The organism is Planococcus koreensis (genome assembly GCF_004761975.1).
In the GTDB taxonomy this organism is placed as follows: Bacteria; Bacillota; Bacilli; order Bacillales_A; family Planococcaceae; genus Planococcus; species Planococcus koreensis.
The window spans coordinates 1-56,691 of the sequence record NZ_RQII01000013.1 but is presented as its reverse complement, the minus strand read 5'-3'; the positions used below and the strand labels follow the sequence as shown (position 1 = coordinate 56,691).

Annotated in this window: 66 protein-coding genes, 2 pseudogenes and 2 other annotated features (1 of these 70 only partly in view); all 68 genes and pseudogenes read right to left on the bottom strand. The window is 46.6% G+C overall.

Going from position 1 to position 56,691, the window contains the following annotated elements; genetic code table 11:
- A protein-coding gene (gene rpsK / locus EGV91_RS02750; RefSeq protein ID WP_135500648.1) for a 30S ribosomal protein S11 crosses the window boundary here: on the bottom strand, positions 1-70 show its 5' portion. The gene continues 320 nt to the left of window position 1, outside the view; only the first 70 of its 390 coding nucleotides appear in the window; it begins with the start codon at positions 68-70; its stop codon lies beyond the left edge, outside the window.
- A gap of 25 nt (positions 71-95) precedes the next feature.
- On the bottom strand, positions 96-461 hold the full coding sequence (gene rpsM, locus EGV91_RS02745) for a 30S ribosomal protein S13 (RefSeq protein ID WP_135500647.1): 366 nt from the start codon (positions 459-461) through the stop codon (positions 96-98).
- A 21-nt stretch (positions 462-482) separates the two neighbouring features.
- Positions 483-596: a 50S ribosomal protein L36 gene (gene rpmJ, locus EGV91_RS02740; protein ID WP_006828951.1), complete on the bottom strand. Its 114-nt coding sequence runs from the start codon at positions 594-596 to the stop codon at positions 483-485.
- 37 nt (positions 597-633) lie between these two features.
- Positions 634-852: a translation initiation factor IF-1 gene (gene infA, locus EGV91_RS02735; RefSeq protein ID WP_006828950.1), complete on the bottom strand. Its 219-nt coding sequence runs from the start codon at positions 850-852 to the stop codon at positions 634-636.
- A gap of 404 nt (positions 853-1,256) precedes the next feature.
- On the bottom strand, positions 1,257-1,910 hold the full coding sequence (locus EGV91_RS02730; RefSeq protein WP_135500646.1) for an adenylate kinase: 654 nt from the start codon (positions 1,908-1,910) through the stop codon (positions 1,257-1,259).
- 60 nt (positions 1,911-1,970) lie between these two features.
- Positions 1,971-3,266, bottom strand: coding sequence for a preprotein translocase subunit SecY (gene secY / locus EGV91_RS02725; RefSeq protein WP_135500645.1), 1,296 nt, complete (start codon positions 3,264-3,266; stop codon positions 1,971-1,973).
- Entirely contained in the window at positions 3,266-3,706 is a 441-nt protein-coding gene (gene rplO, locus EGV91_RS02720) for a 50S ribosomal protein L15 (RefSeq protein WP_135500644.1), read from the bottom strand. The genes secY and rplO overlap by 1 nt, the downstream gene beginning before the upstream one ends.
- 33 nt (positions 3,707-3,739) lie before the next feature.
- A complete protein-coding gene (rpmD, locus tag EGV91_RS02715; RefSeq protein ID WP_135500643.1) occupies positions 3,740-3,922 on the bottom strand; it encodes a 50S ribosomal protein L30 in 183 nt (60 codons plus the stop codon).
- A 14-nt stretch (positions 3,923-3,936) separates the two neighbouring features.
- A complete protein-coding gene (rpsE, locus tag EGV91_RS02710) occupies positions 3,937-4,437 on the bottom strand; it encodes a 30S ribosomal protein S5 (RefSeq protein WP_135500642.1) in 501 nt (166 codons plus the stop codon).
- A 20-nt stretch (positions 4,438-4,457) separates the two neighbouring features.
- Positions 4,458-4,820, bottom strand: coding sequence for a 50S ribosomal protein L18 (gene rplR, locus EGV91_RS02705; protein ID WP_135500659.1), 363 nt, complete (start codon positions 4,818-4,820; stop codon positions 4,458-4,460).
- Between the two features lie 33 nt (positions 4,821-4,853).
- Positions 4,854-5,393 (bottom strand): 50S ribosomal protein L6, encoded by a 540-nt coding sequence (gene rplF, locus EGV91_RS02700; protein ID WP_135500641.1) that lies wholly within the window; start codon positions 5,391-5,393, stop codon positions 4,854-4,856.
- Positions 5,394-5,423: 30 nt separating this feature from the next.
- Positions 5,424-5,822: a 30S ribosomal protein S8 gene (gene rpsH / locus EGV91_RS02695; RefSeq protein ID WP_006828942.1), complete on the bottom strand. Its 399-nt coding sequence runs from the start codon at positions 5,820-5,822 to the stop codon at positions 5,424-5,426.
- Between the two features lie 34 nt (positions 5,823-5,856).
- A pseudogene (locus EGV91_RS02690) lies at positions 5,857-6,036 on the bottom strand (type Z 30S ribosomal protein S14); the annotation flags it as partial.
- Between the two features lie 19 nt (positions 6,037-6,055).
- A complete protein-coding gene (gene rplE, locus EGV91_RS02685; RefSeq protein WP_135500640.1) occupies positions 6,056-6,595 on the bottom strand; it encodes a 50S ribosomal protein L5 in 540 nt (179 codons plus the stop codon).
- Positions 6,596-6,623: 28 nt separating this feature from the next.
- Positions 6,624-6,934: pseudogene (gene rplX, locus EGV91_RS02680) on the bottom strand (50S ribosomal protein L24).
- Between the two features lie 35 nt (positions 6,935-6,969).
- On the bottom strand, positions 6,970-7,338 hold the full coding sequence (rplN, locus tag EGV91_RS02675) for a 50S ribosomal protein L14 (protein WP_135500639.1): 369 nt from the start codon (positions 7,336-7,338) through the stop codon (positions 6,970-6,972).
- A gap of 47 nt (positions 7,339-7,385) precedes the next feature.
- Positions 7,386-7,649 carry a 30S ribosomal protein S17 gene (rpsQ, locus tag EGV91_RS02670; RefSeq protein ID WP_135500638.1) on the bottom strand — a complete coding sequence of 88 codons (264 nt, stop codon included), beginning with the start codon at positions 7,647-7,649 and terminating at the stop codon, positions 7,386-7,388.
- Positions 7,650-7,673: 24 nt separating this feature from the next.
- Positions 7,674-7,874: a 50S ribosomal protein L29 gene (gene rpmC / locus EGV91_RS02665; RefSeq protein WP_135500637.1), complete on the bottom strand. Its 201-nt coding sequence runs from the start codon at positions 7,872-7,874 to the stop codon at positions 7,674-7,676.
- On the bottom strand, positions 7,864-8,298 hold the full coding sequence (gene rplP, locus EGV91_RS02660; protein WP_036803910.1) for a 50S ribosomal protein L16: 435 nt from the start codon (positions 8,296-8,298) through the stop codon (positions 7,864-7,866). Before rplP ends, rpmC begins: the two co-directional genes overlap by 11 nt.
- Position 8,299: 1 nt before the next feature.
- Complete coding sequence (gene rpsC, locus EGV91_RS02655) at positions 8,300-8,956, bottom strand: 30S ribosomal protein S3 (protein WP_135500636.1); 657 nt, start codon at positions 8,954-8,956, stop codon at positions 8,300-8,302.
- Positions 8,957-8,959: 3 nt separating this feature from the next.
- A complete protein-coding gene (gene rplV / locus EGV91_RS02650) occupies positions 8,960-9,301 on the bottom strand; it encodes a 50S ribosomal protein L22 (protein WP_135500635.1) in 342 nt (113 codons plus the stop codon).
- 19 nt (positions 9,302-9,320) lie between these two features.
- Positions 9,321-9,599 (bottom strand): 30S ribosomal protein S19, encoded by a 279-nt coding sequence (gene rpsS / locus EGV91_RS02645; RefSeq protein ID WP_135500634.1) that lies wholly within the window; start codon positions 9,597-9,599, stop codon positions 9,321-9,323.
- A gap of 60 nt (positions 9,600-9,659) precedes the next feature.
- Positions 9,660-10,490, bottom strand: a complete 831-nt coding sequence (gene rplB / locus EGV91_RS02640) for a 50S ribosomal protein L2 (RefSeq protein WP_135500633.1) — start codon at positions 10,488-10,490, stop codon at positions 9,660-9,662.
- A 46-nt stretch (positions 10,491-10,536) separates the two neighbouring features.
- Positions 10,537-10,821 (bottom strand): 50S ribosomal protein L23, encoded by a 285-nt coding sequence (rplW, locus tag EGV91_RS02635; RefSeq protein ID WP_135500632.1) that lies wholly within the window; start codon positions 10,819-10,821, stop codon positions 10,537-10,539.
- Entirely contained in the window at positions 10,821-11,444 is a 624-nt protein-coding gene (gene rplD, locus EGV91_RS02630) for a 50S ribosomal protein L4 (protein ID WP_135500631.1), read from the bottom strand. Before rplD ends, rplW begins: the two co-directional genes overlap by 1 nt.
- A gap of 29 nt (positions 11,445-11,473) precedes the next feature.
- Positions 11,474-12,103, bottom strand: a complete 630-nt coding sequence (gene rplC / locus EGV91_RS02625) for a 50S ribosomal protein L3 (protein WP_135500630.1) — start codon at positions 12,101-12,103, stop codon at positions 11,474-11,476.
- Positions 12,104-12,152: 49 nt separating this feature from the next.
- Entirely contained in the window at positions 12,153-12,461 is a 309-nt protein-coding gene (gene rpsJ, locus EGV91_RS02620) for a 30S ribosomal protein S10 (protein ID WP_004233624.1), read from the bottom strand.
- Between the two features lie 253 nt (positions 12,462-12,714).
- The gene (locus tag EGV91_RS02615) at positions 12,715-14,037 is read right to left on the bottom strand and encodes a Na+/H+ antiporter family protein (protein ID WP_135500629.1); all 1,323 of its coding nucleotides are present in this window, start codon (positions 14,035-14,037) and stop codon (positions 12,715-12,717) included.
- Positions 14,038-14,203: 166 nt separating this feature from the next.
- Positions 14,204-15,148, bottom strand: a complete 945-nt coding sequence (locus tag EGV91_RS02610; RefSeq protein WP_135500628.1) for a threonine ammonia-lyase — start codon at positions 15,146-15,148, stop codon at positions 14,204-14,206.
- Positions 15,149-15,226: 78 nt separating this feature from the next.
- Positions 15,227-15,814 carry a 3-isopropylmalate dehydratase small subunit gene (gene leuD, locus EGV91_RS02605; RefSeq protein WP_135500627.1) on the bottom strand — a complete coding sequence of 196 codons (588 nt, stop codon included), beginning with the start codon at positions 15,812-15,814 and terminating at the stop codon, positions 15,227-15,229.
- Positions 15,815-15,844: 30 nt separating this feature from the next.
- Complete coding sequence (gene leuC, locus EGV91_RS02600; protein ID WP_135500626.1) at positions 15,845-17,263, bottom strand: 3-isopropylmalate dehydratase large subunit; 1,419 nt, start codon at positions 17,261-17,263, stop codon at positions 15,845-15,847.
- A gap of 19 nt (positions 17,264-17,282) precedes the next feature.
- Positions 17,283-18,383: a 3-isopropylmalate dehydrogenase gene (gene leuB / locus EGV91_RS02595; protein WP_135500625.1), complete on the bottom strand. Its 1,101-nt coding sequence runs from the start codon at positions 18,381-18,383 to the stop codon at positions 17,283-17,285.
- A 32-nt stretch (positions 18,384-18,415) separates the two neighbouring features.
- The gene (locus tag EGV91_RS02590; RefSeq protein ID WP_135500624.1) at positions 18,416-19,957 is read right to left on the bottom strand and encodes a 2-isopropylmalate synthase; all 1,542 of its coding nucleotides are present in this window, start codon (positions 19,955-19,957) and stop codon (positions 18,416-18,418) included.
- On the bottom strand, positions 19,944-20,978 hold the full coding sequence (ilvC, locus tag EGV91_RS02585) for a ketol-acid reductoisomerase (RefSeq protein ID WP_135500623.1): 1,035 nt from the start codon (positions 20,976-20,978) through the stop codon (positions 19,944-19,946). Before ilvC ends, EGV91_RS02590 begins: the two co-directional genes overlap by 14 nt.
- A gap of 26 nt (positions 20,979-21,004) precedes the next feature.
- On the bottom strand, positions 21,005-21,517 hold the full coding sequence (gene ilvN / locus EGV91_RS02580; RefSeq protein WP_135500622.1) for an acetolactate synthase small subunit: 513 nt from the start codon (positions 21,515-21,517) through the stop codon (positions 21,005-21,007).
- Positions 21,514-23,238: a biosynthetic-type acetolactate synthase large subunit gene (gene ilvB, locus EGV91_RS02575; protein WP_135500621.1), complete on the bottom strand. Its 1,725-nt coding sequence runs from the start codon at positions 23,236-23,238 to the stop codon at positions 21,514-21,516. Before ilvB ends, ilvN begins: the two co-directional genes overlap by 4 nt.
- A 344-nt stretch (positions 23,239-23,582) precedes the next feature.
- Positions 23,583-24,482, bottom strand: a complete 900-nt coding sequence (gene ilvE, locus EGV91_RS02570; protein WP_135500620.1) for a branched-chain-amino-acid transaminase — start codon at positions 24,480-24,482, stop codon at positions 23,583-23,585.
- Between the two features lie 321 nt (positions 24,483-24,803).
- A complete protein-coding gene (gene tuf / locus EGV91_RS02565) occupies positions 24,804-25,991 on the bottom strand; it encodes an elongation factor Tu (RefSeq protein ID WP_135500619.1) in 1,188 nt (395 codons plus the stop codon).
- A gap of 115 nt (positions 25,992-26,106) precedes the next feature.
- The gene (gene fusA, locus EGV91_RS02560) at positions 26,107-28,185 is read right to left on the bottom strand and encodes an elongation factor G (RefSeq protein WP_135500618.1); all 2,079 of its coding nucleotides are present in this window, start codon (positions 28,183-28,185) and stop codon (positions 26,107-26,109) included.
- A gap of 51 nt (positions 28,186-28,236) precedes the next feature.
- Complete coding sequence (gene rpsG / locus EGV91_RS02555) at positions 28,237-28,707, bottom strand: 30S ribosomal protein S7 (protein ID WP_008432480.1); 471 nt, start codon at positions 28,705-28,707, stop codon at positions 28,237-28,239.
- A 44-nt stretch (positions 28,708-28,751) separates the two neighbouring features.
- The gene (gene rpsL, locus EGV91_RS02550; protein WP_135500617.1) at positions 28,752-29,171 is read right to left on the bottom strand and encodes a 30S ribosomal protein S12; all 420 of its coding nucleotides are present in this window, start codon (positions 29,169-29,171) and stop codon (positions 28,752-28,754) included.
- Positions 29,172-29,199: 28 nt separating this feature from the next.
- The gene (locus EGV91_RS02545) at positions 29,200-29,505 is read right to left on the bottom strand and encodes a ribosomal L7Ae/L30e/S12e/Gadd45 family protein (protein WP_241666090.1); all 306 of its coding nucleotides are present in this window, start codon (positions 29,503-29,505) and stop codon (positions 29,200-29,202) included.
- 146 nt (positions 29,506-29,651) lie between these two features.
- Positions 29,652-33,257: a DNA-directed RNA polymerase subunit beta' gene (gene rpoC / locus EGV91_RS02540; protein ID WP_135500615.1), complete on the bottom strand. Its 3,606-nt coding sequence runs from the start codon at positions 33,255-33,257 to the stop codon at positions 29,652-29,654.
- Between the two features lie 107 nt (positions 33,258-33,364).
- Entirely contained in the window at positions 33,365-36,919 is a 3,555-nt protein-coding gene (rpoB, locus tag EGV91_RS02535; RefSeq protein ID WP_135500614.1) for a DNA-directed RNA polymerase subunit beta, read from the bottom strand.
- A gap of 215 nt (positions 36,920-37,134) precedes the next feature.
- A complete protein-coding gene (locus EGV91_RS02530) occupies positions 37,135-37,737 on the bottom strand; it encodes a class I SAM-dependent methyltransferase (RefSeq protein WP_135500613.1) in 603 nt (200 codons plus the stop codon).
- A gap of 124 nt (positions 37,738-37,861) precedes the next feature.
- Entirely contained in the window at positions 37,862-38,221 is a 360-nt protein-coding gene (gene rplL, locus EGV91_RS02525; RefSeq protein ID WP_135500612.1) for a 50S ribosomal protein L7/L12, read from the bottom strand.
- Between the two features lie 56 nt (positions 38,222-38,277).
- Positions 38,278-38,778 carry a 50S ribosomal protein L10 gene (rplJ, locus tag EGV91_RS02520; protein ID WP_135500611.1) on the bottom strand — a complete coding sequence of 167 codons (501 nt, stop codon included), beginning with the start codon at positions 38,776-38,778 and terminating at the stop codon, positions 38,278-38,280.
- A 36-nt stretch (positions 38,779-38,814) separates the two neighbouring features.
- Positions 38,815-38,962: a sequence feature (ribosomal protein L10 leader region), on the bottom strand.
- 42 nt (positions 38,963-39,004) lie between these two features.
- Positions 39,005-39,700 (bottom strand): 50S ribosomal protein L1, encoded by a 696-nt coding sequence (rplA, locus tag EGV91_RS02515; protein ID WP_135500610.1) that lies wholly within the window; start codon positions 39,698-39,700, stop codon positions 39,005-39,007.
- 105 nt (positions 39,701-39,805) lie between these two features.
- Entirely contained in the window at positions 39,806-40,231 is a 426-nt protein-coding gene (rplK, locus tag EGV91_RS02510) for a 50S ribosomal protein L11 (RefSeq protein WP_033542812.1), read from the bottom strand.
- 162 nt (positions 40,232-40,393) lie between these two features.
- A complete protein-coding gene (gene nusG, locus EGV91_RS02505) occupies positions 40,394-40,927 on the bottom strand; it encodes a transcription termination/antitermination protein NusG (protein WP_135500609.1) in 534 nt (177 codons plus the stop codon).
- A gap of 103 nt (positions 40,928-41,030) precedes the next feature.
- A complete protein-coding gene (gene secE, locus EGV91_RS02500; protein WP_135500608.1) occupies positions 41,031-41,216 on the bottom strand; it encodes a preprotein translocase subunit SecE in 186 nt (61 codons plus the stop codon).
- A 60-nt stretch (positions 41,217-41,276) separates the two neighbouring features.
- Complete coding sequence (rpmG, locus tag EGV91_RS02495; protein ID WP_135500607.1) at positions 41,277-41,423, bottom strand: 50S ribosomal protein L33; 147 nt, start codon at positions 41,421-41,423, stop codon at positions 41,277-41,279.
- A gap of 69 nt (positions 41,424-41,492) precedes the next feature.
- Positions 41,493-42,176 (bottom strand): RNA polymerase sporulation sigma factor SigH, encoded by a 684-nt coding sequence (gene sigH / locus EGV91_RS02490; RefSeq protein WP_175580257.1) that lies wholly within the window; start codon positions 42,174-42,176, stop codon positions 41,493-41,495.
- Between the two features lie 35 nt (positions 42,177-42,211).
- The gene (locus EGV91_RS02485) at positions 42,212-42,721 is read right to left on the bottom strand and encodes an NYN domain-containing protein (RefSeq protein ID WP_135500605.1); all 510 of its coding nucleotides are present in this window, start codon (positions 42,719-42,721) and stop codon (positions 42,212-42,214) included.
- A 4-nt stretch (positions 42,722-42,725) separates the two neighbouring features.
- Positions 42,726-43,478, bottom strand: a complete 753-nt coding sequence (rlmB, locus tag EGV91_RS02480; protein WP_135500604.1) for a 23S rRNA (guanosine(2251)-2'-O)-methyltransferase RlmB — start codon at positions 43,476-43,478, stop codon at positions 42,726-42,728.
- Entirely contained in the window at positions 43,475-43,894 is a 420-nt protein-coding gene (locus EGV91_RS02475) for a Mini-ribonuclease 3 (protein WP_135500603.1), read from the bottom strand. Before EGV91_RS02475 ends, rlmB begins: the two co-directional genes overlap by 4 nt.
- A 4-nt stretch (positions 43,895-43,898) precedes the next feature.
- A complete protein-coding gene (gene cysS / locus EGV91_RS02470; protein ID WP_135500602.1) occupies positions 43,899-45,299 on the bottom strand; it encodes a cysteine--tRNA ligase in 1,401 nt (466 codons plus the stop codon).
- Complete coding sequence (gene cysE / locus EGV91_RS02465; RefSeq protein ID WP_135500601.1) at positions 45,296-45,958, bottom strand: serine O-acetyltransferase; 663 nt, start codon at positions 45,956-45,958, stop codon at positions 45,296-45,298. The genes cysS and cysE overlap by 4 nt, the downstream gene beginning before the upstream one ends.
- A 57-nt stretch (positions 45,959-46,015) precedes the next feature.
- Positions 46,016-46,228, bottom strand: a binding site (T-box leader).
- Positions 46,229-46,269: 41 nt separating this feature from the next.
- Positions 46,270-47,733, bottom strand: coding sequence for a glutamate--tRNA ligase (gene gltX, locus EGV91_RS02460; RefSeq protein WP_135500600.1), 1,464 nt, complete (start codon positions 47,731-47,733; stop codon positions 46,270-46,272).
- 43 nt (positions 47,734-47,776) lie between these two features.
- Complete coding sequence (ispF, locus tag EGV91_RS02455) at positions 47,777-48,277, bottom strand: 2-C-methyl-D-erythritol 2,4-cyclodiphosphate synthase (protein ID WP_135500599.1); 501 nt, start codon at positions 48,275-48,277, stop codon at positions 47,777-47,779.
- Positions 48,274-48,969, bottom strand: a complete 696-nt coding sequence (ispD, locus tag EGV91_RS02450) for a 2-C-methyl-D-erythritol 4-phosphate cytidylyltransferase (protein WP_135500598.1) — start codon at positions 48,967-48,969, stop codon at positions 48,274-48,276. The genes ispF and ispD overlap by 4 nt, the downstream gene beginning before the upstream one ends.
- A gap of 13 nt (positions 48,970-48,982) precedes the next feature.
- The gene (locus EGV91_RS02445; RefSeq protein ID WP_135500597.1) at positions 48,983-50,083 is read right to left on the bottom strand and encodes a PIN/TRAM domain-containing protein; all 1,101 of its coding nucleotides are present in this window, start codon (positions 50,081-50,083) and stop codon (positions 48,983-48,985) included.
- A gap of 93 nt (positions 50,084-50,176) precedes the next feature.
- The gene (gene radA, locus EGV91_RS02440) at positions 50,177-51,556 is read right to left on the bottom strand and encodes a DNA repair protein RadA (RefSeq protein WP_135500596.1); all 1,380 of its coding nucleotides are present in this window, start codon (positions 51,554-51,556) and stop codon (positions 50,177-50,179) included.
- Between the two features lie 63 nt (positions 51,557-51,619).
- Positions 51,620-54,061 (bottom strand): ATP-dependent Clp protease ATP-binding subunit, encoded by a 2,442-nt coding sequence (locus tag EGV91_RS02435; RefSeq protein ID WP_135500595.1) that lies wholly within the window; start codon positions 54,059-54,061, stop codon positions 51,620-51,622.
- Entirely contained in the window at positions 54,058-55,149 is a 1,092-nt protein-coding gene (locus EGV91_RS02430) for a protein-arginine kinase McsB (RefSeq protein WP_135500594.1), read from the bottom strand. The genes EGV91_RS02435 and EGV91_RS02430 overlap by 4 nt, the downstream gene beginning before the upstream one ends.
- Positions 55,139-55,672, bottom strand: a complete 534-nt coding sequence (locus tag EGV91_RS02425; RefSeq protein WP_135500593.1) for a UvrB/UvrC motif-containing protein — start codon at positions 55,670-55,672, stop codon at positions 55,139-55,141. Before EGV91_RS02425 ends, EGV91_RS02430 begins: the two co-directional genes overlap by 11 nt.
- 11 nt (positions 55,673-55,683) lie before the next feature.
- Positions 55,684-56,154 (bottom strand): CtsR family transcriptional regulator, encoded by a 471-nt coding sequence (locus EGV91_RS02420; protein WP_135500592.1) that lies wholly within the window; start codon positions 56,152-56,154, stop codon positions 55,684-55,686.
- Between the two features lie 154 nt (positions 56,155-56,308).
- Positions 56,309-56,554 (bottom strand): hypothetical protein, encoded by a 246-nt coding sequence (locus EGV91_RS02415; protein ID WP_135500591.1) that lies wholly within the window; start codon positions 56,552-56,554, stop codon positions 56,309-56,311.
- Between the last annotated feature and the right edge of the window lie 137 nt (positions 56,555-56,691).

Sequence of the window (56,691 nt, the reverse complement as noted above, 5' to 3'; positions counted from 1 at the left end):
GGATGTGAGCAATACCAGATTCGATATTCTTTTTCACACGACGCTTACGAGTTTGTTGTTTACGTGCCATGTTAGGAAGATACCTCCTTTACTGATTATTTTTTCTTGTTAGCTACAGTTTTACGAGGACCTTTACGCGTACGCGCATTGTTCTTCGTATTTTGTCCGCGAACAGGTAGTCCACGGCGGTGGCGGATACCTCGGAAGCTAGCAATTTCCATCAATCGCTTGATGTTCATAGAAACTTCACGGCGTAGGTCACCTTCAATTTTATATTGATCCAATTGCTCACGGATATTGTTCAACTCGTCTTCAGTAAGATCGCGAACGCGAGTATCTTCAGAGATACCAGCTCCTGAAAGTACTTTCTGAGCAGTAGTTTTACCAACACCGAAAATGTATGTTAATGAAATAACAACGCGTTTGTCGCGTGGAATGTCAACACCAGCAATACGTGCCATGTGTGATGCACCTCCTTCTTATTAGCCTTGTCTTTGTTTGTGTTTCGGATTTTCACAGATTACCATTACTTTACCGTTTCTGCGAATAACTTTACATTTTTCACAGATCGGTTTTACAGATGGTCTCACTTTCATCTAACCCAACCTCCTTAGTAGTCCGGAGTGCAAAAGATTATTTAAAACGGTATGTGATACGACCGCGTGTTAAATCGTAAGGAGAAAGTTCCACTGTTACTTTATCCCCCGGCAGAATGCGGATGAAATGCATGCGGATCTTGCCTGATACATGCGCAAGAATCGTATGGCCGTTCTCCAGTTCCACTTTAAACATCGCGTTAGGCAAAGTCTCAACGACTGTTCCTTCGATTTCAATTACATCGTCTTTCGCCATCGACCCAGTCTCCCTTCTGTATACAAATCAGGTTCTCATCTTCAAACAGTATTTGCTGATTGAATAATACTACGATATTCATTCACCAGGAATGCATGAGTGACATTCGAAAGACAGTCTCCGAGTTCCACTGCCCGCAGATTGCGGAGAGGGGGTAATCCGGTTAATCCAGCCTGACTCATGTTTCCTCGACCGTCCGGACTGCCTTGGATGAGTTCCAAACCCGTTACACAGATGCTTCCACGAAACCCATTATACTATTTCCCATGCCGAATTGCACTTTGTGAACCCTGCATCAGACTTCCTATAACAAGCCTTGTTTGCTTTTGCAGCTCTCGAAAATTCATATCTCCGTCGCTCCTTAAAGCCACATGGAGGCAACTAACTGCGCCCGGCGCCGAAGATTAGCCTCGGTCGCCCTTTAGAAGAGCATCAATGTCAGCAAATACCTTTTGAATGTCCTGCTGTCCATTTATATTTTTCAGCACGCCTTTGTTTTCGTAGAAATCAAGAAGCGGCTGAGTTTGTTTAATGTTAACTTCTAAACGGTTTGTGACGGTTTCAGGATTGTCGTCTTCGCGCTGGTATAGTTCGCCGCCATCTTTATCGCATACACCGTCTTTTTGAGGCGGGTTAAAAACGAGATGGTAAGCTGTGCCACACACTTTGCAAATCCGGCGACCCGTTAATCGTTTAACAAGTTCGTCTTGTTCAACTTGGATGTTTACGACATGCTCGATTCTTTTGCCAAGATCAGCAAGAAGAGATTCCAGCGCTTCAGCTTGTGGGACTGTACGTGGAAAGCCATCCAATAGGAAGCCTTCTTCACAATCCGCTGCGCTAAGACGCTCACGGACGATACCGATAGTCACTTCATCGGGAACTAATGCTCCCTTATCCATGAACGATTTTGCTTCCAAGCCTAGTTTCGTTCCGCCTTTGATAGCGGCCCGGAACATATCACCTGTAGAAATATGAGGGATGTCGTACTTCTCAACAATTCTGTCCGCTTGAGTGCCTTTTCCGGCACCAGGTAGACCCATTAATACGATATTCATACGTTTGCCCCCTCAGACAAGTGGAGAAGGAACGTTTTCACACGCCCCTAAAACCCCTGATTATTTCATAAAGCCTTTATAATGACGTTTAACAAGCTGAGATTCCAATTGTTTCATCGTCTCCAGCGCTACCCCTACCACGATCAATAGACTTGTACCACCGATTTGCGCCGATTGCGGCAAGCCCATCAGGTTGGTGAAGAAAATTGGCATTACTGCGATAACGGACAGGAAAATCGCTCCGACGAATGTCAAACGGTACAACACGCTTGTTAAATAATCTTGCGTATTTTTACCCGGACGGATTCCCGGAATATAAGCACCTTGCTTTTTCAGATTGTCCGACACGTTTTCAGGATTAACCTGAATGAATGCATAGAAATAAGTGAAAGCTACAATCAAAGCGACATAAATGATCATGCCGACAGGACGAGTGTAGTCAAATGTATTCTGGATTGCATCCGTAACCGCGTTGGCGCCAAAGAAAGAAGCGATGGTTTGCGGCGTAATGATAAACGCTACTGCGAAGATAACCGGGATAACTCCGGCCGCGTTCACTTTCAAAGGTAAATGCGTTTGTTGTGCACTTGTTGTCTGGCCGCGGCCAGCAACGCGTTTTGCATACTGGATCGGAATTTTACGCAGCGCTTGCTGAACGTAGATGACCAAAACAGTAACAGCAACAACTGCTAATGCAAGCAAGACCAGAAGGGCGATGTTGATCGCAAGCTGAGAACCAGCTCCTTCGATTTGCTGTGCGTACAATTGGTTGACAGCTCCAGGTATTGCAGCGACAATCCCAGCGAAGATGATAATCGAAATACCGTTCCCCACACCTTTTGCCGTAATCTGCTCACCAAGCCACAGTAGAAATGCAGTACCGCCAGTTAAAACAATTGCGATTACAGCATAAGTTGCAATCGAATCGTCCTGTATTAAAGATCCACCATAAATCTGGTTGAATCCGTAAGACATACCAATCGCTTGGATAAAGGCAAGAACAATTGTGAAATAGCGAGTGAATTGAGCAAGTTTCCGTCTTCCGACTTCACCTTGTTTCGCCCACTCTGCAAACTTCGGCACAACATCCATCTGCAATAATTGCACGATGATTGACGCTGTGATGTATGGCATGATCCCCATTGCTAAAATCGAGAAATTAGCTAGGGCGCCTCCACCGAAAGTATTTAAGAATCCGATCAAGCCAGCTTGATCAGTAGCTTGCAATACGTTTGCGTCAACATTCGGTACCGGAATGAAAGTCCCGATACGGAAAATGATGAGCATTAGTAAAGTAAAGATAATTTTATTTCGAATATCAGTCACGCGCATAAAATTTGAGATTGTCTGAAACATTAAAGCACCTCGGTTTGTCCGCCGGCAGCTTCAATCGCTTCTTTTGCTGTTCCAGAGAATTTGTGAGCTTTAACAGTCATTTTCTTCTCTAAGCTACCATTGCCAAGAATCTTGATTCCAGAACGTTCGTTGCTGACATAACCTGATTCGATAAGCAATGCAGGTGTAATTTCTGTGCCCTCGTCGAAACGGTTCAATACATCAAGGTTGACAATAGCATAGTCTTTACGGTTAATGTTCGTAAATCCACGTTTAGGCAAACGACGGAACAATGGGTTTTGACCACCCTCGAATCCTGGACGAACTCCGCCGCCAGAACGTGCGTTTTGACCTTTATGGCCTTTACCTGCTGTTTTACCAGTACCTGAACCGATACCGCGTCCGATACGCTTTCTTGAACTGCGTGAACCTTCTGCTGGTTTTAATTCATGAAGTTTCATGTGGTTGGCACCTCCTTCTATAGAAATCAGGGATTAAACTTCTTTGATAGTTACTAAATGAGCGACTTTATCAAGCATTCCGCGAACGGCTGCATTGTCTTGGTGCGCTACTGTCTGGTGCATTTTGCGCAAGCCTAATGACTGGACAGTTTTACGTTGTGATGGCTTAGCGCCGATCACAGATTTTGTGAGGGTAATTTCTAGTTTAGTTGCCATGTAATTTTCCCTCCTTATCCTAATAGCTCTTCTGTAGTTTTGCCGCGAAGTTTTGCAACTTGGTCAGCACTTTTCAGTTGAGTCAAACCGTTGATAGTTGCACGAACCATGTTGATTGGTGTGTTTGAACCTAGAGATTTCGACAAGATGTCTTGTACTCCAGCAAGTTCAAGTACCGCACGGACAGGTCCACCAGCAATAACACCAGTACCCGGAGAAGCCGGTTTGATAAGAATTTGGCCAGCACCAAAGCGACCGATTACTAAGTGTGGAGTTGTACCTTTAACCATTGGTACTTCAATAAGGTTTTTCTTCGCATCTTCAATAGCTTTACGGATAGCATCTGGAACTTCTTGTGCTTTACCAGTACCAAAACCGACATTACCATTTTTGTCGCCTACAACAACTAATGCGGAGAAACGGAAACGACGTCCACCTTTTACAACTTTCGCTACGCGGTTAATCGTAACTACGCGTTCTTCAAGTTCAAGTTTGTTTGGATCAATACGACGCATGAAATGTGTCCCTCCTTCTTTTAAAATTGTAAACCATTTTCACGTGCAGCTTCTGCCAATGCTTTTACACGTCCATGATATAAATAACCACCGCGGTCAAAAACAATCGATGTCAAACCGTTTTCAGTAGCACGTTTTGCGATTGTTTCGCCGACTTTAGCTGCTGCTTCCACGTTGCCAGTTGAATCGCCTGTGAAATCTTTATCCATAGATGATGCACTTACAAGTGTTACGCCGTTAGTATCGTCGATCAATTGAGCGTAGATGTATTTATTCGAACGGAATACGTTTAAACGCGGGCGTGTTGCTGTACCCGTGATTTTTGAACGTACACGAGCATGACGCTTTTTACGAGATGCGTTTTTATCGAGTTTCGTAATCACTGAGGTCACTCCTTTCATCCTGCCTAAGCAGCATTATTTACCTGTTTTACCTTCTTTGCGGCGAACTTTCTCACCTTCGTAACGGATACCTTTGCCTTTATACGGCTCTGGCGGACGAACTTGGCGGATGTTAGAAGCAAGAGCTCCAACGCGTTCTTTGTCGATGCCTTTAACGATAACTTTTGTGTTAGCTGGAACTTCAACTGTAAGGCCTTCTTCCGGAGTGAATTCAACCGGGTGAGAGTAACCTACGTTAAGAACCAATTTTTGACCTTGCAGCTGAGCACGGTATCCAACCCCTACCAATTCAAGCGTACGCTCGAATCCTTGTGAAGTTCCAAGAACCATGTTAGCAAGCAAAGCACGAGTAGTTCCGTGAATTGTGCGGTGATCTTTCGATTCAGACGGGCGTGATAATGTTACCACGTTGTCTTCAAGAACGATTGCGATATCTTTGTTGAATTTGCGAGTCAACTCGCCTTTAGGTCCTTTAACAGTTACTTCGTTATTGTCGCCAATAGTGACAGTAACGTCAGCAGGAACCTCGATTGGTTTTTTACCTACACGTGACATTTCTTTGCACCTCCATTCGTTTGTTGCTAATTACCAAACGTATGCTATGATTTCTCCGCCGATTTGTTTCGCGCGGGCTTCTTTATCAGTTACCAAACCTTGTGATGTCGATACCAAAGCGATCCCAAGACCGTTCAGTACACGAGGCACCTCATTAGTTTTAGCGTATACACGCAATCCTGGTTTTGAAATGCGTTTCAATCCAGTAATAACGCGTTCGTTATTAGCTCCGTATTTCAAGAAAATCCGGATCATACCTTGTTTATCATCTTCAACATATTCCACGTCACGAACGAAACCTTCACGCTTCAAAATTTCAGCGATGTCTTTTTTCACATTAGAAGCCGGAAGCTCTAATTTCTCGTGACGAACCATGTTTGCATTACGAATGCGTGTCAGCATATCTGCAATCGGATCTGTCATTGTCATTACATTTACCTCCTTCCCAAATTAGGGGATTACCAGTGGCTTTTTTAACGCCAGGAATTTGTCCCACATATGCAAGTTCACGGAAACAAATACGGCAAAGTTTAAATTTGCGTAATACTGAATGCGGACGTCCGCATCGTTCACAGCGTGTGTACTCTTGTACTTTAAACTTTGGCGTGCGTTTTTGTTTTGCGATCATAGATTTTTTAGCCACGTTTACGCCTCCCTCACGTTTACTTTTGGAACGGCATTCCGAATTGTGTTAATAACTCACGAGCTTCTTCATCAGAGTTCGCAGTTGTTACAATTACGATGTCCATACCGCGTACTTTAGAAACTTTATCATAATCGATTTCAGGGAAGATCAATTGTTCTTTCACACCAAGTGTGTAGTTGCCGCGTCCATCGAAAGATTTTTTCGAAACGCCACGGAAATCACGTACACGTGGAAGTGAGATAGCAATCAATTTATCCAGGAAGTCATACATACGCTCTCCGCGAAGTGTAACTTTACATCCGATTGGCATACCTTCACGAAGACGGAAGCCAGCGATAGATTTCTTAGCTTTGGTAATAACTGGTTTTTGACCAGAAATCGTTTGTAGTTCTTCAACAGCAGTGTCAAGGGACTTAGTGTTTTGAACAGCTTCGCCCACACCCATGTTAATAACGATCTTATCTACTTGGGGTACTTGCATTACTGATTTATATTCAAACTTGCTCACTAGAGCAGGAGTGACTTCATTCACATATTTTTCTTTTAGGCGGTTCATGTGTGTACCTCCCTTCATTCAGGAATTTTTATTTATCTAATTTTTCACCGGATTTTTTTGCAACACGAACTTTTTTACCATCTTCTACCTTGTATCCTACACGAGTCGCTCGCCGGATTTAGGGTCGATTAACATTACGTTAGAAACGTGAATCGCTGCTTCTTGGCTGACAATCCCACCTTGTGGGCTTGCCTGGTTCGGTTTTGTATGCTTTTTGATGATGTTTACACCTTCAACTAGCACACGGTCTTTCTTAGGAAGAGCTGTCAAAACAACACCTGTTTTGCCTTTGTCTTTACCTGAGATTACCTTAACTGTATCACCTTTTTTAACATGCATTCTGTCGCACCTCCTTGGTATGGCACATTGATTTATTAAAGAACTTCAGGAGCAAGTGAAACGATTTTCATGAAGTTGCTGTCGCGAAGTTCGCGGGCAACAGGTCCGAAAATACGTGTTCCACGTGGACCTTTGTCGTCACGAATAATAACACATGCATTTTCATCAAATTTAATGTAAGTGCCGTCTTTACGGCGAGCTCCGCTTTTCGTGCGAACGATGACAGCCTTAACGACTTCACCTTTCTTGACAACGCCACCTGGTGTTGCTTTCTTCACGGTACAAACAATTACGTCGCCGATGTTTGCAGTCTTGCGACCAGAACCACCAAGCACTTTAATTGTTAGTACTTCACGAGCACCCGAGTTGTCTGCAACTTTTAAACGAGTTTCCTGTTGGATCACTTAGGTTACCTCCCTTCGGAATTTCTTAGGTTCCGAAATTATTTAAATTAGATAATAACCGCTTTTTCTACAACTTCCATCAAACGGAAACGTTTTGTAGCTGACAGCGGACGAGTTTCCATGATGCGAACGATGTCGCCCATTTTCGCTTCGTTTAGCTCATCATGAGCTTTATATTTCTTAGAGTATTTTACACGTTTGCCATAAAATGAGTGCTTCTTTTGAGTTTCAACCATTACTGTAACGGTCTTGTCCATTTTGTCAGACACAACACGGCCTGTGTATACTTTGCGTTGGTTACGCTCAGTCATACTTGCAAACCTCCTCTCGATTTATCAGTTATTGCCACTGAGTACTCTTTCGTGAATCACAGTTTTCATACGGGCAATCGCTTTACGTACTTCGCGGATGCGAGCAGTATTTTCTAATTGACCTGTAGCCAATTGGAAGCGAAGGTTGAAAAGCTCTTCCTTCAGTGATTTCACTTTTTGTTCGATCTCAGCAGTGGTTAAGTCACGGATTTCTTTAGCTTTCATTCGATTCACCACCAATTTCTTCGCGTTTAACGAACTTCGTTTTGATCGGAAGTTTGTGTGATGCTAAGCGCAATGCTTCGCGTGCCACTTCTTCAGATACTCCAGCAAGTTCGAACATTACTTTACCAGTTTTAACAACCGCTACCCAGCCTTCAGGCGAACCTTTACCGGATCCCATACGTACCTCAAGAGGCTTTTTCGTATAAGGTTTATGCGGGAAAATTTTAATCCATACTTTACCGCCACGTTTCATGTAGCGAGTCATGGAAATACGTGCTGCTTCGATTTGGCGGTTAGTGATCCAAGATGATTCTAAAGCCTGGAGACCAAATTCACCGAATGCGATTTCTTTGCCGCCTTTAGCTTCTCCGCGCATCTTGCCTCGGTGCTCTCGACGATATTTAACGCGTTTAGGCATTAACATATTATTTGCCTCCTTCCTCAGATTTCTTCTTAGTTGGAAGGACTTCACCGCGGTAGATCCATACTTTTACGCCAAGTTTGCCGTAAGTTGTATCGGCTTCTGCATGCGCATAATCGATATCCGCGCGTAGCGTATGGAGCGGAACAGTACCTTCACTGTAGTGTTCAGAACGCGCAATGTCAGCGCCGCCTAAACGTCCAGATACTTGAGTTTTGATCCCTTTAGCGCCAGAACGCATAGTGCGCTGGATAGCTTGCTTTTGAGCACGGCGGAAAGATACACGGTTTTCCAATTGGCGTGCTACGCTTTCAGCTACTAATCTCGCATCAAGGTCAGCTCTCTTGATTTCAATGATGTTGATGTGTACACGCTTGCCAGTCATTGTGTTCAGTTGGTTGCGAAGCACTTCTACTTCAGAACCACCTTTACCAATTACCATACCTGGTTTCGCAGTGTGAATTGTTACGTTTACACGATTTGCAGCGCGCTCAATTTCAATCTTAGAAACTGAAGCTTCTTTCAAACGTGCTTCGACGTATTCACGGATTTTAATATCTTCGTGAAGAAGTGTCGCATAGTCTTTTTCAGCGTACCATTTGGACTCCCAGTCACGAATGATTCCGATACGCATCCCTATTGGATGTATTTTTTGTCCCACGAATTATCCCTCCTTCTTGTCAGATACCACTAGTGTGATGTGGCTTGTACGTTTGTTAATCGCGCTTGCGCGTCCCATTGCACGTGGACGGAAACGTTTCAATGTCGGACCTTCATCAACGAATACTTCACTGATGTACAAGTTGTTCAGATCCATTTCGTAGTTATGTTCTGCGTTAGCAGCTGCAGATTTCAACAACTTCTCAACAACAATAGATGATGCTTTCGGAGTGTGGTTCAAAATTGCAACGGCTTCGCCGATTTGCTTGCCTCGGATTAAATCTACTACTAAACGGACTTTACGAGGAGCAATACGTACTGTTCTAGCAACAGCTTTTGCTTGCATGGGGAAATCCTCCTCTCAATTAACGTCTTGTTTTCTTGTCGTCTGCACCATGACTAGCGTATTTGCGTGTTGGAGCAAATTCTCCTAGTTTATGGCCAACCATGTCTTCAGTCACGTATACAGGGATGTGTTTACGTCCGTCGTATACTGCAATTGTTAGTCCGATGAATGTCGGGAAAATTGTAGAACGGCGAGACCAAGTTTTAATCACTTGTTTTTTCTCAGAATCCTTTTGTGCGTCAACTTTTTTCAAAAGATGATCATCAGCAAAAGGTCCTTTCTTCAAGCTGCGGCCCATTTGAGGTCCTCCCTTCGTGATCGCACCACGGTTCTTTCATTGAACCGCAGCGGAATCAAATTATTTTTTACGACGACGCACGATGAACTTGTCTGACTTGTTCGTTTTCTTGCGCGTTTTGTATCCAAGAGTTGGTTTGCCCCATGGAGACATTGGTGATTTACGTCCGATTGGCGAACGTCCTTCACCACCACCGTGTGGGTGATCGTTAGGGTTCATTACAGATCCGCGGACTGTTGGGCGATTGCCCTTCCAGCGGTTACGTCCTGCTTTACCAATGTTGATCAATTCGTGCTGCTCGTTGCCTACAGCGCCAATAGTAGCACGGCAAGTAGCAAGGATCATGCGAACTTCGCCTGATTGCAAACGAACTGTTACGTATTTTCCTTCTTTACCCAATACCTGAGCTGAAGTTCCTGCAGAGCGTACAAGTTGTCCGCCGCCGCCTGGCTTCAATTCAATGTTATGGATTGTAGAACCCATTGGGATGTTCGATAACGGAAGTGCGTTACCTGCTTTGATATCAGCTTCAACGCCTGACATGATCTGCGTTCCAACTGTGAGTCCTTTAGGAGCCAAGATGTAACGTTTTTCTCCATCAGCATAGTTGATCAATGCGATGTTCGCAGAACGGTTAGGATCGTACTCGATTGTAGCAACGCGTCCTGGAATGCCATCTTTGTTACGTTTGAAATCGATAACACGGTATTGGCGTTTATGTCCACCACCGTGATGGCGTACAGTAATTTTACCTTGGTTATTACGGCCGCCTTTACGCTTAGTTGGTTGTAGAAGCGATTTTTCAGGCTTGTTCGTTGTGATTTCAGCGAAATCCGAACTCGTCATATTACGACGACCGTTAGTGGTAGGTTTGTATTTTCTAATCCCCACGTTATTTCCCTCCTTCGTTAGTAGTTCTTTAAGAACTTATAAGAAATTAAATATCGAACAATTCGATGTCTTTGCTGTCAGCAGTCAATTTAACGATCGCTTTGCGGCGTTTGTTAGTGTATCCTGCGTGTTTGCCCATGCGTTTGAATTTCCCTTTGTAGTTCATGATGTTGACTTTCTCAACTTGAACTCCGAAGATTTCCTGAACTGCATGTTTAACTTGTGTTTTGTTTGCGCGAGTGTCCACTTCAAAAGTGTACTTCTTATCTGCCATTACTTCAGAAGAACGCTCAGTAATGACCGGACGCTTTAAAATATCACGTGCTTCCATTAACTAAGCACCTCCTCAATTTTCTCGATCGCTGCTTTTGTCATAACGACTTTGTCATGTCCAAGCAGGTCTAATACGTTGATGCCAGTTGCCGACACCACTGTCATGCCTTTGATGTTGCGCGCAGACAATGCTACGTTCTCATCAAGGTCAGCAGTTACGAACAAAGCTTTTTTACCGATTGAAAGGTCGCCCATCAATTGTGTAAATGACTTTGTTTTTGGTGCGTCAAACGACAAACCTTCAAGTACCATCAATTTTTCTCCAACTACTGTCGATGAAAGAGCAGAGCGAAGAGCTAAACGACGTACTTTCTTAGGCAATTTATAGCTGTAGCTACGTGGTGTCGGTCCGAAGACAACACCGCCGCCGCGCCATTGTGGTGAACGGATCGACCCTTGACGAGCACGTCCTGTTCCTTTTTGGCGCCATGGTTTTCTACCGCCGCCTGCTACTTCAGAACGGTTTTTTACTTTATGGTTACCTTGGCGAAGTGAAGCGCGTTGCATCACTACTGCGTCAAATAACACTGATTCATTTGGTTCGATACCGAATACATAGTCGTTCAATTCGATGTCGCCAACTTGTGAACCTGTTTGATTTAATAAAGCTACTTTAGGCATTCGTGTTTCCTCCTTCCTCAAAAAAATGATTAGTTAGCTTTGATAGCTGTTTTTACGCGAAGCATCGCTTTGCGTGAACCAGGAACATTACCTTTGATTAGAAGCAAGTTGCGTTCCACATCAACCTTGACGATTTCAAGGTTTTGGATCGTAATTGTCGTTCCACCCATTTGACCAGGTAATTTCTTCTGTTTGAAAACGCGGTTAGGGGCAACCGGGCCCATTGAACCTGGACGGCGGTGGTAACGCGATCCGTGGGACATTGGTCCGCGGGATTGTCCGTGGCGTTTAATAACACCTTGGAAACCTTTACCTTTTGTTGTTCCAGTGACATCTACGATGTCGCCTTCTGCGAATACATCTACTTTGACTTCCTGACCAATCTCGTAATCAGCTAAGTTTACATTGCGAAGTTCGCGAATGAAGCGCTTAGGAGCAGTGTTCGCTTTTGCTACGTGTCCTTTAGAAGGTTTGTTGGCAAGCTTCTCGCGCTTGTCTTCAAAACCTAATTGGATTGCTTCGTAGCCGTCAACCTCAACTGTTTTCTTTTGAAGCACTACGTTTGGAGCAGCCTCAACTACAGTTACAGGGATTAAATCACCGTTCTCAGCAAAAACTTGCGTCATACCGATTTTTCTACCTAAGATTCCTTTGGTCATGTTGTCACACCTCCTGCAATTTTTGTGTTTTTTCTATTTCGTTCACCGATTAAAGTTTAATTTCAATGTCAACGCCTGACGGTAAATCAAGTTTCATCAACGCATCGACAGTTTGTGGTGTCGGGTTAACGATATCGATTAGACGTTTGTGTGTGCGCATTTCAAATTGCTCACGAGAATCTTTGTACTTATGGACAGCACGCAAGATCGTGTAAACTGACTTTTCCGTTGGCAACGGTATCGGACCCGATACGCTAGCGCCTGAACGTTTAGCTGTTTCCACAATTTTCTCAGCAGACTGATCTAGGATTCTATGATCATATGCTTTTAAACGGATACGAATTTTTTGTTTTGCCATTATTTTCCCTCCCTTTCGCCTATTTTGGATAGACATTCTCCACGAAAATTTTCCAATCACTCGCCATGGCAAAGCGGCCGGGTGTATCGGTAACCTCTCGCTTCATCGCAGTCAAAGACCAACATTCACCATTATACAAAAGAAAAAAGAATTCCGCAAGGCTTTCCACGAAATTCTTTCTGATTCGCTTTTTTTATTATAACAGGATTTTTCCTTTATACAACCGATACGATAATAGTCCGAACATTCACCTTTAAGCGAGCAGCATAATCGCAATCCAGCCGAACACGACGAGCGGAATATTGTAATGGATGAACGTTGGCACACACGTATCCCAGATGTGGTTGTGCTGCCCGTCGACGTTCAGTCCGGCTGTCGGGCCGAGCGTAGAATCGGAGGCCGGAGACCCGGCGTCGCCGAGTGCGCCCGCTGTTCCGATCAGGGCGATGATCGCCAGCGTCGAGAAGCCGAACTCCATGCTGAGCGGCACGAAGATGGCAGCGATGATCGGAATGGTCGCAAACGATGAGCCGATGCCCATCGTGACGACGAGGCCGATGATGAGCATCGCTAGCGCAGCCGCTCCTTTATTGCCATTAAATAAATCGGAGGAGCTTGCCACCAGCGGCTCAATGGCACCGGTCGCTTGGATGACGGAAGCAAAACCATTCGCCGAGATCATGACGAAGCCGATAAAGGCCATCATGCGCATGCCGGCTGTCAGCACATCATCCGCGTCGCGCCATTTCATCGCACCGAAGATATACAATACGAGGATTCCGGCCAGCGCGCCAATGATCATCGATTCTGTCTGGATCTGCCCGTAAAGCGCAGCAATCAAAGCCAGAATGGTAACAATAATATCTTTCTTCGATGCTTTTTTCGTACGGGTTTCTTCTATAGTAGTAAGCTCGGTCTGATAATCACGCGGCTTGCGGTACGCAATGAAGACGGCGATGATCAAGCCGAGCGCCATGCCGGCAACTGGAATGGCCATCGCTTTCGGAATATCCGCCATATCAATCGGCAATCCTGCAAGTTCCATCTGCGTGGCAACAATTTCATGGAAAATCAGCCCGAAGCCATACGGCAGCAAAATATAGGGCGCAGTCAAACCGAAAGTCAGCACGCTAGCAATCAAACGGCGGTCGATGCGCAGTTCGTTTAGGATGTGTAGAATCGGCGGGACCAATAACGGGATGAAAGCGATGTGAATCGGGATGAGGTTCTGTGAAAAGATAGCCATCACCAGCAGCGCAAAGATGATTAATGCTTTCGCCAGGTTTTCCCTAGTTGCTTCCCCCTCTTTATTGACGAGCTTCAAGACGCCAGAAACCAGCAATTCAGGAATTCCTGTGCGCGAGATCGCTACGGCGAACCCGCCAAGCATGGCGTAGCTGAGCGCGATGGTGGCCCCTGCCCCAAGTCCGTCGGTATAGGCGGTGATGGTTTCTGCAAATGACAAGTTTCCAGCTAGCCCCCCCGCCAGTGCACCGATCAACAAAGCGAACACGACGTTGACACGGAGAAGGCTCAAGACAAGCATGATAATTACGGCAATCACTACTGCATTCATTTATGGATTCTCCTTTAGTTTGCTAAAGCGTTAAAGTACTTTATTAAATTAACAAATCCCTAAAAGGATGTCAACCGCTCTGCACGCATTTCCATCATACTGAAAAAACCGACTTTTCCGCAGCCCGCCAAAAAGCCCTTTGCCGGATAGCAAAGGGCTTCTACTATTAATAAGAACTTGCCGTACCGATATCAGTAGCGGTTTTTCTGCATTCTTCGAGTCTGGCGATGTCGAAATTGCCGCCGCTGACGATAACGCCCGTTCGCGCCGAATCAAATGGGAGATGTCGAAAGAGCATTGCAGCAACCGCCGCTGCTCCCGCTCCTTCGACAAGCATCTTTTCACGTTCAAGCATAAAAAGGATCGCTGAGGCGATTTCCTGCTCACTGACGGTGATGACATCGTCTACGTAAGCCTGGATGATTTTCGTCGTCAATTTTCCTGGCTCTTTCACTTTGATGCCTTCCGCCATGGTCGGCAGAAATGGCACCGCCGTATTATTGGTGCCGTGGAAAATGGACGCGATAGAGGAAGCGGCTCTCGCCTGCACGCCAATGACCCGGATTTCCGGCCGCATCAGCTTGGCGGCGATAGCTGTCCCTGCAAGCAGGCCGCCGCCGCCGGCTGGTACAACGATTGTATCCAGGTCGGGGCATTGCTGCAGCATCTCCATTGCAACTGTCGCCTGCCCTTCGATGATGGCCAAATCGTCAAACGGATGGACAAACGCTGCACCCGTAGCCAATTGCTCCCTTTTCGCCGCTGCGTATGCTTCGTCGAAATTCTTCCCGGCAATGATAACTCGGGCACCGTATTGGCGCGTCGCCAGCACTTTCGTTTCCGGAGTGCCTTCAGGCATAAATACCGTCACCGGCACGCCCTTTTCACGCCCTGCCAGTGCCACACCTTGCGCGTGGTTGCCCGCCGAAGCGGCAATGATTCCCCGTGCGCATTCCAATTCCGTCATCTGGCTGATTTTATTGAACGCGCCGCGGACTTTGAACGAACCCGTTTTCTGCAAGTTCTCCAGTTTCAATGAAACCTCGCTGCCGGTGATGGCATTCAGCGTACTGGATTGCTTGCACGGCGTGCGATGGACAATGGGCGCCAACCTCTCGAATGCATTAAATAAGCCTACTGTACTGTACGAATTCCCAAGCAGATCATCTCCTCTTGTAATAGTAGAATGTTACACGCCTTGTTTTGCTTCATATGCCGTAATATGCGATTCGAATTGGAATGTCAGCGCAATCTCGTCCCAGCCTTTTAGCAGCATCTCTTTCCAATACGGATCGATCGTGAACGAATAGCGGCTGCCGTCCTGGCCTGCTACGGTCTGTGCCTCTAAATCGACTTCCAGCCGGTAAGGCTCCTGTTTGCCTTTTTGAATCAGCTCGTCCACTTCCGCATGCGCCAAACGGATTGGCAAAATCCCGTTTTTCACACAGTTATTATAGAAGATATCCGCAAAGCTTGGCGCGATGACGACGTTGAACCCGTAATCTTGAATCGCCCATGGGGCATGCTCGCGTGAGGAGCCGCAACCGAAGTTCTCTTGTGCGACCAGAATTTCGGAGCCTTTGAAACGCGGATCGTTCAGGACAAAGCTTTCTTCCGGTGCACCATCCGGACGGAATCGCCAATGATAGAATAAATACTTGCCGAACCCGGTCCGTTCGATGCGCTTCAGAAACTCTTTCGAGATGATTTGGTCGGTATCGACATTTTTGCGTTCCAGGGGGGTCAAGACGCTATTGATGTGGTTGATGGGCTTCATTGCAAGCGGCCTCCTTTTCCTTTGGTGTTGTTATGCACTCGGCACAGGTTCTTTCATATAATTCCGGACATCTGTCAGATGCCCTTCAATTGCAGCTGCAGCGGCCATCACCGGGCTGACAAGGTGAGTCATTGAACCCGCTCCTTGGCGCCCTTCGAAATTCCGGTTGGAAGTGGATGCACAGCGTTCTCCTGCCGGAACAGAATCTTCATTCATTGCCAGGCACATGCTGCATCCCGTTTCGCGCCATTCAAATCCGGCGGCCAGGAAGATTTTATCGAGCCCTTCCTCTTCTGCAGCACGCTTTACAGTTTCTGACCCCGGTACGACAATCGCCGTTACAGATGGATGGACTGTACGGCCTTCTACAATGGCGCTAGCTGCCCGTAGATCGCCTAAGCGTGCATTCGTGCAGGAACCGATAAAGACGTGTTGGATCGGAATTGACGACAATGCCGCCCCTTCTTCAAGGTGCATATAATCCAGCGCCTGTTTCAGCGCATCCCGGTCTTCCTGCTCTTCGTAATCCGCAGCAAACGGCACATGGCCTGCAATTCCTGAACCCATCGAAGGATTGGTGCCCCAAGTGACGAACGGCGAGATTTCATCGGCGTGGATGGAGAGCGACACATCGTATTGCGCATCTTCATCTGTCGCCAACTCAAGCCATTTCGCAGCAGCTTCTTCAAACGCCTCGTCTTGCGGCACATGGCGTCGGCCTCTCAAATAGTCGATCGTCGTGTCGTCCGGGCTGATCAGCCCAGCGCGCGCTCCCGCTTCAATCGACATATTGCAGATCGTCATGCGCTCTTCCATCGACAAGTTGCGGATGGCATCGCCCGTATACTCGACGATATGCCCTGTTCCCATGTCGATGCCGAATTTGGCGATGATCGCCAAGATGACATCTTTCGAAGAAACGCCGAAGCCCAGTTCACCGTCGATGCGGATTTCCATCGTTTTAGGCTTTGATTGCCATAATGTCTGTGTTGATAGCACGTGTTCGACTTCACTTGTGCCGATGCCGAACGCCAGCGCGCCGAACGCGCCGTGTGTCGACGTATGGCTATCGCCGCAAACGATCGTCTTGCCCGGCTGCGTCAGCCCAAGCTCCGGTCCGATGACGTGCACGATGCCTTGGTCGGGATGATTGATGCCCGCAAGCGGAACCCCGAACTCATCGCAGTTTTGCTGCAAAGTTGCGATCTGCTTGCGCGAAATCGGATCGGTGATTTGATCGCGGTTGCGCGTCGGCACATTGTGGTCCATCGTCGCAAAGCATAAATCCGGCCGCCGCACTTTGCGGCCATTCAGCCGCAGGCCTTCGAACGCCTGCGGTGAAGTGACTTCATGCAATAAATGAAGGTCGATGTATAAAAGGTCCGGCTTTCCCGCCTCTTCATAGACGATATGCTGTTCCCAAATCTTTTCAATAATCGTTTTTGCCATCGTGCGCCCGCTCCTTTGCTTAAACGTAAGAATACATGATGTGTTCAGATACAAATTCCCGTTCGACTTCCTCGATGACTTTCGTCACGAAAGTTTCAGTCGAAACAGTCCGTTTGCCGGCTGTCGTCAAATCCCCTGTGCAATAGCCATCTTCCAGCACGCCCATTACCGCTTCTTCAATTGCGGAAGCTTCTGAATGCATGCCGAATGAATGGCGCAGCATCATGGCAACCGACAAGATCGCCGCTGACGGGTTGGCTTTATTCTGCCCCGCGATATCTGGCGCGGATCCGTGTACCGGTTCGTATAAGCCGAAGCCGTCTGTGCGGACACTCGCGGATGGCAGCATGCCAAGCGATCCCGTGATAACCGACGCTTCATCGCTTAAGATGTCACCGAACATATTCTCTGTCACAACGACATCAAAGCGGCGGGGATCGGTGATCAATTTCATCGCGGCCGAATCGACCAGCATATGCTCGACTTCGACGTCTGGATAAGCCGCTTTCCGCTCTTCCACAACTTCACGCCATAATTTGCTCGTTTCAAGGACGTTCGCTTTATCGACCGACGTCACTTTGCCTCTGCGCCCGCGGGCAATTTCGAATGCCTGGTCGACAATCCGCTCGATTTCCCGGCGCGTATATACCAATGTATCAACCGCTGATTTTTCAGAACGGCGTTTCGGTTCAGCAAAGTACAGCCCGCCTGTCAATTCGCGGACGATGACCATGTCCACATCTTTCGCGACCTCTTCTTTTAATGGAGAAGACCCAAGCAATGCCGGCACCGCTTTAACAGGTCGGATGTTCGCGAATAAATCAAAATGCTTGCGGATATTCAGCAAACCTTTTTCCGGACGCAAATGGGCTGGATGGTTATCCCATTTCACTCCTCCGACTGCACCCAGGAGAATCGCATCGCTCGCTTCACATGCAGCCACCGTTTCTTCCGGCAGCGGACTATTATGTGCATCTACCGCACTCCCGCCAATCAATGCATGCTTCAGGTGGAAGGTATGGCCATAGCGCATCGCAATGGATTGCAGCACCTTCACTGCTGCCTCTGTCACTTCTGGTCCGATTCCATCTCCTGGCAATACTGCTATTGTTTTCTCCATTAAAATTCCTCCTCTTTCAATCTTGTTGTGGGTCACCCTGCTGCGACACTGATTTTTTGTCCCGCCTTCACCAATTGGCGATTGACTGCATTTAAATACGCTTTCGCGGTCGCTTCCAGTACATCCTGTGCCACGTCGCGCCCTGTCACGGTTTCCCCGTTATACGTCATGTTGATGACGGCTTCACCTAATGCATCGCGGCCTTTGCCGATTGACGTCACCCGGTAATCCAGAATGTGGACTTTGCCAGCCACAAGCCGCTCCAAGCTATTGAATATCGCTTCTACCGAACCGGCGCCTGTTGCCGAATCCCGAATCAGTTCGCCATCCGGCTTATACGCTGATGCAGTAGCGGTCGGAATGTTCGCTGTGCCGTAATGCACTTGCACACTTTCCAGTTCATAGACCGGCACTTCTTTATCATTTATTTGCTGGTCAGTCAGCAAGACGAACAAATCGTCTTCGACAATCTCTTTTTTGCTGTCGGCCAGTTTCTTGAATTCCACAAATGCTTGGTTCAATTTTTCATCGCTTAACTCAAAGCCCATTTTGATGGCGCGGTCTTTGAAAGCATGTCTGCCGGAATGTTTGCCGAGCACCAATTGCGTCGATGCATCGCCGATCAATTCCGGCGTAATAATTTCGTAGGTCAATGGGTTTTTCAGCATGCCGTCCTGGTGGATGCCGGATTCATGCGCAAAGGCATTTTTTCCGACCACCGCTTTATTGGGCTGAATCAAGCTGCCTGTCAATTGGCTGACCAATTGGCTTGTGCGCTTGATTTCCTTCAACTGGATGCCGGTCTCAATCTCGTAAATTTGTTTACGGATATGCAGCGCAACGGCAATTTCTTCCAACGCCACATTTCCTGCGCGTTCACCGATGCCGTTGATTGTTCCCTCCACCTGCGTCGCGCCGTTTTCGATGGCTGCCAGCGTATTCGCTGTCGCCATTCCCAAGTCATTGTGGCAATGGGCCGATAATTTGACGTTTTCGATGCCGATGACATTATCCGTCACGTATTTGAACATCGCGCCATATTCAGCTGGCGTGGCGTATCCGACTGTATCCGGCAGGTTGATCGTTGTCGCACCTGCTTCGATGACTTTGCGGATGATGCGGACCAAAAATTCCGGGTCGGACCTTGAAGCATCTTCCGCCGACCATTGGACCAGCGGGAAGAATTTTTTCGCATATTTTACAGAAGCGATAGCCGTTTCCATCACTTGTTCCGGCGTCTTCATCAATTTATGTTCCATATGAATCGGAGAAGTCGCTATGAAAATATGGACATGTGGCTGTTCGCCGCCTTTCAGCGCTTCCCACGCTCTTGAAATATCGCTTTCAACCGAACGTGCCAACCCTGTGACGATGGAATTTTTGACGGTGCCCGCAATGCGCTGCACAGCATCGAAATCCCCCGGAGAGGCCGCTGGGAATCCTGACTCTATGATCGTCGCGCCAAAACGTTCAAGCTGGCGGGCGATTTCGATTTTCTCAGCGGTATTCAAGTTGATGCCTGCCGATTGTTCACCGTCTCTTAGCGTCGTATCAAAGATGTCAATTTTGCGCACTGGCGACCACCTCTTTTTCTTTTGTCTTTTTCCCTTCATTGACGAATGGCATCATGGCGCGCAATTCGCGTCCCACTTGCTCGATTTGATGATTTTCTTCCGCTTTTTCAATCGCTGTGAACTCCGGACGGTTTAATTGGTTCTCAAGCAGCCAGCCTTTGGCGAACTTGCCTGTCTGGATATCCGTTAATACATCTTTCATGCGGACTTTCGTATCTGCATCGACGATGCGCGGGCCGGATACGAAGTCGCCCCATTGCGCTGTATCGGAGATTGAATAACGCATGCCTGACAATCCGCCTTCGTACATCAAGTCGACAATCAGCTTTAACTCGTGCATGCATTCGAAATACGCCACTTCCGGCTGATATCCCGCTTCCACCAATGTTTCAAATCCGGCTTTCACCAGCGATGTTACACCGCCGCATAACACTGCCTGTTCGCCGAAAAGATCCGTTTCCGTTTCTTCCTTGAACGTCGTCTCAAGTACACCCGCTCGTGTTGCGCCGATGCCCTTCGCGTAAGCTAATGCTGTTTCCTGCGCTTGGCCTGATACATCTTGGTGGATTGCGATCAAAGCGGGAACGCCGGCGCCTGATTCGTATGTGCGGCGCACAAGATGGCCCGGCCCTTTTGGCGCTACCAGGAACACGTCCACATCGTTTGGAGCAACAATCTGGTTGAAATGAACATTAAAGCCGTGGGCGAAAACCAGTGACTTTCCAGCTTTCAATGCCGGTTTGATTTCATCGTTATAAACTTGTGTCTGGCGCTCATCCGGCACCAATACCATGATGACATCCGCCGCTTCCGCCGCTTCTGCTACAGTAGCAACTTTCATGCCGTCCTCCTGCGCTTGGTCGAATGATTTTCCTTTGCGAACACCCACTACTACGTCAAACCCGGAATCTTTCAAGTTCTGTGCGTGTGCATGTCCCTGTGAACCATATCCGATCACCGCGATTGTCCGTCCTTTTAATACCTGTTCGTTTACGTCTTGGTTATAATACATTTTCGCCATTTTTAATTTCCTCCTCGGTTTTTGTTTTATAGAATCGATAATTGCGCTGCAGGCGTTTTCTGGGTTTCTCTAACAAAAGCGGAAACACCTGTCCGCGTCACTTCTTTAATGCCGTAAGGCCGCATCAGATCGATGAAAGCCTCGATTTTTTCCGGATCGCCTGCCACTTGGAAAGTGGTGACGTTTTTGCTCATGTCCACTACCGTCGCCCGGAAAGGTTCAACAATAGCGTAAAGCTCATTTCTGACAGCTGGCGGAGAGACCACTTTAACGATTGCCAGCTCCCTCATGACCATCGCCTTGTCGGTGATGTCATTGACTTTGATGACATCAATCTGTTTCTGCAGCTGCTTCAGCAATTGCTCCAGCTTGCCGGCATCTTCGACATTGACGACAAACGTCATTTTCGACATTCCCGGCTGCTCCGTATGTCCAACCGAAATGCTTTCAATATTAAACTGCCGTTTCATCAATAAACCCGTCACGCGGTTTAAAACACCGCTTTGGTTGATTACTGTTGTGGTTATAACCCGTTTCATTCGTTCTTCACCCCGATCATTTCATTGAGCCCCTTGCCTGGTGCTACCATCGGATAGACATTTTCCATCTGCACGGTCCGGCAATCGATCAAACACGGTTCATTAGACTCGAATGCCTCTTTGAAAACCGCTTCAGCCTGCTCCATCGTTTCCACTTTGTATCCCGCGATGTCATATGCTTCAGCCATCTTCACAAAATCAGGCTGCACATGGATCAGTGACTGTGAATAGCGTTCTTCATAAAATGTTTCCTGCCATTGCCGAACCATCCCAAGGCTTTGGTTGTTCATGATCACAACTTTTACCGGAAGCCGCAGTTCCTGCAGCAGCGACAGCTCCTGCAACGTCATCTGGAAGCCGGCATCTCCGACAATCGAGATCACTTTTTCATCTGGTCGAGCGAGCTGCGCGCCGATCGCTGCCGGGAAGCCGAAGCCCATCGTTCCTAATCCGCCTGAAGTCACCCAATTATGCGGATGATTGAATTTATAATATTGCGCTGCCCACATTTGATGTTGCCCTACGTCGGTAGTGACGATTGCGTCTCCACCCGTCAGCCGGTGAATCAATTCGATGGCTTGCTGGGGGAGGATGCCGCGCTCCTTATCCGCTTTATACTGCAGCGGATATTCGGTTTTATTGGCTGCTAGGCTTGCCAGCCACTCGGCCGTATCCGGCGACTCGATATCTTGGTTCAATAACGCCCGGAGCGCTTCTCCTGCATCCGCGACAATCGGTATGGCTGTCGGAACATTTTTGCCGATTTCAGCAGGGTCGATATCGATATGGATCACTTTTGCATTCGGTGCGAAATGGGCCAGATTGCCGGTCAGCCGGTCATCAAATCGGGCTCCGATATTCAACAGCACATCACATTCACAAATTGCCGTGTTCGCCGTATACGTTCCGTGCATCCCGGCCATTCCAAGGAATAAATTATGGTTGCCATCAATACTCCCAAGGCCGAGCAAGGTGTTTGTGATCGGTACATTATGCCGTTCAACAAACTCCCGTAGTTCCGATGCCGCTTTTGCAGCAAGCACCCCAGCACCCGCCAGGATCAGCGGCTTTCTTGAATTGCTTATCGCCAATGCAGCTTTCTGGATCTGCAAATAATTTGGCTGCGTTGTCGGCTGATAGCCTGGCAGATTAACTTCTTCGTCTACATAGTTCATCAACAGCCCATTTGAAATGTCTTTCGGTATATCAACCACCACGGGGCCAGGACGGCCAGTTGAAGCGATATAGAATGCTTCTTTGATGATCCGTGGAAAATCTTCAACATTTTTCACTTGGTAATTATGTTTCGTAATCGGCTGCGTGATGCCGATGATGTCAGCTTCCTGAAAAGCATCCGTCCCGATAACCGTGCTGGCAACCTGTCCGGTGAAAACCACCAGCGGAAGCGAATCGAGCATGGCATCAGCGATTCCAGTCACAAGGTTTGTCGCTCCCGGCCCGGAAGTTGCTAGAACCACCCCGGTTTTTCCTGACACCCTTGCATAACCTTCAGCGGCATGGATGGCTCCTTGTTCATGCCGGGCGAGCACATGACGGATGGGGTTTCTGTGCAATGCATCATAGATTGGCAATACGGCCCCTCCTGGGTAACCGAAGATCACTTCGACACCCTGCTCTTTCAACGATTGAATCAGGATCTCAGCACCGCTGCCTTTCAGTTTTTGTTCAACTACTTCTCTTACTTCCACATTTACTCCCATTCTGTCCGCCTCCTTTTGGATTATGTCTTCGGTGAAATAAAAAAAGCATTTTCATCCCTATGCAAAGAAACATGTTCTTGCATAGGGATGAAAATGCTTCATGGTACCACCCTAGTTCGCTGCACAACTGCAGCCTCATGGATAAGCTTGGCTTATCCGTTGATAACGATGCCCACTGCTTAGCTGGACACCGGGAATACCTATTTGGCCGAAGCCGTTCAGCACTCCACTCAGAGGGGATGTCGTAAAACGGTAGTATTGCCGGCTTCCACCAATACCGGCTCTCTGTGAATACATGTTCCGTTTACTTTAACCTCGTCATTGAATTGTTTTATAGATGCTGATCATACTGCATTTAAATGGTCAGCGTATACTTTGACTCCGTCTTCCTGCACAAGCTGCCTGAATGAAACAAGCAAATCATTTGTCACTGGCCCCGGTACACCGTCCCCGATTACCCGGCCATCTACTTTCACTACTGCGATGACTTCAGCTGCTGTTCCGGTTAAGAACACTTCGTCAGCTACATAAACATCATGTCTGGTGAAGACAGCCTCTTCCATGTCATAACCTTTCTCTTTCGCAACTTCCATGATGGCATTTCTCGTTATGCCTTCCAAAGCTCCTACATAGCCCGGAGGCGTCAGCAATTTGTTTTTGCGGACGATGAAGATGTTGTCCGCGGAACCTTCTGCCACGTAACCTTGGTCGTTCAGCATAAGGGCTTCGGGCACCCCTGCCAAGTTGGCCTCTATTTTAACTAAGATATTATTCATGTAATTGAGCGACTTCACTTTCGGGCTTAAGACGTCCGAACGGCTGCGGCGTGTAGCCACCGATACTATTTCAATCCCTGTCTCATACAGCGCTTTTGGGAATAAAGATAAGGCTTCTGCAATGACAATCACGCTTGGCCGGGGACAGCTTAACGGATCCAGTCCTAGATTTCCGGCTCCTCTGGAAACAACCAGTCGGATATAGGCATCTCTCAATTCATTGCGGCGCAATGTTTCTGTCACGATATTTGTCAACTCTTCAAAAGTATGAGGAATTTCGAGCATGACCGATTTAGCTGAATCGTAAAGACGTTCTAAATGTTCCTCCAGTCGAAATACGTTTCCGTTGTATGAACGAATCCCTTCGAATACTCCGTCTCCGTATAAAAACCCATGATCGTAAACCGAAACTTTAGCATCTTCTTTTTTTACAAATTCACCATTCAAGTAAATCATCTGTTCGCCCATGCCGCCCACTTCTTTCTTCAAAATATTTTATTGATTGTTCGCTGTATTTGCTTTCTTTTAGTAAATTGTTGTTATCATATCGCCTATCCTAGCAGGTGTCAATCAAGATTGTGATAGTTTTTAGTTTATTTAGAATATTAATAAATTATGTATCCGTTTTCATTGTTGTCGTACCAAGGGTTTTTCAGATTTTAAAAAACCCAAAAAAAATTTGAATGCAATATATTACATACCTCATATAACAGAGAAAAAGCAGAAAATCTGTCCACAAAAAAATCCCCTGCTCATTAAAATGAGCAGGGGATTTACGCTTAGCGAAAATTATTTAGTGATAGTTGCAACTACGCCAGCGCCTACAGTACGTCCACCCTCACGGATAGAGAACTTAGTTCCTTCTTCAAGTGCGATAGGAGAGATTAGAGAAACGATCATTTCGATGTTGTCTCCAGGCATAACCATTTCAACGCCTTCAGGAAGGTTACAAACGCCAGTTACGTCAGTTGTACGGAAGTAGAACTGTGGGCGGTAGTTTGTGAAGAATGGCGTGTGACGGCCACCCTCTTCTTTTGAAAGAACATAAACTTCTGCTTTGAACTCAGTGTGTGGAGTGATTGTGCCTGGTTTAGCCAATACTTGTCCACGTTGTACGTCGTCACGAGAAACTCCGCGAAGAAGTGCACCGATGTTGTCGCCAGCTTCAGCATAGTCAAGCAATTTACGGAACATTTCTACACCTGTTACAGTTGTAGATTTTGGTTCTTCAGTAAGACCAATGATATCAACGTTATCACCGATTTTGATTTGTCCGCGTTCAACGCGTCCAGTAGCAACCGTACCACGGCCAGTGATTGAGAATACATCCTCAACAGGCATCATGAATGGTTTTTCAGTGTCACGTGGTGGTGTTGGGATATACTCATCCACTGCGTTCATCAATTCAACGATTTTTTCTTCCCATTCTGGCTCGCCTTCAAGAGCTTTAAGAGCAGAACCTTTGATGACAGGAATGTCATCGCCTGGGAAGTCATATTCTGATAGAAGGTCGCGGACTTCCATTTCAACTAGTTCAAGAAGTTCTTCGTCATCTACCATATCGCATTTGTTCATGAATACAACTAGGTAAGGAACACCAACTTGGCGTGAAAGAAGGATGTGCTCACGAGTTTGTGGCATTGGGCCGTCAGCAGCAGATACTACTAGGATCCCGCCGTCCATTTGAGCAGCACCAGTGATCATGTTTTTAACATAATCGGCGTGTCCAGGGCAATCAACGTGTGCGTAGTGGCGTGATTCAGTTTCATACTCAACGTGTGAAGTATTGATTGTGATACCGCGCTCTTTTTCTTCAGGTGCGTTGTCGATTTGAGCGTAAGAACGAGCTTCCCCGCCTGATTTTTTAGCTAGAACTGTAGCGATTGCTGCAGTCAAAGTTGTTTTACCGTGATCGACGTGACCAATTGTACCAATATTCGCGTGTGTTTTAGAACGATCAAATTTAGCTTTACCCATTAGAAAAATCCTCCTCAAAATGTAAGTTATTCGGTAGTTTGAAGTGCCGGAATAATAGGGCCCTATTATTCCAGACATACAAACTATTTATACTTTATTAAAGATCAAAATTCAATTATTGACCTTTATTTTTTTTGATAATTTCTTCAGAAATTGATTTCGGAACTTCTTCATAGTGATCGAAGTGCATTGAGAACACACCACGGCCTTGCGTGTTAGAACGCAATGAAGTTGCATATCCGAACATTTCAGCAAGAGGTACCATCGCACGGACAACTTGTGCGTTTCCGCGAGATTCCATACCTTCTACACGGCCGCGGCGTGACGTAATGTCACCCATGATATCTCCAAGGTATTCCTCAGGGATAACAACCTCGACGCGCATGATTGGCTCAAGAAGAACCGGGTTGACTTTAGAGATAGCATTTTTAAGAGCCATAGATGCAGCAACTTTAAATGCCATTTCATTCGAATCGACGTCATGGTAAGAACCATCGTACAATTTAGCTTTGATATCGATCAATGGATATCCGGCGATAACACCGTTGTCTAGAGAGTCGCGCAGACCCGCTTCAACAGCTGGGATGTATTCACGTGGAACAACACCACCAACGACAGCATTTTCAAATTCAAAACCTGCTCCTTCTTCGTTTGGAGAGAATTCAATCCAAACGTGTCCGAATTGTCCGCGTCCACCAGATTGGCGAACGAACTTACCTTCAACTTTAGCCGTATTGCGGAATGTCTCACGGTATGAAACCTGAGGTGCACCCACGTTAGCTTCTACGTTGAATTCACGGCGCATGCGGTCAACTAGGATATCAAGGTGAAGTTCACCCATACCTGCGATGATTGTTTGGCCAGTTTCCTGGTCAGTATGCGCACGGAAAGTTGGATCCTCTTCTTGCAATTTAGCAAGGGCTTGACCCATTTTGTCTTGATCCGCTTTTGATTTCGGTTCAACTGACAATGAGATAACTGGTTCCGGGAAGACCATACGCTCAAGAATTACTTGGGCTTTCTCGTCACACAATGTATCACCTGTTGAAGTATCTTTCAAACCGATTGCAGCAGCGATATCTCCACAAAATACTTCAGCGATTTCTTCACGGGAGTTTGCGTGCATTTGCAGGATACGTCCTACGCGCTCACGCTTGCCTTTAGAAGAGTTCTGTACATAAGAACCAGATTTAAGAGTTCCAGAATACACACGGAAGAAAGTCAATTTCCCTACGTATGGATCTGTCATTACTTTAAACGCTAGTGCAGAGAATGGCTCGTCTTCGCTAGGTTTGCGCAATACCTCTTCGTCTGAATCCGGAAGAACGCCAGTCATTGGCGGTACATCCAATGGTGATGGAAGGTAGTCAATTACTGCATCAAGCATCAATTGAACACCTTTGTTTTTAAATGCAGTTCCACAAACCACAGGATAGAACTCAACATCCAACGTTCCTTTACGGATTGCTGCTTTAAGTTCGTCAACAGTGATTTCTTCGCCGCCTAGGTATTTTTCCATAAGGTCTTCATCAAGCTCAGCAACAGCTTCCACTAATTTAGTGTGCCACTCTTCAGCAAGCTCTTTGTATTCTTCTGGAATTTCACCTTCAGTGATTTCAGTTCCCAAATCGTTCGCGTAGAAACGAGCGTTCATTTCAACCAAGTCAATGATTGCAGAGAAGTCGTCTTCAGCGCCGATTGGCAATTGGATCGGGTGAGCGTTTGCCTGTAAGCGATCGTGCAATGTGCCTACAGAATATAAGAAGTCTGCACCGATTTTATCCATTTTGTTAATGAATACGATACGAGGAACTCCGTATGTTGTAGCTTGGCGCCAAACCGTTTCAGTCTGTGGCTCAACACCTGATTGAGCGTCAAGAACTGTAACAGCTCCATCAAGAACTCGCAATGAACGTTCAACTTCAACTGTGAAATCTACGTGTCCAGGAGTATCGATGATGTTAACGCGGTGATTTTTCCATGAAGCTGTTGTAGCAGCAGAAGTGATCGTGATGCCACGTTCCTGCTCTTGCTCCATCCAGTCCATTTGAGAAGCACCTTCATGCGTTTCGCCGATTTTGTGAATACGGCCTGTGTAATATAAAATACGCTCCGTAGTAGTCGTTTTACCAGCATCGATGTGTGCCATGATCCCGATATTACGTGTTTTGTCTAAGGAGAACTCTCTAGCCATGTTGTCTTTCTCCTTCCGTTTCGGATTAAGATGTAAACATCTCGAAAGAAATTACCAGCGATAATGAGCAAACGCTTTGTTTGCTTCCGCCATTTTGTGGATATCTTCGCGTTTTTTAACAGCTGCTCCAGTGTTGTTGGCAGCATCTAAAATTTCATTAGCCAAACGCTCTTCCATTGTTTTCTCTCCACGAAGACGTGAATAGTTTACAAGGTAGCGAAGACCTAAAGTTGTACGGCGCTCTGGACGAACTTCAACTGGTACTTGGTAGTTTGCTCCACCGACACGGCGTGCGCGAACTTCAAGAACCGGCATAACGTTAGTCAATGCTTGTTCGTATACTTCAATCGGATCTTTACCGCTGCGTTCTTTAACTAGTTCGAACGCTCCGTATAGGATCTTTTGTGAAGTACCTCTTTTTCCGTCAACCATCATTTTATTAATTAAGCGTGTCACCAATTTCGAATTATAAATTGGATCTGGCAACACGTCACGTTTAGCTACAGGACCTTTACGAGGCATGTATGTTCCTCCTTTCAACGAAATCACTTCGTTATTTTAACTTTTTATTTTTTTACTTTTGGTCGTTTAGTTCCGTATTTAGAACGTCCTTGCATACGGCCGTTAACTCCAGCAGTATCAAGTGCTCCACGTACGATATGGTAACGCACACCAGGTAAATCTTTTACGCGTCCGCCGCGAAGAAGAACTACACTGTGCTCTTGAAGGTTGTGGCCTTCGCCGCCGATGTATGCATTGACCTCAATTTGGTTTGTCAACCGAACACGCGCATATTTACGTAATGCGGAGTTAGGTTTTTTCGGTGTCATCGTACCAACACGAGTACAAACTCCACGTTTTTGAGGTGAGCTTACGTTAGTCTGAGACTTTTTGAAGCTGTTATACCCTTTGTTCAACGCTGGTGAGCCTGATTTTGTGCTTTTTGGTTTACGGGGATTGTTAACTAATTGGTTAATTGTAGGCATCGATTTTTTCCTCCTCTCAAAAGGTGTTCTAATACCACATATCCAGGTGGTTCATTTTTTGGGTAAAAACAAAGTCTTTGTGTTTTCTACACAAAAACTGGTATCCAGTAATCGCCACAGCAGCTGCATCGGCATTAATGCCATATACTTTGCCAAGCTTTAATCGTGAATCTGCAAATTCGATCAGAATGCCTTTGTCTTTTGCTGGCTCAATAATCTGTCCGGCCATTCGATCAACCGCGTCTGTTGCCACTATTGCTTCTTGGACAATGCCGCTTTTTAATGCTTTTACTGTTTGCTTTATACCGATGATCGCTTTGCATGCCCGGTTCACTTTGTTGCTGGATATAAAATATCCTCAAAGTTCCAGAGCGCTAAACCATCAACCCTCAACATGTTATCATTCATAGGTTCTAGTGTCAACAGTCTTCTTAAAAAAATCCCGGAGAGTTTTAAAGCACTCTCCGGAACCAGATTAAATTATGATTCGCTTCCGACAATCTCTTGCTGTGCCTTTTTTTCAGCTTGCGCAATCTTGATTTGGCGGTAGCGCTGCATTCCTGTTCCAGCTGGAACAAGTTTGCCGATAATGACGTTCTCTTTCAGCCCTAATAGCTCATCGCGTTTCCCTTTGATCGCCGCATCTGTTAAGACGCGAGTCGTTTCCTGGAATGACGCAGCTGATAGGAATGATTCTGTTTCAAGAGAAGCTTTTGTGATACCCAGAATAACCGGGCGGCTTGTAGCAGGCAAATTGCCTTCAAGCACTGCTTTTACGTTCGCTTCAGTGAATTGGTGAATATCCAAAAGTGATCCTGGCAGCAATTCAGTGTCTCCAGCTTCAATCACACGGACTTTACGGAACATTTGGCGAACCATAACTTCCACGTGCTTATCGCCGATTTCAACGCCTTGCATGCGGTATACTTTTTGAACTTCTTTTAACAAGTAAACTTGTACAGATTGTACATCTTTTACTTGCAGCAATTGCTTCGGATCAATTGAACCATCCGTCAATACTTCACCGCGGCGGATGACATCATCCACGTGCACTTTAAGGCGGGCATTATAAGGTGCCAAGTATTTACGTGTTTCAACGTCACCTTGAATCGTGATTTCCTTCTGGCCTTCACGGATTTCATCCACTTCGGTAACTGTACCGTTGATTTCAGAAATGACCGCTTGCCCTTTCGGATTACGCGATTCGAAAATTTCCTGGATACGCGGAAGACCTTGTGTAATATCGTCTCCTGCTACCCCGCCTGTATGGAATGTACGCATCGTAAGCTGAGTTCCTGGTTCTCCGATTGACTGAGCCGCAATGATACCAACTGCTTCGCCCACTTCAACTTCGTCACCAGTCGCCAAGTTCGTTCCGTAGCATTTCTTACAAACGCCGTGTTTCGTATTACATGTAAACGCTGAGCGGATTGTCACTTCTTTGATTCCAGCTTCAACAATCAAGCGCGTCAAATCTTGTGTGATCAACTCGTCCTTCGCTACAATAACTTCTTTTGTTTCAGGGTGGCGGATGGTTTTCTTCGCGTGACGGCCCAAAATACGCTCGTCAAGCTCTTCAATCACTTCCGACCCTTCCATCAATGCTCCCACCAATAGGCCACGGTCAGTTCCGCAGTCGTTTTCGCGGACAATTGCATCTTGTGCAACGTCTACCAAACGGCGCGTCAGGTAACCTGAGTCGGCTGTTTTCAGTGCAGTATCGGCAAGACCTTTACGTGCACCGTGTGTAGAGATGAAGTATTCAAGTACCGTCAAACCTTCACGGAATGAAGACTTGATCGGCAACTCGATGATGCGTCCAGCCGGGTTGGCCATCAATCCGCGCATACCCGCAAGCTGGGTAAAGTTGGATGCGTTACCACGGGCACCGGAGTCGCTCATCATATAAATCGGGTTGAGCTTATCAAGAGATGCCATCAGTTTTTCCTGAATAACATCTTTCGCGCTGCTCCAATAAGAGATGACGCGTGAATAGCGCTCTTCTTCCGTGATTAGACCACGGCGGAATTGCTTCATCACTTTATCTACATTCGCCTGTGCTTCAACCAGGATTTCGCCTTTATCAGGAAGTACTACGATATCTGCAACACCGACCGTAATACCAGCTTGAGTCGAATATTTAAACCCAAGGCTCTTCATGCGGTCAAGCATTCTTGAAGTTTCTGTAATGTGGAAGCGTTTGAAGACTTCTGCAATGATTTCTCCAAGAATTTTCTTTTTAAACGGGGTTACTAGCTCAGCTTCCGCAATATAAGTACGGATGTCCGTCGTAGTCGACACGAAATATTTCGCTGGTGTTTCCACCTGCAAATTGAAGTCAGTCGGTTCGTTGATATAAGGGAACGATTTCGGAAGGATTTCATTGAAAATAATTTTACCGACACTTGTCAATAAAAGCATTTTGTTTTGCTCTTCCGTAAACGTCGGGTTGTTCAACGACCCGGCTAGAATCGCAATTCTAGTGTGAAGGTGCACATGGCCAGTCTGATAAGCGACAAGCGCTTCTTCCGGACCTGAGAATGTAGCTCCTTCACCAGTAGCTCCTTTACGCTCCAGTGTTAAGTAATAGTTTCCTAGAACCATATCCTGGGACGGAGTTACAACCGGTTTGCCGTCTTTCGGGTTCAAAATGTTCTGGGCAGCAAGCATTAGAAGGCGTGCTTCCGCTTGCGCTTCAGAAGATAACGGTACGTGGACGGCCATTTGGTCACCATCGAAATCGGCATTGTATGCTGTACATACAAGCGGATGCAGACGGATTGCTTTGCCCTCGACCAAAGTCGGTTCGAATGCTTGGATACCAAGTCTGTGAAGAGTTGGTGCCCGGTTCAATAGAACCGGATGCTCCTTGATCACGTCTTCGAGTACATCCCAAACTTCTGAATGCAATCGTTCGATTTTACGTTTCGCGCTCTTGATGTTATGTGCCAATCCACGCTCAACAAGTTCTTTCATAACAAAAGGCTTGAACAGCTCGATCGCCATTCCTTTAGGCAATCCGCATTGGTACATTTTCAGATTCGGTCCTACAACGATAACGGAACGGCCTGAATAATCAACACGTTTACCAAGAAGGTTTTGGCGGAAACGCCCTTGCTTCCCTTTAAGCATATGAGAAAGGGATTTCAACGGACGGTTACCCGGTCCAGTGACCGGACGGCCACGGCGCCCGTTATCGATCAACGCATCAACAGCTTCCTGAAGCATGCGTTTTTCATTTTGGACAATGATGCTAGGAGCGCCAAGGTCCAATAAGCGTTTAAGACGGTTGTTCCGGTTGATTACGCGACGATATAGATCGTTTAAATCAGAAGTCGCAAAGCGGCCTCCGTCCAATTGAACCATCGGGCGCAACTCTGGCGGAATTACCGGAAGAACATCCAGAATCATCCAATCAGGATTGTTTCCTGAGTTACGGAATGATTCAACCACTTCAAGGCGTTTGATCGCACGTGTGCGGCGTTGTCCCTGAGCAGTTTTCAATTCTTCTTTCAATGAGTCGGTTTCGCGCTCAAGGTCGATTTCCTGAAGAAGTCGTTTGATTGCTTCCGCTCCCATTGCAGCCTGGAATTTTTTCCCGAACTTATCACGATAAGCGCGATACTCTTTTTCAGACAAAAGCTGTTTCTTTTCAAGCGGTGTATCAGCAGGGTCGATTACTACGTAAGAAGCAAAATAGATGACTTCTTCGAGTGAACGTGGAGACATATCAAGGATAAGTCCCATACGGCTCGGAATTCCTTTGAAATACCAAATATGTGATACAGGAGCAGCAAGTTCGATATGCCCCATGCGTTCACGGCGGACTTTCGAACGTGTGACTTCAACGCCGCAACGATCGCAGACTACGCCTTTATAACGGACGCGCTTGTATTTCCCGCAATGGCATTCCCAGTCTTTTGTAGGACCGAAAATACGTTCACAGAACAAACCGTCTTTCTCTGGTTTTAATGTACGGTAGTTAATTGTTTCTGGCTTTTTGACTTCTCCATAAGACCATGAGCGAATTTTATCGGGTGAAGCTAATCCGATTTTCATATACTCAAAATTGTTAACATCTATCAAGGAGCCTACCTCCCTTTTGTCTCGAGTTTCTGAACGGCTCTTCCTCGTTTGCGACCAAGTGATTGGAATACGGACGGCCAGTTAAGCCGTTCCGCTTCCAAAATGTATCAATCAACTGTTCCAACAGAAGCTTCTTTATCTGCGATTGGCAAGATGTTCAATGAATCCGCTGGCTGAAGATCTTCTTCTTCATCCAAATCGCGCAATTCGATTTCCTCGTCGTCAATCGTTAACATCTTAACATCCATACCTAAACTTTGGAGCTCTTTGATCAAAACTTTGAACGATTCAGGAACACTTGGTTCTGGCACGCTTTCACCTTTGACAATTGCTTCATAAGTTTTCACGCGTCCAACAACATCATCCGATTTTACAGTCAGGATTTCCTGAAGTGTATGGGCTGCCCCATAAGCTTCAAGAGCCCATACTTCCATCTCACCGAAGCGCTGTCCACCGAATTGGGCTTTACCGCCCAATGGCTGTTGCGTAACAAGCGAGTAAGGACCTGTTGAACGGGCGTGCAATTTATCATCGACCATGTGGGCAAGTTTGATCATATACATGATCCCTACAGACACACGGTTGTCGAATGCTTCACCTGAACGGCCATCATAAAGGATGGTTTTTCCGTCGCGCGGCATTCCAGCCTCTTCCATTGTTTCCCATACATCTGCTTCATTGGCGCCGTCAAATACGGACGATGCCATATGAATGCCAAGCGAGCGTGAAGCCATACCTAAGTGAAGCTCCAAAACTTGCCCGATGTTCATACGTGATGGTACACCAAGTGGATTAAGCATGATATCTACAGGCGTTCCGTCTGGCATAAATGGCATATCTTCCTCCGGAAGGATACGCGAGATAACACCTTTGTTCCCGTGGCGTCCGGCCATTTTATCGCCGACAGAAATTTTACGTTTCTGAACGATATAAGCACGCACCAGTTGGTTTACACCTGGTGGCAACTCATCGCCGTCTTCACGGTTGAAAATTTTCACATCAAGTACGATTCCGCCTGCTCCGTGTGGAACACGAAGAGAAGTATCGCGTACTTCACGCGCTTTTTCACCGAAGATCGCATGCAATAAACGTTCTTCAGCTGTCAATTCAGTTACCCCTTTTGGAGTTACCTTACCGACTAGGATATCTCCGTCTTTAACTTCGGCACCGACACGGATAATTCCACGGTCGTCCAAGTTGCGCAACGCATCTTCGCCGACGTTCGGGATATCGCGTGTAATTTCTTCTGGTCCAAGTTTCGTATCACGAGAATCTGACTCGTATTCTTCAATATGGACTGAAGTATAGACATCATCTTTCACAAGGCGTTCGCTCATGATGATCGCATCTTCATAGTTGAAACCGTCCCAAGTCATGAATGCAACTAGAACGTTGCGTCCAAGCGCCATTTCACCGCGTTCCATGGAAGGTCCATCAGCTAAGATATCGCGAGGCGAAACCCGGTCCCCGACTTTAACAATCGGACGCTGGTTGTAGCTTGTACCTTGGTTGGAACGGACAAATTTCTGCAATTTATAAGCAGTCAGGTCGCCCTTCACTTCTTTTCCATCTATCTCTTCAATTCGGCGTACTTTGATTTCGCGTGCTTCGACGGATTCAACAATCCCTTCGAACTTCGCGATAACCGCTGCCCCTGAATCTCTTGCAGCCAAATGCTCCATGCCCGTGCCGACGAAAGGCGCTTCAGGGTTTAATAAAGGAACAGCTTGGCGCTGCATGTTCGCTCCCATCAATGCTCGGTTGGAGTCATCGTTTTCAAGGAACGGGATACAAGCTGTCGCTACTGAAACAACCTGCTTCGGCGAGACATCCATGTAATCGATGCGTTCGCGTTTAAGCAATGTGTTCTCACCGCGGAAACGGGCTACCACTTCATTTTCCACAAAAGAGCCGTCATCATTTAATCGCGAATTAGCCTGAGCTACTACGTAATTATCTTCTTCATCGGCAGTCAAATAGTCGATTTGAGGTGTTACGATGCCTGTTTCGGGATCTACACGGCGGTAAGGTGTTTCAATAAAGCCGAATTTATTCACTTTAGCGAATGTTGATAATGTATTGATCAACCCGATATTCGGTCCCTCAGGCGTTTCAATCGGACACATGCGCCCATAATGCGAGTAATGGACGTCACGTACTTCGAATCCAGCGCGCTCACGCGTCAAACCACCGGGCCCTAATGCAGAAAGGCGGCGTTTATGCGTCAATTCGCCCAATGGATTTGTTTGATCCATGAACTGGGAGAGCTGAGAGCTACCGAAGAACTCTTTGATAGAAGCAATTACCGGACGGATGTTGATCAATTGCTGCGGTACGATCGCTTGCGTGTCATTGATCGACATACGCTCACGCACAACGCGTTCCATACGGGATAAACCGATGCGGAATTGGTTTTGCAGCAACTCCCCTACTGAACGGAGACGTCGGTTTCCAAGATGATCGATATCATCCGTGTTTCCAACACCGTAAAGTAGGTTAAAGAAGTAACTAATAGAAGAAATGATATCGGCTGGCGTTACATGTTTGATCTTGTCCTCGATGTAAGCGTTGCTGATAACATTGATTTCTTTTTGCGTTTCATCATTCGGCGCGTAAATCTTCACGGATTGCAATGTGACATCGCCTTCTAGGACGCCGCCATTTTGGGTAACTGAATGGAAATTAACTCCAGCTTCCAAATAAGGGATCAAGCGATCCAGGACACGGCGATCGATTAGCGTGCCTGCTTCAACAAGGATTTCACCCGTTTCCGGATCAACCAGCGTTTCAGCAATCGTCTGGTTGAAAAGACGATTTTTGATGTGAAGCTTTTTATTCATTTTGTAGCGGCCAACATTCGCTAGGTCATAGCGTTTTGGGTCGAAAAAGCGTGAGTAAAGTAAGCTCTTAGCGCTTTCGACTGTTGGCGGCTCTCCAGGACGGAGGCGTTCGTAAATTTCAAGAAGCGCTTTTTCAGTGCTTTCTGTATTATCTTTTTCAAGCGTGTTTTGCAGGTATTCATTGTCCCCAAGCAATTCGATGATTTCTTGGTCGGATCCGAAGCCCAAAGCTCTTAAAAGTACAGTGACCGGCAATTTGCGCGTGCGGTCGATTCTGACATAGACTACGTCTTTTGCGTCAGTTTCATATTCAAGCCATGCGCCGCGGTTAGGAATAACCGTTGCTCCAAAGCCTCTTTTACCGTTTTTGTCTGTTTTGTCGTGGAAGTAAACACTTGGTGAACGCACTAATTGAGAAACGATGACGCGCTCTGCGCCATTGATGACAAAAGTACCAGTTTCCGTCATTAATGGGAAATCGCCCATAAAGACATCCTGTTCTTTTACTTCGTCTGTTTCTTTGTTGTGGAGACGTACTTTTACGCGTAGTGGAGCCGCATATGTGACGTCGCGTTCTTTCGATTCAGAAACTGGATACTTTGGTTCTGCGAGACTGTAATCTACAAACTCGAGCGAAAGATTTCCAGTGAAATCTTCAATCGGCGAGATATCTCGGAACATTTCGCGCAGCCCTTCTTCGAGGAACCACTCATAAGACGCTGATTGAATTTCAATCAGGTTAGGAAGATCGAGCACTTCTTTAATTCTCGAAAAACTTCTACGTTGACGATGTTGCCCGTACTGAACTAGTTGACCTGCCAACTTATTCACCCCTCAATAAAACGATTATAGGTCTTTGCGATTTCCACCGGATGGTGTATGATATCGAAAAGACAAAAAGAAAACGAGGCTAAACAATAGCTCATTTTCGGTATACCCGTGATTTGCTCTGCCGCCATGCCAAGCCCCAAAAAGGGCAAACGACCTCAAAATAATAATTTTGCATTTCATTATAATAACACAAGGGATTTGTCAAGTCAAACTTTTCTGGCTTCGAAAATAAAGTAACCCTTCTTCTTGTCAGCCTGCCGGCAATTGCCGAAAAGTTCCTCTAATTTCTCCTGCGTCGATGGCGCACCCTGCTTTTTCTGGATAACCACCCACAGGGATCCACCACTTTCCAGCTTCTCAAATGCCTCTTCGTAGAAACGGAAGATCGTGTCTTTGCCCGCGCGTATCGGCGGGTTGGTCAAAATCGCCGAAAATCCTTCCGCCTCGACAGCAGCCAGTCCGTCACTCTCATAAATCCGAACATTGGCTACGCCATTTTTTTCTGTATTTTTTTTAGCCAATTCAATGGCGCGTGTATTCACGTCTACCATATGAACTTCTTTATGGGGAATTGTTTTGGCGATGGCCATTCCGATTGGCCCGTATCCACAGCCTACATCGAGAATTGGCCCTTTCAAGTCCGAATCTTTAAATGCTTCGATCAGCAGCTTGGAGCCGAAATCGACTTCACCTTTACTGAACACACCTGCATCTGTCTGGAAATGAAATTCTTCGCCCCGCAATGTATATGTCCATTCTCGAGGATTGCTTTTTGTTTGAGGATTTTTGGAATAATAATGCTGTGACACAAGGAGTCCTCCTTACATTTATCAACTCAGCCTGCTGCCGCACCGGAATTTCCGGTTTTAAAAAGAAGAAAAAGCCCGTCGGTGAATACTGACGAGCTTCTTTCTTATTCAAAAGGTGTTGAAATTATTTAACTTCTACTGAAGCGCCAACTTCTTCAAGTTTGCCTTTTAGTTCTTCAGCTTCTTCTTTAGTAACGCCTTCTTTGATTGCTTTAGGAGCTTCGTCAACTAGTGCTTTAGCTTCTTTCAAGCCTAGGCCAGTAGCTTCGCGTACTGCTTTGATAACTTTGATTTTTTGATCGCCAGCAGAAGCTAGGATTACGTCAAATTCAGTTTGTTCTTCTTCAGCAGCACCGCCAGCAGCAGCTGCAGCAACAGGAGCAGCAGCAGTTACGCCGAACTCTTCTTCGATTGCTTTTACAAGGTCGTTAAGTTGTAGAACTGTCATTTCTTTGATTGCTTCTAAGATTTGTTCTTGTGTCATTATAGTTTCCTCCTATGGAAAGTTGATTTTTTTGTCGTGCTTATCCGGCTAACTTATTAAGCGCCTTGTTCTTCTTTGCTGTCTGCAACTGCTTTTGTGATAGCAGCAAAGTTGCGGACTGGAGCTTGAAGTACGCTGAGTAGCATAGAAAGTAGACCTTCGCGTGATGGAAGTTCTGCCAATGCTTTTACATCGTCAGCGGATGCAACAGTGCCTTCGATGATACCCGCTTTAATTTCAAGCGCTTCGTTCTTTTTAGCGAAATCGTTGATGATTCTCGCTGGAGCTACTACATCTTCGTTAGAAAATGCAATTGCGTTTGGTCCTGTCAAGTGTTCGTTGATCGCTTCAAGACCGTGCATTTCTGTCGCGCGGCGAGTCATTGAGTTTTTGTAAACTTTAAACTCAACGCCTGCTTCACGAAGCTGTTTACGAAGTTCTGTTACTTGTGCAACATTCAAACCGCGGTAATCAACAACTACAACAGAAGCTGCAGCATTGAATTTATCAGCGATTGTCTGCACGACAACTTTTTTCGTTTCAACTGCTTTGCTCATTTTGGCACCTCCTATAGATTTTTCAATTCGTACCGTCAGCCCATAAGAAAAGCCTCTGGTCTAAACAGACACAGAGGCATAATATCAGCATCAAAAAGATGTCAACTGAATTCATCATGTCCTCGGCAGGGATAAATTAAGCGGCTGGCGCCCCTGCTGTCTGCGGTACAAATATGCATTTCACAACTTCGCAATTATAGCAACGTGGAAATGGTTTGTCAAACTCTTATTTTCCTACAGTAGAAGTATCCACTTTAACAGCAGGTCCCATTGTAGTTGTTACGTTTAGGGATTTGATGTATACGCCTTTAGCAGCCGATGGCTTAGCTTTAAGGACAACATCGTAGATCGCTTCCAAGTTTTCAGCAAGTTTGCCGTCTTCGAAAGAGACTTTCCCGATTGGCGCATGGATGATACCCGTTTTGTCTGCACGGTATTCCACTTTACCAGCTTTGATTTCTTGAACAGCTTTTGTTACATCAAATGTAACTGTGCCTGTTTTCGGGTTTGGCATTAAGCCTTTTGGCCCTAAAACGCGTCCAAGTTTACCAACTTCACCCATCATGTCAGGAGTTGCAACGATAACATCGAAGTCAAACCATCCTTGTTGGATTTTTTGGATATATTCAGCATCGCCGACGAAATCTGCGCCAGCTGCTTCAGCTTCTTTAAGTTTTTCGCCTTTAGCGAAAACCAATACGCTTTGAGTTTTACCAGTACCGTTTGGAAGCACTACCGCTCCACGGATTTGCTGGTCGTTCTTGCGCGTGTCGATTCCAAGACGGAAAGCCACTTCTACTGTTGCATCAAAGTTCACTGTGCTTGCTTTTTTAGCAAGTTCGATCGCTTCTTTAGCTTCGTAAAGTTTTGTGCGGTCGATCAATTTTGCTGCATCTTGCAGCTTTTTGCCTGTTTTAGCCATTTTAAACGTCCTCCTTGTTGTGGTCTAACGGTTTAAACCTCCCACGATTAAAGGCTGCGCGGTTCACATTGAACACACGCAACCCATCCAAAAACAACTGCTGTATTAGTCTTCGATTGTAATGCCCATGCTGCGAGCAGTACCTTCAACCATCAACATTGCAGCTTCAACTGAAGCAGCATTTAGATCTGGCATTTTAGTTTCTGCGATTTCGCGAACTTTGTCGCGTTTTACAGTCGCTACTTTATTGCGGTTCGGTTCGCCTGAACCTGATTCAATACCGGCTGCTACTTTAAGTAGAACAGCTGCGGGTGGAGTTTTCGTAATGAATGTAAATGAACGATCTTCAAATACTGAAATCTCAACTGGAATGATCAGTCCTGCTTGATCTGCCGTACGCGCGTTGAACTCTTTACAGAAGCCCATGATGTTAACACCTGCTTGACCCAATGCTGGACCAACTGGTGGCGCTGGATTAGCTTTTGCTGCAGGGATCTGCAATTTTACAACTTTAATAACTTTTTTAGCCACGAAACACACCTCCTTAAGTCCGTGATGTGGTAATAGGGTTTCCCCTCCCACTCAATATCTCTGTCAACTATGTTGATAGAATTAATTAGCTTGTACAAATTGTCTGATGACAGTCTGACCTATGAAATAATACCACTTCCCTAAGAGAATAGCAAGGGGTATTTAAATTTTATGGGCTTGCTCAAAATCAAGTTCCATTTTTGTTTCACGGCCAAAAATATCGATCGACACTTTGACTTTGCCTTTTGTTTCGTCGATCTCTTCGACTTTCCCTTGGAAGTTCGCAAATGGCCCTTCCATGACTTCAACGGTATCGCCCACTGCAAAGTCGATATCCACTTTGCGCGCAGCCATGCCCATCTGTTTCAGGATGAAATCGACTTCTTCATCTAAAAGCGGCGTCGGTTTCGCGCCTCCGCCCGATGAACCGATAAAGCCGGTTACACCCGGCGTGTTGCGTACAACATACCAAGATTCATCCGTCATGATCAATTCAACCAGCACGTAACCCGGGAAGGTTTTGCGCATGACCGTACGTTTTTTGCCATCTTTGAAATCTGTTTCTTGTTCTTCCGGGATGATGACGCGGAAGATCTTGTCTTGCATGCCCATCGTTTCGACACGCTTCTCCAAATTCGCTTTCACCTTGTTCTCGTATCCGGAATACGTATGGACCACATACCAATTTTTCTCCATATTCGTTCGGACTAAACGTCCGTCCCTCCTTTTTTCACCAAATGAAAAAACCCGTTCTCAACTGCTGACGGGCTATTTTTGACATGTTATTGTTGTTGATCCTTTAAAGCGCCAAGAACCAGCGGAATAATTCCGAGATGCCTGAATCAATCAATGCGAAGAAAAGAGCCATGAAGATGACCGTTGAAAGAACCACTATTGTGTAGCGTGTCAGTTCTTTGCGTTTAGGCCAGCTAACTTTTCTCATTTCCGAAACGACGTTCTTAAAGAAACTGCCAATGTTGCCCATTGTTTAAAAAACCTCCGAAAATTTAAAATCACTCTATATCGTTCGGCATTCACTTAATATTCATATCGTTTGTTTATGCACGGTATGCCCATTGCAATGAGCACAGAATTTATTAAGTTCCAAACGTGTGCTGGATTCCGAACGCGCCGGAACCGTATAATTGCGGGATGCACATTTCGAGCAGCTTAAAACGATTTTTTTAGCCATATTTCTTCACCCTATTCGAGTTTTCAGCTTTTTCCAGATTAGCATCTTAAAAGTAACCTGTCAACAGCGTCAGGACGTCTGCGTCTCGTCCAGCTGAAGATGTCGCTCCAATTTGCGCTTGACGCGCTGCAGCGCATTATCAATGGATTTGACATGGCGTTCTAATTTTTCTGAAATTTCCTGATAGGATTGTCCATCAAGATAGAGCGCTAGCACTTCTCTTTCGAGGTTGCTGAGCACTTCACCCATTTTTGCTTCCATGTACATGAACTCTTCATTGTTGATCATCAATTCTTCAGGATCATCCACCCCGTTGCCTGTCAGCACATCCATCAGTGTCCGGTCCGATTCTTCATCGTAGATCGGTTTATCCAGCGAAACGTAGGAATTAAGCGGAATATGTTTTTGGCGGGTCGCCGTTTTGATCGCCGTGATGATCTGGCGGATGATGCACAATTCGGCAAACGCGCGGAACGATGATAATTTATCGCTGCGGAAATCACGGATCGCCTTATATAGGCCGATCATCCCTTCCTGGATGATATCTTCCTTATCGGCGCCAATCAGAAAGTAGGAACGCGCTTTCATACGGACAAAATGTCGATATTTCGTAATTAAATAATCCAAGGCCTCAGTATTTCCGCTGTGGACTACGCTGACAAGTTCTTCATCTGACATTTCTGTGAATCGTTGGGCTTGAACTTGCTCATGATTTACCACGGCTATCCCTCCGGTTGCGAGCCTCGATATCATCAGTATACAGGAAGCAAAAATTGAGCGTCAACCTATCATTTCTGCCCGCGCCGCCATTTTTCGAAAATTTCAGCTATTTCATCTGATAGCAGAATCTTGGAGAAGGCACGCTGCTCCTGGATTTCTTTTACTTTTTTTGTAATATCTCGCTGGATTTCCTCTGTTTCAATTTCCAGTTCCCGAGCCGAAATTCTTAATGCGCCTTTGCCAAAAATCACTCGCTGCTCGGTCATATCCGATGTGGCAACGTAAATTTGATCACGCCGGTTGCCCAAACTGTCTGCCAGCTTCTCGATTCGTTCGTCGGCCGTTTCACTTTCCCGGGTGAAAATCACTTCAATGTCGTGGCGCCGGTCTTTCGCTTCGATGCCGGGAACCAAATGGGCGTCAAAAATGATAATGACGCGCCATCCCTTATAGCTCTGGTATTCCGCCATCCGCTCGATCAGCCGATCCCGGGCATCCGCCAATTTGTCTTTTTTCAGTTTCTGCAGTTCCGGCCAATCCCCAATGATGTTATACCCATCCACCAGTAGAATGTCCATTGCCTCAACCCAGCGGATTGCGCTTTCTGTAAACTTCGTACATTAACAGGCTTGCAGCGACTGACGCATTCAGCGACGTGACATGCCCGACCATCGGCAGCTGATAAAGGAAGTCGCATTTCTCACGCAGCAAGCGGCTCATGCCTTTGCCTTCACTGCCGATGACGACAGCTAACGGCAATTTCGCATCCATCGTGCGGTAATCGGCCGATTCTTTTGCGTCTGTGCCGGCGATCCACAAACCACGCTTCTTCAATTCATCGACAGTCTGCGACAAATTATTGACGCGCACCACTGGCACGTGCTCAATTGCACCTGTCGAGGCTTTTGCAACAACCGCTGTCAACCCGACTGCCCGGCGCCTCGGAATAATCAACCCGTGGACACCGATCGCATCGGCTGTCCGCATGATGGACCCTAAATTATGCGGATCTTCCAGTTCATCAAGAATGAGAAAGAATGGATCTTCAGAGCGTTTTGCCGCCGCTTCGAACAAATCATCCAGCTCCGCGTAATTATACGCCGCAACTGCTGCCGCGATTCCTTGGTGGTTGGAATCCGTCAGGCTGTCGATCTTTTTCTTCGGCACGAATTGCACCAAGACTTTTTTCTCTTTAGCCAGTTCCAATATTTCCGTGATGCCTTTTTTCTGGACGCCTTCAGCGATCCAGATTTTATTGACATCGCGGTCGGCGCGCAGCGCTTCCAGTACAGGATTTTTGCCGCCTATGATTTCTGGCGTTAGTTCTTCGCTCATTTGACCACTCCTCTCAACTCTTCCACGATTTCGATGGCGTAGCGGATGACCTCGTCTGTCCGCTCTTGCCGTTCTTTCAAATAAAGCCAGCCCAAAACCGCTTCGAACGCGGTACTGAAATTATAGGTCTGGACATCGGTATTTTTCGGTACAGAGCCCGACTTGGCGTTGCGACCGCGCCGCATGACCGCCAATTCGTCTTCCGTCAAAAAACCTTCTTCCGTCAAACGTTTCAAGACCATCGCCTGGGCTTTCGCCGAGACGAACGTCGTCGCCTGGCGATGGAGCGTATTCGGTTTGACGCGCCCGGAGCGCAGCAAATGTTCGCGCACCGCCTGCTCGTAGACTGCGTCACCCATATAAGCAAGTGCCAGCCCGTTCAGCTGGTCGACATCCTGGTTCCGTAACACATTCATGCCGTTACCCCCGCTTCCAACGCGTGCCTTGCGCTGTATCTTCCAAAATAATGTTTTTCTCTTTGAACAAATCGCGGATTTCATCGGCACGGGCGAAATCACGATTCTTGCGTGCTTCGATCCGTTCCGCAAGCAAAGCTTCTACTTCTTCATCCAATAATTCTTCCTGTTGGTTGAACGGCAGCCCGAGAACGCCTGCCAATTCGTCGAACATCGCGATAAATGCCGATAGCACCTGCGTTGAAGTCTGCTTTTCCAACAAATACGTATTCGACAGCTTCGACAAATCAAAGAGCTTCGAAATGGCATTGGCCGTATTGAAATCGTCATCCATCGTTTCAATGAATTCCGTTTTGATGGCGTCCATTTTCGACAGCCAGATGTCCGAATGGTCCCCGAGGTCGGCGGACGCTTGCAAGCGATGCTTCAAATTGGCGTATGCCGTGCGCAGGCGGTCCAACGCCGCGATAGCATCTTCCACCAATTGCTGCGAGTAATTGATCGGATGGCGGTAATGCACGGACAGCATGAAGAAGCGCAGCACTTGTGCATCCAGCTCTTTCAAGATGTCATTGACCAACACGAAATTATTCAGTGATTTGGACATTTTTTCATTGTCGATATTAATATAGCCATTGTGCATCCAGTAGCGCGCAAATGGTTTGCCTGTCAGCGCTTCCGACTGCGCAATTTCGTTTTCGTGGTGCGGGAACGTCAAATCCTGTCCGCCGGCGTGGATGTCGATCGTGTCGCCGAGGTGCTCACGCGCCATTACCGAGCATTCAATATGCCAGCCCGGACGCCCTTTGCCCCACGGGCTTTCCCAAGAGATTTCGCCGGGTTTCGCCGTTTTCCACAGCACAAAATCCAACGCATCTTCTTTTTTGTCGCCCGTTTCAATGCGTGCGCCGATTTTCAGCTCGTCGACCGATTGATGCGACAATTTGCCGTAGCCTTCGAATTTGCGGGTGCGGTAGTAGACATCCCCCTGCGACTCATAGGCATAGCCTTTCTCAATCAGCACGTTGATGAAATCGACAATTTGCGGCATGTGCCCTGTTACCCGCGGATGGACATCCGCTTCGCCGCAGCCGAGCGCTTTCGTATCTTCAAAATACGCATTGATAAAACGCTCTGCCACTTCCGGCACTTCCACACCCAGTTCGTTGGCTGCCTTGATCAGCTTGTCGTCGACATCCGTGAAATTAGACACATACGTTACGTCATAGCCACGGTATTCCAAGTAGCGGCGCACCGTATCATAGACGATCACTGGGCGAGCGTTGCCGATGTGGATGTAATTATAGACGGTCGGCCCGCACACATACATCTTTACTTTTCCCGCTTCCAGCGGAATAAACGCCTCTTTTTGGCGTGACAATGAATTAAAAATTTGGATCGTCATTGGGGTTCCCCTGCTTTCTTTTGAGCATTTTTCAATTGGTCCACTTCACGCTGCAGCGCAGCGATTTTCATTTCCATGCTGTCGCATTTGTCCATGACCGGATCCGGCATGTTCTGGTGGTTCAAGTCTTGCTTCACTTTGACGCCATTTTGCATGACCACCTTGCCCGGAATTCCGACAACGGTCGAATTTGGCGGCACGTCTTTCAGCACAACCGAACCAGCTCCCACTTTCGAATTGGCGCCGATGACAATCGAACCAAGCACTTTCGCACCGGTCGCGACCAGCACACCGTCTTCCAATGTCGGATGGCGTTTTCCGCGCTCTTTGCCTGTACCGCCGAGCGTCACGCCTTGGTAAAGCGTCACGTCATCGCCGATGATGCACGTCTCGCCGATGACTACGCCCATGCCGTGGTCAATGAAGAACCGGCGGCCGATGACGGCGCCCGGGTGGATTTCGATACCCGTGAAAAAGCGGCTGATTTGGGAAATAGCCCGTGCGATGAAAAATAATTTATTCTTGAAAAAGAAATGGGCCAGCCGGTGCGACCAAATGGCATGGAGGCCGGCGTACGTCAAAATCACTTCCAAATAGCTGCGGGCGGCCGGATCTTGTTCGAAAATAACATCAATGTCTTCTTTCAATAACTTCCACATCTTCTTAACTCCTTTCGTAACCTTAGGCAAAATAAAAAGCGCCCCTGTCAAATTAATGACAGAGACGCATAGTTGCGCGGTTCCACTCTGATTAGAAGGGCTGTGCCTTCTCTCTCGAAGCCTTTAACGCAGGCGGTACGTCTGGTCTACTTGATTCGACTCAGCACTCAGAGAGGCATTTCGATGCCGCAGCGGCCCAGACCCCTTTCAGCCGGTGGAGGTCTTCTCTAAAGAGCGTGCGCACGTACTTCTTCTCGTCAACGTTTTGATAATAGTAGATTTATTGTACCTCTTTTTTAGCAGAAGTCAATTTACGCGCTCGCGAACTGCGCAACTCGGGCAATCGTTTTGTCTTTGCCCAGAAGCGAAATCGCATCCGGCAATTCCGGTCCGTGCATTTGGCCCGTTGTGACGATGCGGATCGGCATAAACAGGTTTTTCCCTTTGTGGCCGGTCGCTTTTTGAACCGCTTTGATTGCCCCTTTGATGTCAGCCGCTTCAAAGCTTTCGAGGTTTTCCAGCTGCTCTTTGAACGAAGCCATCACTTCTGGAACCTGCTCGCCAGCAAGCACCGCTTTTTCATCTTCTTCGAACGTCAGCTCATCCACAAAGAACACTTCCGTCAATTCCGTGATTTCAGCGCCATAGCTTAATTGCTCGTGGTACAAGGCGATCAGCTTTTCAGCCCATTCGGCTTGTTCCGGCGTCAACTCTGCAGGCAGCTTGCCCGCTTTTTGTAGATGCGGAAGCGCCAGCGCCACCACTTCTTCAAGCGGCATCTGCTTGATGTATTGGTTGTTCATCCACGTCAATTTTTGCTTATCGAACATCGACGCTGATTTGGACAGGCGGTTCACATCGAAAATACGGATCAATTCTTCTTTCGAGAAAATCTCTTCTTCCCCTTCTGGAGACCAGCCGAGAAGTGCGAAGAAATTGAACAGCGCTTCCGGAATAAATCCAAGGTCCTTATATTGGGAGATGAACTGAATGATCGATTCATCGCGTTTCGACAGTTTTTTACGGTCTTCATTAACAATCAATGTCATGTGGCCGTAAGTTGGATGGTCCCAACCAAATGCGTCGAAGATCATCATCTGCTTCGGCGTGTTCGACAAATGCTCTTCGCCGCGGAAGACGTGTGAAATCTTCATCAAATGATCATCTGCGACAACTGCGAAATTATACGTCGGAATGCCGTTCGTTTTCACAAGTACCCAGTCGCCGACGTCTTTTGACTCGAATGAGACCGGTCCGCGGACCAGATCTTCAAACTCATACGTTACGTCAGCCGGCACTTTCATGCGCAAAGTGAACGGCATACCCGCCGCTTCTTTTTCTGCGACTTGCTCAGCCGTCAAATTGCGGCAAGTACCGACGTATTGAGGCGCTGCAATTCCTGAAGCCTTTTGGGCTTCGCGTTCCGCTTCCAATTTTTCAGGGGTGCAGAAGCATTTATAAGCTGAGCCTTGCTCCAGCATTTCATCGGCGTATTTCTTGTAAGTGTCAAGACGCTCCATCTGGCGGTAAGGTCCGTATTCGCCGCCGATGTCAACGGACTCATCGTAGTCGATGCCAAGCCATTTCAAGTTGTCGAGCTGCGACGTTACGCCGGTTTCGATATTCCGTGCAATGTCGGTATCCTCGATCCGGACGATGAACTTGCCGTTATTGTGGCGTGCATATAAATAATTGAACAACGCTGTGCGGGCTCCGCCGATATGCAAATGGCCAGTCGGGCTCGGGGCGTAGCGTACGCGTACTTCTTGTGTCATGTATAGTTCCTCCTCATTTAAATAACAATATCCTTTTATTCTATCATTCCGGAACGTCCAGCGAAAGCGGACGCTGCACCAATAAAATCACAGCAAGCGCTGCAATGCCTTCTTCTCGTCCCGTAAAGCCAAGATGCTCTGAAGTCGTTGCTTTGACGTTAACCTGCGACACATCCGCTTCCAATAAGCGGGCAATCGACTCGCGCATTTGTTCAATATAGGGCGCCAATTTCGGTTTCTGTGCGATAACGGTGCAATCGACATTGCCCAGTTCGTAGCCTTGCTCTTTTACGTATTGCCAAATATGCGACAGCAATTTTTTGGAATCCGCGTCTTTGAATTCAGGATCCGTATCCGGGAAATGCTTGCCGATATCGCCTCCGCAAATCGCGCCAAGCGCCGCGTCCGTAATCGTGTGCAGCAGCACATCCGCATCTGAATGCCCAAGCAGCCCTTTATCATGCGGAATTTCAATGCCGCCTAAAATGAACGGCCGCCCTTCTGTTAATTGATGTACATCATAACCTTGTCCAATTCGAATCATGTCAATTCCTCCTGTGTCCGGCTTTCCAAAATGGCTTTGCCATAAATCAAGTCTTCCGGAGTCGTCATTTTTACATTTTCATACGTGCTTTCAACAATATGTACCGGATGGCCGATACGCTCGACAAGCATCGCTTCATCCGTACCGATAAAACCGGCTTCGTTTGCTGATTGCGCTGCCTTTAGCAGCAATTCATAAGTGAACGCTTGCGGCGTCTGGATCATCCATAGCTGATTGCGGTCAACGGTTTCCGTAATGATGCCGCCTGCCGCTTTTTTGATGGTGTCTTTCACCGGCACCGCAGCAATCGCCGCTCCTTTATGTGCCGCTTCTTCCACCAGACTAGCGATGACGCGGGACGCAATAAATGGACGCGCGGCGTCATGAACCAATACAACACCGCAAGGCGGAATCGCTTCAAGACAAGCTCTGACACTGTCTTGACGCTCCATTCCGCCTTGTGCATAGCCTTTTACTTTGGTGATGCCATACTTGGCAACATAGCTTTCAATCACGCCGCGCTCTTCTTCCTTAATCGCGAGCCAAATGGCGTCACATGCCGGATCGTTCTGAAACACTTCGAGTGTATAGACGAAAATCGGCTTGCCGAAAAGCTCCAGCAATAATTTGTTTTTATCTGCCTTCATCCGTTTCCCACTGCCGGCAGCAGGCAAGACCACTGTATAGTTCATATTGCGACATCCTTTATCCATTCATTGAGGCTTGGCGCCCCTCACGCGGTTTCGCGAAAATCATGCGGCCAGCTGACGTTTGCAGCACACTCGTTACCGTCACATTGATGGCCTGGCCGATATAGCCTTTGCCATCTTCAATGACAATCATCGTGCCGTCATCCAAATAAGCGACGCCTTGATTCTGTTCTTTGCCGTCTTTGATCACGACAACGTGCATATCTTCACCTGGAATGACTACCGGCTTCACGGCATTCGCCAAATCATTGATGTTCAGCACCGGCACATTATGCAATTCGCAGACTTTATTCAAATTGAAGTCGTTTGTCACCACTTGCCCACCCATTTTCTTCGCAGCGCGCATCAATTTCATATCGACTTCGGCAACTTCATCGTAATTTTCCTCGGTAATCACAATCGCCCCTTCGCGCTCCGCCTGGAGGCGTTTCAAAATATCCAAGCCGCGGCGTCCGCGCGTCCGTTTCAGCGTATCCGAAGAATCCGCGATATGCTGCAATTCCGACAACACGAAATGCGGTACGACGAACGTCCCTTCCATAAAGCCGGTTGCGGAAATGTCCGCAATCCGGCCATCGATGATAACGCTCGTATCAAGCAATTTATAAGACATATTTTTTACTGGCTCTTCAGGTTCCGCCTTTTTATGGTTTGTCATAATGCGCTGAGGCGTCAACATGCCGACCATTTCTTCACGCTTCTTAAATCCAACTTGAAACCCTAAATACCCGAGCACCACAGACAAAATAATCGGAGCTGCCGTAGCGACAATCGGAATATCAATCGTGTTCAAGGCGAACCCGATAAGAAAAGCCACCACCAATCCGATGATAAGCCCTACCGTACCGAATAATAAGTCCGGAGTCGGTGCATGGAGCAATTTCTCTTCCATCCACCTCACAAATTTAACAATCGAATCCGCAAACAATAATGACAATAAAAAGAATACAAGGGCGCCGATCAAAGCAAATACGATGGCATTATTAATCCACGGGCTGTCGGGAATGGGAATAAGTTCAAAGACATAAGGCAAAAATATGATTCCGACTGTAGCGCCAATCAGTAAAAATAAAATCTGGATAATTCTCTTTAACATGGACTCCACCTCCTTTTAAATAATTATACACGTTTTGTAATGGAAACGCTGTGTTCGGCATTGCAGTAAAGAAAAAGAGGGCAATTCGCCCTCTTACTGCTGTGGGAATATTTCTTTCAATGCATCGTTGACACTTTCAACGCCGACTACCCGGATTCCTTCCGGATAATCCCAGCCGCCCAGATTCGAAGCCGGGATGATGGCGCGTTTAAAGCCGAGCTTGGCAGCTTCCTGCACCCGCTGTTCAATGCGCGATACACGCCGCACTTCGCCGGTCAATCCGACTTCGCCGATGATGCAGTCATAGACGTTCGGGGCAATGTCTCGGTAGCTGGACACAATGCTCGCCAGCACGGCCAAATCGATGGCCGGTTCATCCAGTTTGACACCGCCAGCCACTTTGATATAAGCGTCCTGTGACTGCAGAAGCATACCGACCCGTTTCTCAAGGACCGCCATCAATAACGAAATCCGGTTTTGGTCGATGCCCGTTGCCATCCGTTTTGGATAATTGAAGCTCGACTGCGTCACCAGTGCCTGGATTTCAACCAGAATCGGCCGCGTCCCTTCCATCGATGCGACGACGGTTGAACCGGCCGCTCCGCTCGAGCGTTCCTGAAGGAAGAGTTCCGACGGGTTCAACACTTCCACTAGACCGCTTTGCAGCATTTCAAAAATCGCGATTTCATTTGTAGAACCGAAGCGGTTTTTAACGCTGCGCAAAATTCGATACGTATGGTGCCGCTCTCCTTCAAAATAAAGCACCGTATCAACCATATGCTCCAAAATACGCGGACCTGCAATCTGCCCTTCTTTTGTCACATGGCCGACCAGAAAAATCGCGATATTCTTGGTTTTGGCAATACGCATCAATTCGGCGGTACTTTCCCGCACTTGCGTGACACTGCCTGGTGCAGAGGTCACTTCTGGATGATAAACCGTCTGAATGGAATCGATAATGACAAAATCAGGGGCCACATCTTCGATGGTATGATGAATCAATTCCAAATTCGTTTCTGCATAGATGAATAATTCCGGCGAAGAAGCATCCAAGCGCTCTGCGCGCAGCTTCGTCTGGCGAATCGATTCTTCTCCGGAAATATACAATACCCGATTGCCGTTGTTCGCAAGCATTGCCGATACTTGAAGAAGCAGCGTCGATTTTCCGATGCCCGGATCGCCGCCGATGAGCACGAGCGAACCCGGCACGATCCCGCCGCCAAGCACACGGTTCATCTCGCCCATTTTTGTATCCACCCGTGGTTCATCCTGGGTTTCAATCGTGTTGATTGGCGTAGCTTTTTGAGGCACTGAAGCCGAATGCTGGAACGCGCCGCGCGTCCCTTTAGGCGCTGCCACTTCAACTTCTTCCACCATTTGGTTCCACTCACCGCAGCCTGGGCATTTGCCCATCCATTTAGCAGACTCATAGCCGCAAGACTGACAGATAAACTTCGACTTTTTCTTAGCCATGACTCTCTCCCTTTCCATATAAAAACCGCCCGCCAATGTCCGGCGAGCGGAATGATTATTCTTTTATTCTTTAATATCCGCTGTAGTGCGAATGACAAATTCGTCATTTTCTACATCAAATACGATATGCTGCCCCGCAATTGCCGTGCCTTTCAGCAATTCTTCAGACAAGCGGTCTTCAACGTGTTTTTGAAGAGATCGGCGAAGCGGGCGGGCACCATATTCCGGATCATACCCTTCCTTCGCGATTTTTTCAAGCGCAGCGTCTGTCAGCTCCAAATCGATGTGCTGTTCTTTCAAACGGTCAATCAACTGCTGAGACATCAAGTTGACAATCTTACGCAAATCTTCCCGTTCAAGAGAATGGAAGACGATCATGTCGTCAATACGGTTCAAGAATTCCGGACGGAACGCTTTCTTCAACTGGCCCAGCATTTTCGCTTTCATATCCTTGTAATCCGTTTTTCCGTCTTGCAAATTGAAACCGACGTATTTATTGTATTTCAATTCTTCTGCACCGACGTTGGACGTCATGATGATCACTGTGTTGCGGAAATCGACGCGGCGGCCTTTTGAATCAGTCAAGCGTCCATCTTCGAGAACTTGCAACAGAATGTTAAAGACATCTGGATGCGCTTTTTCAATTTCATCAAGCAGCACCACTGAATACGGTTTTCTGCGGACTTTCTCCGTCAGCTGGCCGCCTTCTTCATATCCAACATAGCCAGGAGGCGAACCGACAAGGCGTGAAGTCGAATGTCTCTCCATATACTCGGACATGTCAATGCGGATCATCGCTTCTTCATCACCGAACATCGCTTCTGCCAAAGCACGGGCAAGCTCCGTTTTACCGACACCCGTAGGCCCAAGGAAAATGAACGAACCAATCGGGCGTTTTGGATCTTTCAAACCTGCGCGCGCGCGACGAATCGCTTTGGAGATTGAAGTCACGGCTTCTTCTTGTCCGATTACACGATTATGCAAAAGATCTTCCAAATTCAATAATTTTTCCGATTCTGTTTGCGCCAATTTAGAAACCGGGACGCCTGTCCACATCGAGACAACCGCTGCAATGTCTTCAACTGTCACTTCAGATTCTTCTTTGCCTTGCTTTTCTTTCCATTCTTTCTTGGTCTTATCCAATTGATCTTTCAGTTTTTGCTCCGCATCGCGCAAAGAAGCAGCTTTTTCGAAAGCCTGGCTTTGGACAGCCGCGTTCTTTTCATTGCGGGCAGACTCCAAGCGATCTTCCAACTCTTTCAAATCAGGTGGAGTTGTATACGAACGAAGACGGACTTTAGAACCCGCTTCATCAATCAAGTCAATTGCTTTATCTGGCAGGAAACGATCCGAAATATACCGGTCGGACATAACCGCTGCCGCTTCAATTGCTTCATCTGTGATTTTCACACGGTGATGCGCTTCATAGCGATCGCGCAGGCCTTTAATGATTAGGATGGATTCTGCTACTGTTGGCTCATCCACTTGAATCGGCTGGAAGCGGCGCTCAAGCGCTGCATCTTTTTCGATGTATTTTCGGTACTCATCCAATGTAGTAGCACCGATGCACTGCAATTCTCCACGTGCCAATGACGGTTTTAGAATATTCGAAGCATCGATTGCCCCTTCCGCTCCGCCGGCACCAATCAATGTATGAAGTTCATCGATAAATAAGATAACATTGCCCGCTTGGCGGATTTCGTCCATCACTTTTTTCAAACGATCTTCAAATTCACCGCGGTATTTTGTACCGGCAACAACCGTCCCCATATCAAGCACCATCACACGTTTGTCGCGCAGTGTTTCCGGTATTTCATTATTGACGATCTGCTGTGCTAATCCTTCGGCGATTGCTGTTTTACCAACACCTGGTTCACCAATCAACACAGGATTATTTTTCGTGCGGCGGCTCAATACTTCAATGACGCGCGTAATTTCTTTGCTGCGCCCAATGACCGGATCCAAACTGCCTTCTCGCGCCACTTGAGTCAAGTCGCGTGCCAGGCCATCAAGAGTCGGTGTATTCGCTGAAGCATTCGGGCTGCTTCCTGTATTTGAAGCCTGTTCGTTGCTTCCTAATAGCTGAAGCACTTGCTGGCGAGCTTTGTTCAAGCTTACGCCTGCATTGCCAAGCACTCGGGCCGCAACTCCTTCTCCTTCGCGTATCAAGGCCAGCAGCAAATGCTCGGTTCCGATATAAGAATGGCCAAGCTTGCGTGATTCATCCACTGATAACTCGATGACTTTTTTCGCTCTCGGAGTATAATGGACAATCGGCCCTACATCTTTTTCACCGACACCGACAAGTTCTTTAATGCCTTCTTCGATCAGCTGTGTATTCACATCAATTGCTTCTAGAGCTTTAGCAGCTATACCGCCGCCCTCCCGAATTAATCCAAGCAAGATATGTTCGGTCCCAATCGATTCATGTTTCATGCGGATGGCTTCTTCTTGAGCTAGTTGAAGAACTTTTTGTGCGCGTTGTGTAAATCGATTAAACATCATGCAAAATCCTCTCCTTTGTTAGTTACACTATCCTTATTCAAACGCTCGCGGAATAATTTCGCGCGGGCAATATCTCTTTCAGTCGGCTGCAAAGGGCTGCCTGAATACTGCTGCAAAAATGCCGGCTGCATAAAAATCATCAATTCATTTAATATCGACATATCGATATCTTTAATTAATTTTAAATCGATTCCCAATCGGACATTCGATAAACAAGTCGCGGCTTCCTCGGTAGACAATAAGCGGGAATTAGCCAAGGTACCGAGAGATCGATAAACCCGGTCTTCCAAAGCTACGGGTGAATTATTCAAAATCGCCTCCCGTGCCCTGCGCTCTTGTTGAATGATTTGGTCGGTCATACTTTCCAAGTCTTGCAAAATTTCGTATTCTGACTTGCCAAGCGTCATTTGATTAGAAATCTGGTATACATTACCCAGCGCTTCGCTGCCTTCTCCGTAAATACCTCTCACAGCCATTCCTAAACGTGAGATTGCCGGAATGATTCGCGCGATCTGCTGTGACATTGTCAACGCTGGCAAATGCAGCATGACTGAAGCTCGCATTCCAGTACCTGTATTCGTCGGGCAACTGGTCAAATATCCATATTTTTCGTGAAATGCATAAGATAAATGCTGTTCCAATAGGTTATCCAGGTCATTCGCCACCTGATACGCTTCTTTTAAATGGAACCCTGCCCGCAGACTTTGAATACGCAAATGGTCTTCTTCATTTACCATTATGCTGAGCTCTTCATTTTCAGAAAGAAGAACCGCGCCAGAATGGCTTTCCTTTACTAGGTACGGGCTGATCAAATGCTTTTCAATCAACACTTCCCGCTGAAGAGGAAGAATTTCCTGAATATCAATATGGGTGAACTCCAAGTTCAATTTACGCCCTTGGTCTATCAGCACCGATGAAATCGCCTTATCTACTTTCAATGCTTCGTCTTCTGAAAACGAGTAAGGAAATTTAAAATCACTTAAGTTACGGGCTAGTCGTATTCGGGTACTCATTGCGATATCTGCATTTTCACTATCCGTTTCCATCCAACTGCTAGCTTTAGGCTGCAGAAAACGATCAATTTCCATCAGCCCCACCCCCTTCAAGTTGCAGAGTAAGAGCCCTTACCTCATCGCGCAGTTTGGCGGCTTCTTCAAAATCCTCACCGGCAATAGACACTTGCATCTGTTTTCGTAATTCTTCTATCTCTTTTTTTATCTTTAATGTACTGCCGTAAGCGGATGGTATTTTACCTTCGTGCCTGTAATTCCCATTATGGAGCCGCTTAAATATATTATCTAAATGATCTTCAAAAGCATCGTAGCAAGTAGCGCAACCGAATTTTCCAATCTCCATAAATTTAGAGAATGTGAATCCGCAATTCGGGCATACAGCCATTTCCTTTTTGACTGGGTTCACTGAAGCTTTTTGATTCGGGAACCAATTGGACAATAATTGATGAATGGCCATAGGATCCTGTTCAAACGTATAATTTATATTATGATTTTCTGCTGCGCAAACTGGACAAAGGTGGCGTTCGATTGTATTGCCATTCACCGTTTGTTTGACGATTACGGAAGCTGGCCTTTTCCCGCATTGTTCACAATACATTTGATCACCTCTCAAATACTTGACTGATATTTCAAAGTAAATAACATTGCAATGAGTATCCTTGCTCTTACTTCATCGCGAGTCGGCAACGGTAAAAGAAGTGTCGCGCGATCACTTGCACTCAAAATCAATTTTGCTTCCCTTTTGGAAATGATATCCTCGTTCAATAACCTAAAAACAATATCCTCTGCCATACTTTGAGAGGCACCTTGCTCCAAACGTTTAATAACATCGGAAAGAACATCGGATTTCGTATGAAGTGTAATGCGCTTTATGCGGATATACCCGCCACCGCCTCTTTTGCTCTCTACGAGATAGCCACGATCCGCTGTAAATCGAGTATTGATTACGTAATTTATTTGCGAAGGGACACATTGAAATCTTTCGGCGATTTCATTGCGTTTGATTTCAATATAGTCTCTTTCGCTTACTTCTATAACCCCTTTTAAATACCCTTCAATTATGTCCGAAATATTCCGCATCGCCATCACCTCTCAGGTATATAATTAGCCTTTAATTGACTTTGACTATATTTGACTTAATTATACACTAAGCTTTTTAAGGATTTCAAATTCTACGATTTGAATAATAGAATCAAAAAATGTCCCGAGACTAATTACCCCGAGACATCATAAGCTATTCTTTATCCATAATCCGTTTTATAAAATCCTTAGTGTGGCTAGAAATCGATTTTGTTTCTTCTTCACAGTATTTCGTTTTCCATTTGGTGCCTTCCCGCCACACTTCTACGACATCTCCTTTAGCCACATCGTGTGTAAAATTGGAGACTGGAAAAGTAAATTGATCATCTTGTTTATTTAAAGGAGTGAGCAATGCAGTTCTTTTGTCAATTGTTTCTACCTTATATAAACCTGGTTTCATGCATATCACCTCATTATCAGTTTTCCCAATGCGCAACGATGTTAATCATCAATGAAGCTACATTTTAATTTATTCAAATGAAAGATCTAATAGATTTTCATTTATAAGCTCTTAAGTTATCATTGGTCTGGATTTTT

Bases quoted from the DNA above. Each gene is read 5' to 3' on its own strand.
- rplJ (WP_135500611.1), bottom strand. From the start codon at position 38,778: ATGAGCAAAGCAGTTGAAACGAAAAAAGTTGTCGTGCAGACAATCGCT.
- rplW (WP_135500632.1), bottom strand. From the start codon at position 10,821: ATGGAAGCACGTGATATTTTAAAGCGTCCGGTCATTACTGAGCGTTCT.
- EGV91_RS02485 (WP_135500605.1), bottom strand. From the start codon at position 42,721: ATGGACATTCTACTGGTGGATGGGTATAACATCATTGGGGATTGGCCG.
- rpsL (WP_135500617.1), bottom strand. From the start codon at position 29,171: ATGCCTACAATTAACCAATTAGTTAACAATCCCCGTAAACCAAAAAGC.
- rpmD (WP_135500643.1), bottom strand. From the start codon at position 3,922: ATGGCAACTAAACTAGAAATTACCCTCACAAAATCTGTGATCGGCGCT.
- rpsS (WP_135500634.1), bottom strand. From the start codon at position 9,599: ATGGGCCGCAGCTTGAAGAAAGGACCTTTTGCTGATGATCATCTTTTG.
- rplV (WP_135500635.1), bottom strand. From the start codon at position 9,301: ATGCAAGCAAAAGCTGTTGCTAGAACAGTACGTATTGCTCCTCGTAAA.
- ispD (WP_135500598.1), bottom strand. From the start codon at position 48,969: ATGAACTATACAGTGGTCTTGCCTGCTGCCGGCAGTGGGAAACGGATG.
- leuB (WP_135500625.1), bottom strand. From the start codon at position 18,383: ATGGAGAAAACAATAGCAGTATTGCCAGGAGATGGAATCGGACCAGAA.
- leuC (WP_135500626.1), bottom strand. From the start codon at position 17,263: ATGGCAAAAACGATTATTGAAAAGATTTGGGAACAGCATATCGTCTAT.
- ilvB (WP_135500621.1), bottom strand. From the start codon at position 23,238: ATGGGAGTAAATGTGGAAGTAAGAGAAGTAGTTGAACAAAAACTGAAA.
- infA (WP_006828950.1), bottom strand. From the start codon at position 852: ATGGCGAAAGACGATGTAATTGAAATCGAAGGAACAGTCGTTGAGACT.
- cysE (WP_135500601.1), bottom strand. From the start codon at position 45,958: ATGTGGAAGTTATTGAAAGAAGACATTGATGTTATTTTCGAACAAGAT.
- rpmG (WP_135500607.1), bottom strand. From the start codon at position 41,423: ATGGCTAAAAAAATCGTTTTAAGCTGCTCGAAATGTGCATCCCGCAAT.
- radA (WP_135500596.1), bottom strand. From the start codon at position 51,556: ATGGCTAAGAAAAAGTCGAAGTTTATCTGTCAGTCTTGCGGCTATGAG.
- gltX (WP_135500600.1), bottom strand. From the start codon at position 47,733: ATGACACAAGAAGTACGCGTACGCTACGCCCCGAGCCCGACTGGCCAT.
- rpmC (WP_135500637.1), bottom strand. From the start codon at position 7,874: ATGAAAGCTAAAGAAATCCGTGACTTAACCACTGCTGAGATCGAACAA.
- EGV91_RS02615 (WP_135500629.1), bottom strand. From the start codon at position 14,037: ATGAATGCAGTAGTGATTGCCGTAATTATCATGCTTGTCTTGAGCCTT.
- secY (WP_135500645.1), bottom strand. From the start codon at position 3,266: ATGTTTCAGACAATCTCAAATTTTATGCGCGTGACTGATATTCGAAAT.
- rplD (WP_135500631.1), bottom strand. From the start codon at position 11,444: ATGCCTAAAGTAGCTTTATTAAATCAAACAGGTTCACAAGTTGGCGAC.
- rpsE (WP_135500642.1), bottom strand. From the start codon at position 4,437: ATGCGTCGTATTGATCCAAACAAACTTGAACTTGAAGAACGCGTAGTT.
- rplE (WP_135500640.1), bottom strand. From the start codon at position 6,595: ATGAACCGCCTAAAAGAAAAATATGTGAATGAAGTCACTCCTGCTCTA.
- EGV91_RS02425 (WP_135500593.1), bottom strand. From the start codon at position 55,672: ATGTATTGTGAACAATGCGGGAAAAGGCCAGCTTCCGTAATCGTCAAA.
- rplP (WP_036803910.1), bottom strand. From the start codon at position 8,298: ATGTTAATGCCTAAACGCGTTAAATATCGTCGAGAGCACCGAGGCAAG.
- rplO (WP_135500644.1), bottom strand. From the start codon at position 3,706: ATGAAACTTCATGAATTAAAACCAGCAGAAGGTTCACGCAGTTCAAGA.
- leuD (WP_135500627.1), bottom strand. From the start codon at position 15,814: ATGAAGCCCATCAACCACATCAATAGCGTCTTGACCCCCCTGGAACGC.
- EGV91_RS02445 (WP_135500597.1), bottom strand. From the start codon at position 50,083: ATGTTAAAGAGAATTATCCAGATTTTATTTTTACTGATTGGCGCTACA.
- sigH (WP_175580257.1), bottom strand. From the start codon at position 42,176: ATGATATCGAGGCTCGCAACCGGAGGGATAGCCGTGGTAAATCATGAG.
- rpsJ (WP_004233624.1), bottom strand. From the start codon at position 12,461: ATGGCAAAACAAAAAATTCGTATCCGTTTAAAAGCATATGATCATAGA.
- rpsG (WP_008432480.1), bottom strand. From the start codon at position 28,707: ATGCCTCGTAAAGGTCCTGTAGCTAAACGTGACGTGTTGCCAGATCCA.
- rplL (WP_135500612.1), bottom strand. From the start codon at position 38,221: ATGACACAAGAACAAATCTTAGAAGCAATCAAAGAAATGACAGTTCTA.
- ilvC (WP_135500623.1), bottom strand. From the start codon at position 20,978: ATGGCGAAAATGTATTATAACCAAGACGTAAACGAACAGGTATTAAAA.
- ilvN (WP_135500622.1), bottom strand. From the start codon at position 21,517: ATGAAACGGGTTATAACCACAACAGTAATCAACCAAAGCGGTGTTTTA.
- rplA (WP_135500610.1), bottom strand. From the start codon at position 39,700: ATGGCTAAAACAGGCAAAAAGCTGCAAGATGCAGCAAAATTGATCGAC.
- EGV91_RS02420 (WP_135500592.1), bottom strand. From the start codon at position 56,154: ATGCGGAATATTTCGGACATAATTGAAGGGTATTTAAAAGGGGTTATA.
- EGV91_RS02430 (WP_135500594.1), bottom strand. From the start codon at position 55,149: ATGGAAATTGATCGTTTTCTGCAGCCTAAAGCTAGCAGTTGGATGGAA.
- rpsH (WP_006828942.1), bottom strand. From the start codon at position 5,822: ATGACAATGACAGATCCGATTGCAGATATGCTGACACGCATTCGTAAT.
- EGV91_RS02475 (WP_135500603.1), bottom strand. From the start codon at position 43,894: ATGAATGTGTTACGGAACCAGGATGTCGACCAGCTGAACGGGCTGGCA.
- nusG (WP_135500609.1), bottom strand. From the start codon at position 40,927: ATGGAGAAAAATTGGTATGTGGTCCATACGTATTCCGGATACGAGAAC.
- ilvE (WP_135500620.1), bottom strand. From the start codon at position 24,482: ATGGGCGAACAGATGATTTACTTGAATGGTGAATTTGTAAAAAAAGAA.
- rpmJ (WP_006828951.1), bottom strand. From the start codon at position 596: ATGAAAGTGAGACCATCTGTAAAACCGATCTGTGAAAAATGTAAAGTT.
- cysS (WP_135500602.1), bottom strand. From the start codon at position 45,299: ATGACGATCCAAATTTTTAATTCATTGTCACGCCAAAAAGAGGCGTTT.
- fusA (WP_135500618.1), bottom strand. From the start codon at position 28,185: ATGGCTAGAGAGTTCTCCTTAGACAAAACACGTAATATCGGGATCATG.
- rlmB (WP_135500604.1), bottom strand. From the start codon at position 43,478: ATGAGCGAAGAACTAACGCCAGAAATCATAGGCGGCAAAAATCCTGTA.
- tuf (WP_135500619.1), bottom strand. From the start codon at position 25,991: ATGGGTAAAGCTAAATTTGATCGTTCTAAAACACACGCGAATATTGGT.
- rpsM (WP_135500647.1), bottom strand. From the start codon at position 461: ATGGCACGTATTGCTGGTGTTGACATTCCACGCGACAAACGCGTTGTT.
- rplF (WP_135500641.1), bottom strand. From the start codon at position 5,393: ATGTCACGTGTAGGTAAAAAACCAATCGAGGTTCCTGCTGACGTTACT.
- EGV91_RS02415 (WP_135500591.1), bottom strand. From the start codon at position 56,554: ATGAAACCAGGTTTATATAAGGTAGAAACAATTGACAAAAGAACTGCA.
- rpsQ (WP_135500638.1), bottom strand. From the start codon at position 7,649: ATGACTGAGCGTAACCAACGCAAAGTATACACAGGCCGTGTTGTGTCT.
- rplC (WP_135500630.1), bottom strand. From the start codon at position 12,103: ATGACCAAAGGAATCTTAGGTAGAAAAATCGGTATGACGCAAGTTTTT.
- EGV91_RS02730 (WP_135500646.1), bottom strand. From the start codon at position 1,910: ATGAATATCGTATTAATGGGTCTACCTGGTGCCGGAAAAGGCACTCAA.
- secE (WP_135500608.1), bottom strand. From the start codon at position 41,216: ATGGGCAACATTGGCAGTTTCTTTAAGAACGTCGTTTCGGAAATGAGA.
- ispF (WP_135500599.1), bottom strand. From the start codon at position 48,277: ATGATTCGAATTGGACAAGGTTATGATGTACATCAATTAACAGAAGGG.
- EGV91_RS02435 (WP_135500595.1), bottom strand. From the start codon at position 54,061: ATGATGTTTAATCGATTTACACAACGCGCACAAAAAGTTCTTCAACTA.